55 protein-coding genes, 2 tRNA genes and 3 rRNA genes (2 of these 60 cut by a window edge) are annotated in these 57,671 nt (G+C 46.7%); 48 read left to right on the top strand and 12 right to left on the bottom strand.

What is annotated here, in order from left to right:
- A protein-coding gene (locus MHI38_RS11585; RefSeq protein WP_154891729.1) for a virulence factor crosses the window boundary here: on the bottom strand, positions 1 to 1,083 show its 5' portion. The gene continues 60 nt to the left of window position 1, outside the view; 1,083 of the gene's 1,143 nt are visible here — the first part of the coding sequence; the start codon lies at positions 1,081 to 1,083; its stop codon lies off the left edge, out of view.
- Positions 1,084 to 1,336: 253 nt separating this feature from the next.
- Between MHI38_RS11585 and MHI38_RS11580 the strand changes: the two genes are divergently transcribed.
- Positions 1,337 to 1,753: a hypothetical protein gene (locus MHI38_RS11580; protein ID WP_253491378.1), complete on the top strand. Its 417-nt coding sequence runs from the start codon at positions 1,337 to 1,339 to the stop codon at positions 1,751 to 1,753.
- Between the two features lie 82 nt (positions 1,754 to 1,835).
- Here MHI38_RS11580 and MHI38_RS11575 read toward each other — a convergent pair whose 3' ends face one another.
- Complete coding sequence (locus MHI38_RS11575) at positions 1,836 to 2,534, bottom strand: response regulator transcription factor (protein WP_154891727.1); 699 nt, start codon at positions 2,532 to 2,534, stop codon at positions 1,836 to 1,838.
- 339 nt (positions 2,535 to 2,873) lie between these two features.
- On the opposite strand from MHI38_RS11575, the gene MHI38_RS11570 reads away from it, so the two are divergent.
- The 6 genes from MHI38_RS11570 to MHI38_RS11545 all read left to right on the top strand — a co-directional run bounded on the left by MHI38_RS11570 (position 2,874) and on the right by MHI38_RS11545 (position 11,793).
- Positions 2,874 to 5,723: an ATP-binding protein gene (locus MHI38_RS11570; protein ID WP_308723220.1), complete on the top strand. Its 2,850-nt coding sequence runs from the start codon at positions 2,874 to 2,876 to the stop codon at positions 5,721 to 5,723.
- 381 nt (positions 5,724 to 6,104) lie between these two features.
- Entirely contained in the window at positions 6,105 to 7,451 is a 1,347-nt protein-coding gene (locus MHI38_RS11565) for a cytochrome ubiquinol oxidase subunit I (RefSeq protein ID WP_090924468.1), read from the top strand.
- Positions 7,448 to 8,482: a cytochrome d ubiquinol oxidase subunit II gene (locus MHI38_RS11560; RefSeq protein ID WP_090924469.1), complete on the top strand. Its 1,035-nt coding sequence runs from the start codon at positions 7,448 to 7,450 to the stop codon at positions 8,480 to 8,482. Before MHI38_RS11565 ends, MHI38_RS11560 begins: the two co-directional genes overlap by 4 nt.
- 7 nt (positions 8,483 to 8,489) lie before the next feature.
- On the top strand, positions 8,490 to 8,762 hold the full coding sequence (locus tag MHI38_RS11555; RefSeq protein ID WP_154891725.1) for a hypothetical protein: 273 nt from the start codon (positions 8,490 to 8,492) through the stop codon (positions 8,760 to 8,762).
- A gap of 92 nt (positions 8,763 to 8,854) precedes the next feature.
- On the top strand, positions 8,855 to 9,910 hold the full coding sequence (locus tag MHI38_RS11550; RefSeq protein ID WP_308723221.1) for an MBL fold metallo-hydrolase: 1,056 nt from the start codon (positions 8,855 to 8,857) through the stop codon (positions 9,908 to 9,910).
- A gap of 257 nt (positions 9,911 to 10,167) precedes the next feature.
- A complete protein-coding gene (locus MHI38_RS11545; RefSeq protein WP_090924472.1) occupies positions 10,168 to 11,793 on the top strand; it encodes an ABC-F family ATP-binding cassette domain-containing protein in 1,626 nt (541 codons plus the stop codon).
- Between the two features lie 107 nt (positions 11,794 to 11,900).
- Here MHI38_RS11545 and MHI38_RS11540 read toward each other — a convergent pair whose 3' ends face one another.
- A complete protein-coding gene (locus MHI38_RS11540) occupies positions 11,901 to 12,089 on the bottom strand; it encodes a hypothetical protein (RefSeq protein ID WP_090924473.1) in 189 nt (62 codons plus the stop codon).
- 245 nt (positions 12,090 to 12,334) lie between these two features.
- Here MHI38_RS11540 and MHI38_RS11535 point away from each other — a divergent pair, with 245 nt between their 5' ends.
- Entirely contained in the window at positions 12,335 to 13,264 is a 930-nt protein-coding gene (locus tag MHI38_RS11535) for a cation diffusion facilitator family transporter (RefSeq protein WP_090924474.1), read from the top strand.
- A gap of 105 nt (positions 13,265 to 13,369) precedes the next feature.
- Here the strand turns inward: MHI38_RS11535 and MHI38_RS11530 are convergent, their stop codons facing one another.
- Together MHI38_RS11530 and MHI38_RS11525 are read right to left on the bottom strand one after the other, a co-directional pair.
- Positions 13,370 to 13,864, bottom strand: coding sequence for a hypothetical protein (locus MHI38_RS11530; protein ID WP_154891724.1), 495 nt, complete (start codon positions 13,862 to 13,864; stop codon positions 13,370 to 13,372).
- Positions 13,865 to 14,238: 374 nt separating this feature from the next.
- Positions 14,239 to 14,403 (bottom strand): DUF1328 domain-containing protein, encoded by a 165-nt coding sequence (locus MHI38_RS11525; RefSeq protein ID WP_090924476.1) that lies wholly within the window; start codon positions 14,401 to 14,403, stop codon positions 14,239 to 14,241.
- 222 nt (positions 14,404 to 14,625) lie between these two features.
- Here MHI38_RS11525 and MHI38_RS11520 point away from each other — a divergent pair, with 222 nt between their 5' ends.
- The 11 genes from MHI38_RS11520 (at position 14,626) to MHI38_RS11470 (ending at position 26,893) form a co-directional block, all read left to right on the top strand.
- On the top strand, positions 14,626 to 15,135 hold the full coding sequence (locus MHI38_RS11520; RefSeq protein ID WP_090924477.1) for a DUF948 domain-containing protein: 510 nt from the start codon (positions 14,626 to 14,628) through the stop codon (positions 15,133 to 15,135).
- A gap of 68 nt (positions 15,136 to 15,203) precedes the next feature.
- A complete protein-coding gene (locus tag MHI38_RS11515) occupies positions 15,204 to 15,740 on the top strand; it encodes a hypothetical protein (protein ID WP_154891723.1) in 537 nt (178 codons plus the stop codon).
- Between the two features lie 93 nt (positions 15,741 to 15,833).
- On the top strand, positions 15,834 to 16,178 hold the full coding sequence (locus MHI38_RS11510) for a general stress protein (protein WP_154891722.1): 345 nt from the start codon (positions 15,834 to 15,836) through the stop codon (positions 16,176 to 16,178).
- Positions 16,179 to 16,541: 363 nt separating this feature from the next.
- Positions 16,542 to 17,711, top strand: a complete 1,170-nt coding sequence (locus MHI38_RS11505) for a PP2C family protein-serine/threonine phosphatase (protein ID WP_154891721.1) — start codon at positions 16,542 to 16,544, stop codon at positions 17,709 to 17,711.
- The gene (locus tag MHI38_RS11500; RefSeq protein WP_154891720.1) at positions 17,708 to 21,433 is read left to right on the top strand and encodes a response regulator; all 3,726 of its coding nucleotides are present in this window, start codon (positions 17,708 to 17,710) and stop codon (positions 21,431 to 21,433) included. Before MHI38_RS11505 ends, MHI38_RS11500 begins: the two co-directional genes overlap by 4 nt.
- A 69-nt stretch (positions 21,434 to 21,502) precedes the next feature.
- Positions 21,503 to 22,375 carry a CheR family methyltransferase gene (locus MHI38_RS11495; RefSeq protein ID WP_090924482.1) on the top strand — a complete coding sequence of 291 codons (873 nt, stop codon included), beginning with the start codon at positions 21,503 to 21,505 and terminating at the stop codon, positions 22,373 to 22,375.
- 16 nt (positions 22,376 to 22,391) lie between these two features.
- On the top strand, positions 22,392 to 24,068 hold the full coding sequence (locus tag MHI38_RS11490) for a response regulator (RefSeq protein WP_154891719.1): 1,677 nt from the start codon (positions 22,392 to 22,394) through the stop codon (positions 24,066 to 24,068).
- An 87-nt stretch (positions 24,069 to 24,155) separates the two neighbouring features.
- Positions 24,156 to 24,494 (top strand): STAS domain-containing protein, encoded by a 339-nt coding sequence (locus tag MHI38_RS11485; protein WP_090924484.1) that lies wholly within the window; start codon positions 24,156 to 24,158, stop codon positions 24,492 to 24,494.
- 18 nt (positions 24,495 to 24,512) lie between these two features.
- Positions 24,513 to 24,965: an anti-sigma B factor RsbW gene (gene rsbW, locus MHI38_RS11480; RefSeq protein WP_090924485.1), complete on the top strand. Its 453-nt coding sequence runs from the start codon at positions 24,513 to 24,515 to the stop codon at positions 24,963 to 24,965.
- Positions 24,962 to 25,735 (top strand): sigma-70 family RNA polymerase sigma factor, encoded by a 774-nt coding sequence (locus MHI38_RS11475; RefSeq protein WP_090924486.1) that lies wholly within the window; start codon positions 24,962 to 24,964, stop codon positions 25,733 to 25,735. The genes rsbW and MHI38_RS11475 overlap by 4 nt, the downstream gene beginning before the upstream one ends.
- Before the next feature lie 138 nt (positions 25,736 to 25,873).
- Positions 25,874 to 26,893: a magnesium transporter CorA family protein gene (locus tag MHI38_RS11470; protein ID WP_261769624.1), complete on the top strand. Its 1,020-nt coding sequence runs from the start codon at positions 25,874 to 25,876 to the stop codon at positions 26,891 to 26,893.
- Between the two features lie 23 nt (positions 26,894 to 26,916).
- On the opposite strand, the gene MHI38_RS11465 is transcribed toward MHI38_RS11470, so the two are convergent.
- The 4 genes from MHI38_RS11465 to MHI38_RS11450 all read right to left on the bottom strand — a co-directional run bounded on the left by MHI38_RS11465 (position 26,917) and on the right by MHI38_RS11450 (position 28,928).
- Positions 26,917 to 27,282: a DUF5665 domain-containing protein gene (locus tag MHI38_RS11465; RefSeq protein WP_139168946.1), complete on the bottom strand. Its 366-nt coding sequence runs from the start codon at positions 27,280 to 27,282 to the stop codon at positions 26,917 to 26,919.
- A gap of 83 nt (positions 27,283 to 27,365) precedes the next feature.
- Positions 27,366 to 27,773 (bottom strand): YtxH domain-containing protein, encoded by a 408-nt coding sequence (locus tag MHI38_RS11460; RefSeq protein WP_090924487.1) that lies wholly within the window; start codon positions 27,771 to 27,773, stop codon positions 27,366 to 27,368.
- Positions 27,774 to 27,837: 64 nt separating this feature from the next.
- The gene (locus tag MHI38_RS11455) at positions 27,838 to 28,095 is read right to left on the bottom strand and encodes a GlsB/YeaQ/YmgE family stress response membrane protein (protein WP_090924488.1); all 258 of its coding nucleotides are present in this window, start codon (positions 28,093 to 28,095) and stop codon (positions 27,838 to 27,840) included.
- 131 nt (positions 28,096 to 28,226) lie between these two features.
- Positions 28,227 to 28,928 (bottom strand): phosphatase PAP2 family protein, encoded by a 702-nt coding sequence (locus tag MHI38_RS11450; protein WP_090924489.1) that lies wholly within the window; start codon positions 28,926 to 28,928, stop codon positions 28,227 to 28,229.
- A 179-nt stretch (positions 28,929 to 29,107) separates the two neighbouring features.
- Here MHI38_RS11450 and MHI38_RS11445 point away from each other — a divergent pair, with 179 nt between their 5' ends.
- Positions 29,108 to 30,112: an asparaginase gene (locus tag MHI38_RS11445; protein ID WP_154891718.1), complete on the top strand. Its 1,005-nt coding sequence runs from the start codon at positions 29,108 to 29,110 to the stop codon at positions 30,110 to 30,112.
- 150 nt (positions 30,113 to 30,262) lie between these two features.
- A complete protein-coding gene (locus MHI38_RS11440; protein ID WP_090924491.1) occupies positions 30,263 to 31,000 on the top strand; it encodes a pirin family protein in 738 nt (245 codons plus the stop codon).
- Between the two features lie 104 nt (positions 31,001 to 31,104).
- Here the strand turns inward: MHI38_RS11440 and MHI38_RS11435 are convergent, their stop codons facing one another.
- A complete protein-coding gene (locus tag MHI38_RS11435) occupies positions 31,105 to 31,326 on the bottom strand; it encodes a DUF1128 domain-containing protein (protein ID WP_123065974.1) in 222 nt (73 codons plus the stop codon).
- Between the two features lie 212 nt (positions 31,327 to 31,538).
- Here MHI38_RS11435 and yyaC point away from each other — a divergent pair, with 212 nt between their 5' ends.
- From yyaC to MHI38_RS11410, 5 genes are all read left to right on the top strand, one after another.
- The gene (yyaC, locus tag MHI38_RS11430) at positions 31,539 to 32,078 is read left to right on the top strand and encodes a spore protease YyaC (protein WP_308723224.1); all 540 of its coding nucleotides are present in this window, start codon (positions 31,539 to 31,541) and stop codon (positions 32,076 to 32,078) included.
- A gap of 78 nt (positions 32,079 to 32,156) precedes the next feature.
- Complete coding sequence (locus MHI38_RS11425; RefSeq protein ID WP_154891717.1) at positions 32,157 to 32,948, top strand: alpha/beta fold hydrolase; 792 nt, start codon at positions 32,157 to 32,159, stop codon at positions 32,946 to 32,948.
- A 204-nt stretch (positions 32,949 to 33,152) separates the two neighbouring features.
- Positions 33,153 to 33,878 (top strand): DUF6483 family protein, encoded by a 726-nt coding sequence (locus MHI38_RS11420; protein ID WP_154891716.1) that lies wholly within the window; start codon positions 33,153 to 33,155, stop codon positions 33,876 to 33,878.
- Between the two features lie 122 nt (positions 33,879 to 34,000).
- Entirely contained in the window at positions 34,001 to 35,242 is a 1,242-nt protein-coding gene (locus MHI38_RS11415; RefSeq protein ID WP_090924494.1) for a class I SAM-dependent methyltransferase, read from the top strand.
- Between the two features lie 473 nt (positions 35,243 to 35,715).
- The gene (locus MHI38_RS11410) at positions 35,716 to 37,920 is read left to right on the top strand and encodes an O-antigen ligase family protein (protein ID WP_186809828.1); all 2,205 of its coding nucleotides are present in this window, start codon (positions 35,716 to 35,718) and stop codon (positions 37,918 to 37,920) included.
- A gap of 51 nt (positions 37,921 to 37,971) precedes the next feature.
- Here the strand turns inward: MHI38_RS11410 and MHI38_RS11405 are convergent, their stop codons facing one another.
- The gene (locus MHI38_RS11405) at positions 37,972 to 38,346 is read right to left on the bottom strand and encodes a dehydrogenase (protein ID WP_445667209.1); all 375 of its coding nucleotides are present in this window, start codon (positions 38,344 to 38,346) and stop codon (positions 37,972 to 37,974) included.
- A gap of 132 nt (positions 38,347 to 38,478) precedes the next feature.
- Here MHI38_RS11405 and MHI38_RS11400 point away from each other — a divergent pair, with 132 nt between their 5' ends.
- The 16 genes from MHI38_RS11400 (at position 38,479) to MHI38_RS11325 (ending at position 52,132) form a co-directional block, all read left to right on the top strand.
- Positions 38,479 to 39,096, top strand: coding sequence for a DedA family protein (locus tag MHI38_RS11400; RefSeq protein WP_090924497.1), 618 nt, complete (start codon positions 38,479 to 38,481; stop codon positions 39,094 to 39,096).
- Positions 39,096 to 39,665: a thioredoxin family protein gene (locus MHI38_RS11395; RefSeq protein WP_154891714.1), complete on the top strand. Its 570-nt coding sequence runs from the start codon at positions 39,096 to 39,098 to the stop codon at positions 39,663 to 39,665. The genes MHI38_RS11400 and MHI38_RS11395 overlap by 1 nt, the downstream gene beginning before the upstream one ends.
- Before the next feature lie 5 nt (positions 39,666 to 39,670).
- The gene (locus MHI38_RS11390; protein WP_145334902.1) at positions 39,671 to 40,303 is read left to right on the top strand and encodes an MBL fold metallo-hydrolase; all 633 of its coding nucleotides are present in this window, start codon (positions 39,671 to 39,673) and stop codon (positions 40,301 to 40,303) included.
- A gap of 770 nt (positions 40,304 to 41,073) precedes the next feature.
- On the top strand, positions 41,074 to 41,601 hold the full coding sequence (gene sigY / locus MHI38_RS11385) for an RNA polymerase sigma factor SigY (protein ID WP_090924520.1): 528 nt from the start codon (positions 41,074 to 41,076) through the stop codon (positions 41,599 to 41,601).
- Between the two features lies 1 nt (position 41,602).
- On the top strand, positions 41,603 to 41,941 hold the full coding sequence (locus MHI38_RS11380) for a YxlC family protein (protein ID WP_154891713.1): 339 nt from the start codon (positions 41,603 to 41,605) through the stop codon (positions 41,939 to 41,941).
- Positions 41,934 to 42,158, top strand: a complete 225-nt coding sequence (locus tag MHI38_RS11375) for a hypothetical protein (RefSeq protein WP_090924502.1) — start codon at positions 41,934 to 41,936, stop codon at positions 42,156 to 42,158. Before MHI38_RS11380 ends, MHI38_RS11375 begins: the two co-directional genes overlap by 8 nt.
- Positions 42,159 to 42,319: 161 nt before the next feature.
- Positions 42,320 to 42,703, top strand: a complete 384-nt coding sequence (locus MHI38_RS11370; protein WP_090924503.1) for an ATPase — start codon at positions 42,320 to 42,322, stop codon at positions 42,701 to 42,703.
- A gap of 173 nt (positions 42,704 to 42,876) precedes the next feature.
- Positions 42,877 to 43,164: an Asp-tRNA(Asn)/Glu-tRNA(Gln) amidotransferase subunit GatC gene (gene gatC / locus MHI38_RS11365; protein ID WP_090924504.1), complete on the top strand. Its 288-nt coding sequence runs from the start codon at positions 42,877 to 42,879 to the stop codon at positions 43,162 to 43,164.
- 27 nt (positions 43,165 to 43,191) lie between these two features.
- Entirely contained in the window at positions 43,192 to 44,649 is a 1,458-nt protein-coding gene (gene gatA / locus MHI38_RS11360; RefSeq protein WP_090924505.1) for an Asp-tRNA(Asn)/Glu-tRNA(Gln) amidotransferase subunit GatA, read from the top strand.
- Positions 44,650 to 44,675: 26 nt separating this feature from the next.
- A complete protein-coding gene (gene gatB / locus MHI38_RS11355; RefSeq protein WP_154891712.1) occupies positions 44,676 to 46,115 on the top strand; it encodes an Asp-tRNA(Asn)/Glu-tRNA(Gln) amidotransferase subunit GatB in 1,440 nt (479 codons plus the stop codon).
- 133 nt (positions 46,116 to 46,248) lie between these two features.
- Complete coding sequence (locus MHI38_RS11350) at positions 46,249 to 46,716, top strand: GNAT family N-acetyltransferase (RefSeq protein ID WP_154985138.1); 468 nt, start codon at positions 46,249 to 46,251, stop codon at positions 46,714 to 46,716.
- Positions 46,717 to 46,749: 33 nt separating this feature from the next.
- Positions 46,750 to 47,460, top strand: a complete 711-nt coding sequence (locus MHI38_RS11345; protein WP_090924508.1) for an MgtC/SapB family protein — start codon at positions 46,750 to 46,752, stop codon at positions 47,458 to 47,460.
- 213 nt (positions 47,461 to 47,673) lie between these two features.
- Positions 47,674 to 48,213 (top strand): hypothetical protein, encoded by a 540-nt coding sequence (locus MHI38_RS11340; RefSeq protein ID WP_154985139.1) that lies wholly within the window; start codon positions 47,674 to 47,676, stop codon positions 48,211 to 48,213.
- A 31-nt stretch (positions 48,214 to 48,244) separates the two neighbouring features.
- The gene (locus tag MHI38_RS11335; protein ID WP_341181264.1) at positions 48,245 to 49,666 is read left to right on the top strand and encodes a DUF4097 family beta strand repeat-containing protein; all 1,422 of its coding nucleotides are present in this window, start codon (positions 48,245 to 48,247) and stop codon (positions 49,664 to 49,666) included.
- A gap of 161 nt (positions 49,667 to 49,827) precedes the next feature.
- Complete coding sequence (perR, locus tag MHI38_RS11330; protein WP_090924521.1) at positions 49,828 to 50,253, top strand: peroxide-responsive transcriptional repressor PerR; 426 nt, start codon at positions 49,828 to 49,830, stop codon at positions 50,251 to 50,253.
- 148 nt (positions 50,254 to 50,401) lie between these two features.
- A complete protein-coding gene (locus MHI38_RS11325; protein WP_341181263.1) occupies positions 50,402 to 52,132 on the top strand; it encodes a glycosyl hydrolase family 18 protein in 1,731 nt (576 codons plus the stop codon).
- A 244-nt stretch (positions 52,133 to 52,376) separates the two neighbouring features.
- Here the strand turns inward: MHI38_RS11325 and MHI38_RS11320 are convergent, their stop codons facing one another.
- Positions 52,377 to 52,754: a DUF2614 family zinc ribbon-containing protein gene (locus MHI38_RS11320; protein ID WP_154891708.1), complete on the bottom strand. Its 378-nt coding sequence runs from the start codon at positions 52,752 to 52,754 to the stop codon at positions 52,377 to 52,379.
- Between the two features lie 131 nt (positions 52,755 to 52,885).
- Between MHI38_RS11320 and MHI38_RS11315 the strand changes: the two genes are divergently transcribed.
- The 6 genes from MHI38_RS11315 to MHI38_RS11290 form a co-directional block, all read left to right on the top strand.
- The gene (locus MHI38_RS11315; protein WP_253491438.1) at positions 52,886 to 53,764 is read left to right on the top strand and encodes a nucleotidyltransferase-like protein; all 879 of its coding nucleotides are present in this window, start codon (positions 52,886 to 52,888) and stop codon (positions 53,762 to 53,764) included.
- 512 nt (positions 53,765 to 54,276) lie between these two features.
- A 16S ribosomal RNA gene (locus MHI38_RS11310) occupies positions 54,277 to 55,832 on the top strand.
- Positions 55,833 to 55,931: 99 nt separating this feature from the next.
- Positions 55,932 to 56,048 (top strand): 5S ribosomal RNA (gene rrf / locus MHI38_RS11305).
- 35 nt (positions 56,049 to 56,083) lie between these two features.
- Positions 56,084 to 56,160, top strand: a tRNA-Ile gene (locus MHI38_RS11300).
- Between the two features lie 22 nt (positions 56,161 to 56,182).
- Positions 56,183 to 56,258: transfer RNA gene (locus MHI38_RS11295), tRNA-Ala, on the top strand.
- Between the two features lie 201 nt (positions 56,259 to 56,459).
- Positions 56,460 to 57,671: ribosomal RNA gene (locus MHI38_RS11290) — 23S ribosomal RNA — on the top strand (it continues 1,715 nt past the right edge of the window).
- The 16S, 23S and 5S rRNA genes sit together here with 2 tRNA genes alongside, the layout of an rRNA operon.

Below are 57,671 nucleotides of genomic sequence, written 5' to 3'. Positions count from 1 at the left end.
ACCAGACTCGATACGTTCTAGCGCCATTTTGGCCTGCAAGCTCACTTCAAATTCGGGATCTTCCGCGGCGAGACGTAAAGCCTGCTCCGCTTCTTCGGTTCCGACTTCATACAGAAAACGAGCCGCACGCCAGCGCACAAGTTTGCTCTTGTCCGTCAACGTTTCAATCATGGCCGGTGTGGCAACAGGGTCGCCGATGTCTGATAAAGTATCCCCGGCAGTACGCCGTACAGCGGGAGAACTGTCCCGAAGCGCTTCGTACAGAAGTTCCATCGCTTCAGGTGTACGAATATCCCCCAGATAGACAACGGCCAAGCGACGAATTTGCATTTTGCTGTCACGCAGTGCCTTTGCTACCAGATGCAGTCTTTCCTCTGTTGGTTCCATACCATCCAGTGCGGCATAGCGTACATTCCAGTCTTCATTCTGAAGAGCTTCTTCCAGTTCCGGTCCAACCAGCGCACGCCGATGCTCAACGAATTCTTCTGTATTTGTACCATGCGCAATAGCTTGCTGAATAACCTGCTCCAATCGCTCCGGTGGATAAGCCGCTTCCAGTTCTTGTTCAACTTCACGCGCAATATCCGGTAGCTCACCGTACCGTACCCCGTAATCGCTCAGTTTACGTTCTTTGATCATTGTAGCGCTGGCAACTTCCGTAACGGCTTTGACAAAACGGTCTGACAGTGAAATCCGTTCCTCTTTCGTTCCGGCTTTGACGCGAATTTGCATCGGCACTCCGCGGAAAAACTGAACAAAAACTTGTGCTTCTCCAAAGTGTTCACCTGAAGCATCTTCTGATTCAATCCAGTCCAGATTTACGCTTTCCTGACCCAGACGGCTCTGTACTTCACCAAGAATCACAGACCAGTCTGCATTGCCTTTACGATCCAGAGCAACGAAGTCGGTCGTGTGGAATACACTTTTCACGCCTGGAATGTGTAACATCTGGCGAATAAACGCCGGGGCTGAACGTTCGTTGTCCAGTGTATAGGTTCTGCGAATCCCGTCTTCCAGACGTTCGTCGAGATGTAACATCATCGTATTTGGACTCGGTGTTGGTTCAATGGAAACTATATTCATGGTTGAAACCTCCTATAATAGCAGATTGATACATAAGCTCCCGTAAAATAAATCACACAGTACCTTTATTTTAACGGACACCTCTATTTTACATGAAATCAGGAAAACTGCGAAATTACATGCCGAGGAGAAGCATTAGCGCAGGTATGTGAAGAAGTGCGAAGATTGTTAACACTTCTTTCATGTTCGTGCACAAACATTTTTAAATGAAACCTGACACAATATAGGTAAGAAGCTATTGGAGGTTATATCTATGGAGCCTGTTACTGTGCTAACGGATGGAGAGCGTTGTATTAACTTTGAGAAAATCAAACCTTTGTTTGAGGATTGGATTGCTTCTGCGCCATCAGATTCAGTAAAGGGAACAGGAAGAGGGGATTGGGAGAATTCCCGTTTTTGCATTGTGGATTATAGGAACGCTGATCAGGCCATAGCCGCGGCGAAAGCCATCCGTGCTTTTGTACCGGATGTTCCTCTACTGGTCATTACCGATTTTACATCCTTGGTTCGTAAGCGTCATCTGCAACAGATTACAGGTATTGGTGTTACGAAGTTGATGCTCTGGAATGAACAAGACCCCGATCAATTGGTTAGCGGCATCGAGAAATGGCTGCAAACTTTCGGGTACGAAACACCAATAACCATGCCTTCCGCTTTACACATCAGGTAAAACGAAAGAAGCATGGTGCTTGCAACTGTTTTTATACAGCTTTGTTATGTTTATGTTTTGTGATGGCTGTACCTACGACCAACTAGACCATATATTTATAGCCTGTACCCCATACCGTTTTAATAAAACGGGGATTTTTGGGGTCGGGCTCTATTTTTTTGCGAAGACTAGAGATATGTACGTCGATGGTTCGATCCAGATAGGCGCGTTCTGAGCCTTTGATGCGGTCCATCAGTTCATTACGGGTAAATACTTTGCCCGGATTGCGATACAATTCCTTCATAATCTCAAATTCGATATGGGTTACATCGATTTCAACACTATCTACAAATAGCGTTCTCCTGTATTCATTTACACTAATGTGACCTGTCATTTCAGATGGCTGATTCTCTTTAACGGGTTTATCCTGGTAAGTGATAATCGACCTGCGTAACAATGCTTTAATTCTGGCGTCCAACTCTTTCAGACTAAACGGCTTGCAGAGGAAATCGTCAGCACCGTTATGTAAGGCTCGAAGTCGATCATTTAACATCGTACTCGCAGATATCATCAGGACAGGAACGGTGGAATGTTGCCGAAAAGAATCAACAAGTTCGTTACCGTCAATTTCGGGCAACATCAAATCTGTCACCACAATATCAGGTTGAAACTGGGAAAATAAATGAAGTGCTTCACGGGGATGATGAACCCGCTCGGTTATGTATCCTTCCTCATCAAGAAAAAAAGCGATCATGTCCGCTAAATTCTTTTCATCTTCTATAAGAAGTACTTTGATTGACATAGCTTCACACTCCTTACGAACGAGGATTTGTTAAGAAATTACGATGAAATGATGAAAAATACCGCAAAAAATTTAATGGTTCTATTCCAGAATATAGGAAGTAGCACCAACTTGCAAAAAGACTTTACCTTGATAGTGTAGTTTATCATGAGATTACTTTTTTTGCCGAATCATAATTTTTGCCATACGTATTTTGAATGTTAATTAAAGTATAATGGATCAGAGTGCTTAAAGGGAAAAAAGGTTCGAAGTTATCGCCAGCTATTAGGGGGAACAGATGTTGTTAGAGAGAACAAAGAGGGCAGAAGTACCTCGAATCCACGGTGAGGACAGATGTATATGTATGGGATAACGGAAGCGAGGAACCTGTTGGAACGGATTCTACTGCACCTGAGAAGACCCTGGATTGGAACATGTCTTCTGGTGTTCTTTGGCACACTAAGTTCCATTTTTCCGTTTACATTGTTCTATGGTGTTCAATTTGTACTCATTAGTGCCACAGCATTGGTTGCCCTTCGTTTGTATGGAGGGATATACGGTTTTGTATCACTTACGTTAGTCTATCTATCTAAAAGCCTAATCATTGGGCTGGATTCGCATAACCTTTATGTCATGGCTGGACATTTTATAGAGCTGATCTGGATGCTGGGGTGGCAGAGGTATTATAAAAAAGGCAGTCTGATCAAAGCTAACGCTGTGTTCTGGATTGTGATGTTACTTCCTGCAATTGGTTACGGATATTATGTTTTAGGCCTGACTGTGGAAGTGACCAAATATGAATATATGTACGTGGCTGTCGTGAGCATGGTCAACGCCCTGATAGCAGGCATTGTGGTTGATTTTTGGATCACTTTGGGTGAACATCAGGCGAAACGTGCAGGCACGATCCCCCTAGCGAGAATTGCTTTTAAATATGTGGTTACTTTTGTTGTGTTTGTCTCTCTTGTCCTGTTGTCAGTGGATAGTCGCAGACAATTGAGCCAGATGAACGAATCCATCTTACGGGATATGAAACATGCAGCGAATGCTGTGGTTCAGGATTTAGATGAACAGTATGTAACGCCGGATAACCTTGCAGAAAATGTAGAGCGTTACCACCATTTGCTGGGTATGAATGTGATTTTACTAGATCAGCGTGGAACTGTCGTTGTTTCTGGAATCCCCGAGTATCTTCCGGGAGAATTCATAAACCTGGATAGTTTTCAGGTGCTGACATCCAGGAGCGGCCCAATTCTTTTAAATTCAGAGAAAGCTCATTACAGCGATATATTGGATCATTGGAGGCAAGCTTCTTTTATCTATGAGGCTGAGGAAACGGCTATTACCCCTTATCAGGTGTTTGTTGAAACCAATTCGTCCCAGTATTACACGCAAATTGAGAAGATCTATCTGACTACTTTTCAATCTTTATTCGTTATTATCGTTACATCCATGATTGTGGCAGCTCCTTTGAGTAGCAAAGTGGTTAGTCCCTTACTTCGTTTGACCCGGTTAACAGGTTCTCTTCCTCGTCTACTTTTTCGAAACGGAAATATGGATTGGCCGAGCAGTCATGTGACCGAAGTGCAGATCCTCATTGGAAACTTACGCAAGATGGCGGATGTGTTACTCGAACAATTCGAACAGATTCGACTCGATAAGTTAACACTGGAGGACAGGGTCATTGCTCGTACGAAGGAACTGAAGAACAGCGAAGGCATTAAACGTGCCATTATTGAATCTTCAATTGATGCCATTATCTCGGTTGATTGCCAAGGGGTGATCATTGAGTTTAACCCTGAGGCCGAAAGGATGTTTGGATTGGGGCGGGAAGAGGTTTTGTTGCAGAAGGAAGCCTCATCTCTTTTCCAGGGGATTAGTTTACAGGAAATTAAGTTGATGTTAGAGCAATATGAGTATGTCGAAGGCAAACGGTATATCACGGTTGATGAAATATTAGGTGTTCGCAATGACGGCTCCGTTTTTCCGATTGAGTATCGAATTGTAGAGATTCAATTGGGGAAAAACGAGACGTTATACAATCTGTTCATCAAAGATATTACAGAACGTACTCGTGCAGAAGAAGACCGGGTGCGTCATGCCCTTGTATTGGAGCACCTTAACCTGGAGTTGTTCCAAGAGAAGGCAGCAATTCAGGAACAGCGCGATATCAGTGAACAATTCATTGAATCGGTTCGCGAAGGACTTGTCATGTCTGACCGTTCAGGCACGATTACAATTGTGAATCGCCGAATAGAAGAGATGTTTGGACTAGGTAATTTTCTAGGAGAATCCATCACTGACTTGGCTCAAGCCATCGATTCGATGGTACAGACGGATAACTTCAATCTGACAGAACAGACAAGAGCATTTCTGGATGGAGAACAAGCATTCATCGAGACCAATTTCTATTTTGATAACGTGGAGCAAAGCGTTTTTTCGTTGTACATGAAACAGATGGACGTGCCAGGGAAAAATCATGGATTCCTGCTCGTATTTCGTGACTTAACGGGTGAAGAGCGGCTGAACCGGATGAAAAACGAGTTGATTAGCGTTGTTTCTCATGAACTTCGTACACCTGTGGCTACCATCATGGGATATGTTGAACTGATGTTAATGTATGACCTCCCGACATCCCAACGTAAGGAGTTTATGGAGACTATTGCGTCTGAAGGCAAACGTCTGAGCAGCTTGCTGGATGATGTGCTTGATATCCAGCGTCTCGACAATGAAGGGATGACTTATCATATGACCTACGTTCCTCTCGTGGACCTTGTTGAAGGTGTAGCAGAACAATGGAACATGAAGTCTTCTCAGCGGATCTATGTGCATGTCTTTAATGGTGATCTCTTTGCTTATGCGGATCAGAACCGGATGGTTCAAGTATTGCATAATCTGATAGGCAATGCGGTAAAGTACTCTCCAGGAGCAGAGCGAATCGACGTCACATTATGGGAAGAAGAGGGAGCACTGTGCATCGATGTAAGGGATTATGGCATAGGGATTGCCGAGAGTGAGAAGGATCTACTGTTTAACAAATTCTATCGTGTAGATAATTCGGATCATCGTCAGATTGGTGGCACGGGCCTCGGTCTGTATATCTCCCGCAAAATTGTGGAGGATCATCAAGGAAGTCTGACCTTCATGTCGGCGCCAGGGAAAGGCAGTACGTTCAAAGTCAGGTTGCCCAAACAGGACGTTGTTCTCTAGTTCTTAACATATCGTTATTATAATATCGTGAGCTTTTATCTTTTGGCACGTGACCGTGCGGAAAGGTAAAGGCTTTTTTTATTGTTCTAACTTTGTTTTTCGTCATCTGGGATAAAAAAACGGGAACTTTTACACACTGTATATAGAGCCATAATTTGCATTCTGTGCAAAAGGAGGGCACCACGTATATGTTTCGCAAACAAGAGAAAACGCTCATCATCGTTTGTTTGGTGGCGGCTGTAGTTGTACTGTACGCCGTAGTCAAAAGCATCATTCGTATTATGAGTTATTAAAAATCCGTTCAGGCATGTACATAACCCATAACGATTCAACGAAACAATCAAACAACAATAACGATTACGCTGAAAGAGGAGTGTACCCATGTCATCTCTGGACCCTGTACTGCTCAGCCGGATTCTAACCGGTCTGACCCTGTTTGTGCATATCATCTTTGCTTCGATTGGTGTAGGTGTTCCGCTCATGATTGCTTTGGCTGAATGGCGGGGGCTACGTACCAATGACATTCATTACACCTTGCTGGCTCGTCGATGGGCGAGAGGTTTTGTCATTACGGTGGCCGTAGGTGTAGTCACAGGCACATCCATCGGCTTACAGCTGAGCTTGCTGTGGCCCATGTTTATGCGTGTCGCTGGTCAAGCGATTGCGTTGCCGCTTTTTATGGAGACATTTGCTTTTTTCGTAGAAGCGATTTTTCTCGGGATTTACCTATACACTTGGGATCGTTTCAAAAAGAAATACACGCACATGTTGTTGCTCATTCCGGTCGCTCTTGGCTCATCCGCTTCCGCGATATTTATCACAACCGTGAACTCGTTCATGAACCAGCCACAAGGTTTCACCTTGATTAACGGCATCATGAAAGATATCGATCCCATTGCCGCGATGCTTAACCCGGCGACACCAACGAAAGTATCCCACGTGCTTGCTTCCTCCTATACCTTGAGTGCCGGTGTATTGGCAGGGATTGCGGCATTCAGTCTGCTGCGAGGACGAGATCATGTTTATTACAAAAAAGCACTCAAGCTCACAACAGTATCTGCGCTTGTGTTTGCGATCAGCACCGTCATGATCGGTGACTCCTCTGGTAAATTTCTGGCGAAATATCAGCCGGAGAAGCTGGCCGCTGCCGAGTGGCATTTCAAAACGATGAAGGAAGCACCGCTGGTGTATGGCGGTATTCTCGATGAAAACAACGAGGTCAAATATGCCATCGAAATCCCTTATGCGCTGAGCATTTTGGCTGGTAACCGACCGGATACAGAAGTGAAGGGACTGGAAGAATATCCTGCCGATCTCAGGCCGCCGTTGTCCATTCATTATATGTTTGACCTGAAAGTAACAACAGGAGTCATTATCCTGCTGATCCCCGTGTTGTACGTGTTACGCCGCTGGTTGCCCGGACGCAAACCTTATCCGAAATGGCTACTGCTTGGCATCGTGCTTCTTGGCCCACTGGCGATGATTGCGATTGAACTTGGCTGGATGTTTGCCGAGGTGGGCAGACAGCCCTGGATTTTGCGCGGATATATGAAGGTGTCCGAGGCGGCGACGACCTCGACTTCGGTGGGGTGGATGCTCGTGCTTTTTATCCTGCTGTATCTGGTGCTGTGTTTCTCGTGCATTCGTGTGATCAGCAAGTTGTTCCGTAACAAGGAAGCGGAGAAGGAACTGGATTCGCTTGGCCTGGAAGGAGGCATCGTGCATTGAGCTTTGAAATTGCGGGCATCGCGATATTGTGGACGTTTCTGTTCGGTTATCTGATCGTGGCGTCGATTGACTTCGGCGCGGGTTTCTTCAGTTTTTACAGCATATTGACCGGACATGAAAACAAAATTCATAACATTATTCAGCGCTACCTCTCACCGGTGTGGGAAGTGACGAATGTGTTTCTCATCTTCTTTGTCGTGGGGCTGGTCGGCTTCTATCCCGACAGTGCGTTCTATTACGGTACAGCCCTGCTTGTTCCGGGTTCGCTGGCGATTGTTCTACTGGCGATCCGGGGAGTGTATTACGCCTACAATACTTATGGTAACCACGGGAAAAATAGCAGAATCTATCTGGCATTGTACGGAGCAACGGGATTGCTGATCCCGGCAGTGTTCTCCACAATTTTGGCGATATCCGAAGGCGGGATTATCGAACAGGTGGGCGAAAAGGTGTTCTTTCGCTGGCGTGAATTTTTGACAAATCCCTATACATGGTCTGTTGTATTGCTCGCTTTGGTGAGTGTACTGTACATTTCGGCGATGTTCCTGTCCTATTACGCGAAGCGGGCCGGGGATGAACCGGCCTTTGGCGTACTTCGGGAGTATGCGCTGTTGTGGAGCTTGCCCACGATTTTTGCGAGTTTTCTGGCTTTTCTGCAAATTAACAAACAAAATCCGGCTCACTTTGAACGTATGGTGGACATGTCCTGGATGTTTATCGCATCCTTTATCTGTTTTGTTATCGCGGTGTCGCTTGTGTGGAAGGAGAAATACCTGGGCTGGTGTTTTATCGCGGTGATGCTCCAGTTTGCCTTTGCTTGGTACGGATATGGTCGCTCACATCTGCCCTATATTCTGTACCCGTACATCAATATTTACGATAGCTTCACGAACCGAACGATGGGGATTGCGCTGATCACAGCATTCAGTCTCGGGCTCCTGGTGCTCATCCCATCTCTGGTGCTGATTATGAAGCTGTTCCTGTTTGATGCCAATTATGTACGCGGTAACGCCGGGAAAAAGAAAGGATGACTTCGCCATGTTTGCGACGACGATTTCGAATATTCTCTATATGCTGTCTGCTCTGCTACCCCGGCAACTTTCGGTGCTGAGATCTGCATGGCCCGCAGGTATTTATCCGGGATTGCACTTGCATCCGTTTTTGGAAGAAGGGGTGAAAGGCATACCGGGCATCACGGGGCTTAGCTTTTTTGAGACGTTTACGATCATGTATGCTCCGCCTCTGATTATGGTGACCGCGATTGTCTTTCTGTTTATCTATATGGCGGTATGCAAAAATCCAAAGGACTGATTACATTGACACTGTACTTATGTCAGGTGGTACGTCCACTGCCGATACGGGTAATCTGATGTTAAGAACTGAGGAAGGGAGGAGGCCCCTTCATGCCCAAAATTCGTTATAACAATATCGATAATGTCAGTACAGACAAAACGCTGAAGGAGTTCAAGCAGTGGAGAGAACAGCGGCGCCGCAAAGTAAAGGACTATTCCTACAAGGTGCCGAAGCACGAGCCTGAACTGGATTATTTACATGCCAACCGGGAAGAAACCACGATCACGTGGATCGGACACTCCACCTTTTTCATCCAATATTATGGACTGAATATCGTGACCGACCCGGTGTGGGCGGAAAAGATGGGATTCCAACGCAGGCTGGGTGACCCCGGCATTCCGATTCAGGATATTCCACCGCTCGACGTCATCCTTATCTCTCACTCACACTATGATCACTTGCATTTGGCTTCCCTGCGCAAATTGATTACATCGAAGACACTGCTGATTGTGCCGGACGGCTTGAAACGCAAGATGATCCGTAAGGGATTTCACCGCTGTCAGGAGATGAAATGGTGGGATCATATGGTGCTTAGTGGAGTGAAGATTACGTTTGTGCCTGCTCAGCACTGGACACGCCGAACGTTATTTGATACCAATACGTCCCACTGGGGCGGTTACGTATTGGAGCCAAATCATGTCGTACATGCATCAGAAGAGAGTGCGGCAGCAAGAGAAGTGCCGGAACAGTCCGCTTCAGCAATTTCTGAATCGCAGAAAGCTCACGATGACAAACAAGCAGGAGGTTATCCACCTGTCCTGTATTTTGTCGGGGATACCGGGTATTTCAAGGAGTTCAAAACGATTGGTGAACGCTTCGACATTGGCGTAACGCTGATGCCGATTGGCGCGTATGATCCCGAATGGTTTATGACTTCCCAGCATGTGACACCAGAGGAAGCCTTGCAAGGATTCGTGGAGACAGGCTCACAGCTTATGGTGCCCATGCATTATGGAACCTTCAAGCTGGCGGACGACACACCCAAGGAAGCACTGGACCGGCTGGAGGCGGAGAGAGAACGGCTCGGTATTGCCAAGGAACGGATTCGGGTGCTGGGACATGGCGAGACTCTTCGCATTCGACATGAAGCTGATGAGACCGAGTGATTATTCATTAAAATTCCATGAAAAGTACAATAACTGGGCTAACAAAAGCCAGCCAGATATGGTAATCTATAAATATACGTGCATGAACAGCATATTTACCAAAACTTTAATCCGTAAAAAGCGGCTGATTTTCGAATTTGCCGCTTTTTTGTGTTATAATATGGTGCCAGAATAGGCATCGGATATTGAATCCATGATTTTACGCAGGTTGCTATTCATGCAGTATGCAGATTAACGAATAAAGGATGGTATGCTTAATGATCAGTACAAGCGGCATCACGCTCCGCTACGGAAAACGTGCACTTTTTGAAGATGTGAATATCAAATTCACGCCAGGCAACTGTTACGGCCTGATCGGTGCGAACGGAGCCGGCAAATCAACGTTTTTGAAAATTTTGTCCGGTGAGATTGAAGCCAACTCGGGAGAGGTGCACATCACCCCGGGCGAACGTATGGCCGTTTTGAAGCAAAACCACTTTGAATATGATGAGTATCCGGTTCTCGAAACGGTTATTATGGGTCACGCTCGTCTGTATTCCATCATGAAAGAGAAGGATGCTTTGTATGCGAAGGCAGACTTCACAGAAGAAGACGGTTTGCGTGCAGGTGAACTTGAAGGGGAGTTCGCTGAGCAGAACGGCTGGGATGCTGAGCCGGATGCAGCGGCACTCCTGATCGGTCTGGGCATTGATCGTGACATGCATGACAAAAAAATGATAGAGCTGAGCGGGAACGAAAAAGTTCGCGTATTGCTGGCACAAGCGTTGTTTGGCCGTCCAAACAACCTGTTGCTCGATGAGCCTACCAACCACTTGGATCTCGAATCCATTCAATGGCTTGAGAACTTCTTGATGGATTATGAAGGCACCGTTATTGTTGTATCCCATGACCGTCACTTCCTGAACAAGGTATGTACGCATATCGCAGATATTGACTTTGGTAAAATTCAGATGTACGTAGGTAACTATGACTTCTGGTATGAGTCCAGCCAATTGGCTCTTGCGTTGCAACGGGATGCCAACAAGAAAAAAGAAGAGAAGATTAAAGAGCTGCAAGCCTTTATTCAACGTTTCTCCGCGAATGCTTCGAAGTCCAAACAGGCGACTTCCCGGAAGAAACAACTCGACAAAATCACATTGGATGACCTTCGTCCATCCAACCGTAAATATCCGTTTATTAACTTCAAACCTGAGCGTGAAGCAGGGAAACAATTGCTGACGGTGGATCGTATTCACAAATCCGTCGATGGTGTGGAAATGTTGAAAGATGTGAGCTTTGTGGTGAACAAAGGTGACAAAATTGCATTTGTTGGCCCGAACGGAAATGCCAAATCACTATTGTTTGATATTCTCATGGGTGAAACGGAAGCGGACAGCGGTGAATATACTTGGGGTGTGACGACAACTCAGGCTTATTTCCCGAAAGATAACTCCCAATTCTTTGACGGTGTGGATATGACACTCGTAGATTGGTTGCGTCAGTATTCCAAAGATCAGGATGAAACGTATCTGCGTGGCTTCCTGGGCCGTATGTTGTTCTCTGGTGAGGAGTCCCAGAAGAAGGCTAGCGTACTCTCCGGGGGAGAGAAAGTTCGCTGTATGCTGGCGAAAATGATGCAGACAGGTGCAAACGCATTGATTCTCGATGAGCCAACGAACCACTTGGATCTCGAATCCATTACTGCACTAAATAATGGTATGATTGACTTTGATGGAACGATGTTGTTTACTTCCCATGACCATCAGTTCATCCAAACGATCGCAAACCGGATTATCGAAATCACGCCTACAGGCCTGATTGATCGTCAAATGAGCTATGATGAATATCTGGAAAGCGACGAAATCAAAGAACTGCGCAACAAAATGTACCCGGTGGAAGCTTAATTCCACTTTAAATACGTGCAAGCCAAAAACCGCAAGTCCTCCTAGTGGAGGGCATGCGGTTTTTTGTCGTGCTCATGCTGATATACAGCTCTTATGCTGGCGCGAACCTAAGACCCGCCTGTACGGCGACGCTGGTTGTTCGGCTTTTTGTTGTTCTGGCTCTTCATGGCTTTAGGGCCGCCTTCAAAGTAAGCACCCGACTGGTTGCCGGAGTTTTGCTGTTCTTTCTTTTGTGCCAGCTTTTGACGGATCGCGTCTTGCAAGCTGACCTTTTTCGGTTCATTATTTTCGCTCATTATATATCCCTCCCGGTCTTGCAGTAAGCCGTCCAATTTGGACGGGATGTACTCATTTTATACGTTTTATAAAGGCCTCACAAGGGCAACCTGATAAAATGCCGTTTTCCACCAGTTTTACCTGAACCAACATTGTTTCTTCATCACTAAAGCCCTGCCTCTTGGAAACTTTGTTTCGGCTTGCCTACAGCCATGCTACCCGGCAACACTGTTTCTATAGACCCACACGGCTTGCATTTGGTACCATGGAAAAACTAGTTATTGGAAACGTGAAAAGGAGTGTCGTCCCCTTGAACGCTTATGAAGAGATACGTAAAGGAGAGCGGGGAGCCTGGATTAGCATCGCGGCTTACCTCGTATTATCTGCATTTAAGTTGATTTGTGGGTATTTGTTTGCTTCCAGTGCTCTGGTTGCAGACGGAATCAATAATGCTACGGACATTGTGGCTTCTGTCGCGGTATTAGTTGGCCTGCGCATATCGCAAAAACCGCCGGATTCGGATCATGCCTATGGTCATTTTCGGGCCGAAACGATTGCGGCATTACTTGCCTCATTTATTATGGCAGTTGTAGGACTTCAAGTATTGGTTGAGGCGGTACGATCCTGGTATGCTGGCGATTACACTGCTCCGAACCTGTGGGCAGCCGGCGTAGCTTTGATCTGTGCTGTGGTTATGCTGGGGGTGTACCGTTACAACTCGCGTCTAGCCCAGAAAATTAATAGCCAGGCTTTGCACGCGGCGGCTAAAGATAATCGTTCCGATGCCTGGGTGAGTATCGGTGCTGCCGTTGGCATCGTTGGTTCACAATTTGGACTCCCTTGGCTGGATAAAGTGGCTGCTATCCTGGTAGGTCTGCTAATTTGTAAAACAGCCTGGGAAATTTTCCGTGATTCGACTCATCTGCTTACCGATGGATTTGATCAAAAGCAGTTGACGGATTTAAGATCTGCCGTTGCCCGAGTTCCTGGTGTAGAAACGATCAAGGATGTGAAGGCACGAGTACATGGTAGCCATGTTTTGGTAGATGTAGTCATTGAAGTGGACGGAGGATTAACACTGGTAGAAGGTCATGAAATCTGTAATCAGGTGGAGGCACGACTGAAACGTTCGCATAACATTATGCACGTTCATGTACATGTAGAGCCTCGATCTGAAGAAACACACCTGCCATAAATCACTTAAAGCAGGAGTTTTCACAAAATAGATATATCAAAAAGAGGACAGACGCGAGTGTGGCGTACTGTCCTCTTTACTTATGTTAGAAACGATTATACGATATTATTGAATCGCAACGTGAATCCAGGCTTTACCTTTCCAAGTGTATACTTGGACCCATTCGCCGCCGTCGAATCCGTCAACAATTTCACCTGTTGTATCAACAACTTGCGCGCTCAGAGCACCGATTGGTTTACCGTTTGGTGCATCATAGAACCATGTGCGTTCCAGCAAGTTGAGCAACATGGTTGGCATTACAACTTCGTCACCCGGTTTTACAAGCGGCTCTTCAAACATTAAGTCAGATCCAGGCACAGGATTATTACCATTTACGCTGTAGGTACTGCCTGTAACGGTTTCAACCTTGCCTTCAACAGTCTGAACAGCAGGTTTGTTCACTTCTACAGCCGGTTTTGTTGTTGCCGGTGAAGTTGTAGTTGCTTCAGTACCGGAAGTTGTTGGTGTTACCGTGCCGGTAACCGCTTCCTCGGCACCTGCAGCGGCAGCCATGGAACCCATCAATGTTAAAGCAGCGGCAAAACTTACGATTTTTTTCATTTGTTTTTCCTCCTCGGTTAAATATGTAGTTTTTGATGTCCTGTGTTAAAAGTAACCAAGCAAGCTGGTCTATGAATCACAAATTATAACAATTTTTTCTTGGTTCCTCCAGAGTCAACTGGCGCATATGTGGGTAAATAGAAAGCCTGTAAAAATCAGACTTACGAGGCATAAAATCGGGCTGACTATATCATTAAAGTCCTGTTTTTCAGGACTCTTCGGCGGTGTGTTTTGGAATAAAGCAGGAGGGAGTGTAATACATAAATATAGAAAATAGGTAGGTGTACCTGTCTTGGAACGCACAAAAGCCGACGCGCCCGGAGGCATCATCGGCTTTCGTATGTAATGCAATCATCAGATTCAGACATCCGCTTTTATCGCATTCGGCTTCGTCCCGTAATGAGGGAGATAACGAAGAGTACTACAAAGATGAAGAACAGTACTTTTGCGATCGAAGCAGCCGCTTCAACAATTCCGAAGAACCCGAAAATACCGGCAACCAGTGCAATAATCAGAAATATGACAGACCATTTTAACATGAGAATTCATCCTTTCGTGTTAAAGTTTGTGGCGTGAACTGTGCTGTCTCACTGCCCTGTGTAGTCTAACCTTAACCGAGGTCCAATGACTTGAAACATGGTGTTTTTTTCTTCTTCTATACATCGCTGAAGGACCATTTTTCTTTTGTTTCGCCCGGGAAAACCTCGGGTAACTATAGCAATAACAAAACCGAACGCAATCATGGAAAGAGAGGTTCTTTTATGATCTATCAACTGAGCGTGGCCCTAATCGCAGTGGCATTTGCTGTACTGGTTTTCTTTTTGATTCGCACGTTAAAATCTGCCCAGAGCTCACTGGACAATGTTTCTCAGACACTACAGGAAGTACAAAAAACGATTGATGAACTCAGTTATGAAGTAAAACAGACAGTACGACATGCCAATGACATTACGGCTGATGTACAGCACAAAATGAAGAAGATTGACCCGGTAATGGAATCCGTTGAGAATTTGGGAGAAGTTCTGAGTGAAGTAACGGCAGCTGCCAAGCAGGTGTCCACTACACTGATGACCCGATTTCAGAATAGACCCTCCAAAGCAGAAGCAGGCAAAACGTCTGAATCCAATCAGGTAACAGCTCCACCTGCGACGCCTGCGGAGCGCACCGTGCAATCCTACGAAGCTACATATCAGGATAAAACAAAGGGCGGGAAGAACTGGATGAATTATATTGATCTCGCCGCTAATGTGTGGCAACGGATGCGTAAATAACATGACTGCTCTCTGATAATCGATGAAGCCTTCAGGGCGGTGATGAACTTGATGAAAGGGTGAGAATCATGATGAAACTACTGCTAGTGACTATGTTTAGCGTAATTTCTCCCTTTTCCGTTCAACCGGCAGCAACACCAGCTGCTCACGACATGCAATGGACGGTAATGGAGGAACAGGAGCCAGAGATGACTCTGGCTATGGATCGTTCCGAGACGTTCGAGCAGTTTCGGACTCTGAATGGCGTTTCACTAGAGGATGGAAAGCATGAATTATTTGCCAAGTTAGGTCAGCCAGATGCCATCAAAGAAGATCCTTATATGGGATGTCCAGAATATCATTTTCGTCATGTAAATGTGGGGATATGTGAAGACACAGACATGATTCAGTTCATACGTGTGGATGGTTCGCATAACTACTTGAACTTGAATGGGGAGTCTGTCCCAATGCACATGGATGCTATTCATCAAATCTTGGGCGAGCCTTACGCTGTTGCTGAGGATGGCGAGGTGTTTCTTCGTGGTCATTACGCGATTAAAGTATATATGAAATCAGGCTCTAAGCAGATTGACGCTGTTGACTTTTTCGACGATACGGTTTCCTGAGATTCTGATCCAGCTTCCGTTTCAACGTAAAATAGTATGGTTATATACTATAAGAGCGCGATAAAGAAGATTAATCAGAGGAGAGTGGAAACGATGAATTCAACCAATGCACAGGCGTATGCCAAAGTGGTAGAAAACGGAGTTCAAGCAGTAGAAGCGGTGAAAGAACTGCAGACGACTGGATACTTAGCTGATCATATCTTCGTTCTTGCCCATGAGAAGGATCGTACAGATCGCATTGCAGATACCGCAGATGCTAACGAGATTGGCATCAAGGAGGAAGGTGTATTTGATTCCATGGCGAATCTGTTCCGTTCACGCGGTGACGAACTTCGGGCCAAAATCGTATCGATGGGTTTTACCGAAGCCGAGGCTGATTTCTATGAAAGTGAATTGGATAAAGGCAAGGTACTGATCATTGCCAAAAAGAAAGACTAATATGTACATCCTGAGCGTAGGAGTGTTATATCAAGTAGTGCCCTGCGGTGAACCGGGACAGACTTAATCAAAAACATAGATAAGGAATGGGGGAAACCCCATTCCTTATCTATGTTTTTGCAAGTTCTGCCTCAGTCATGGGCCAAACCCCTGGTATAAACCGGTGCAAAAACCATAAAATCAAGGGAAAGCTACCTCTAATGGTTTGATTTGCTGATAGTCATTTTCTGGATTTATCATTATAGTTAGACTATGAATTGTTATGTCTACTGCCCGCTCTAGATGCAAATTTTGTATAAATAAGGTTGTTCGTTGAATAGATAACTATCGACAAACCCGGACGCCAAAGATAAGGAGATAGAAATGAGAATACTTATTGTTGACGACAATCCGACGAATGTCATTATCATTCGAGAAATTTTGAAAAAAGAAAATTACCGCGATATTGTGACAGCAAGCTCAGCTATGGAGATGTTCGAAGTATTGGGAATTGGTGAAGATAACAGCGAACTACGTCCCAAGCCGTCGGATATTGATCTGATCTTGCTCGATATGATGATGCCTGAAATGGATGGCATCGAAGCATGCAGTATTGTACAAAAATATGAAAACCTGAAAGATATCCCGATTATTATGGTGACTGCGATTGGTGATTCCAAGAAGCTGGCCGAAGCGCTCGATGCAGGTGCATCGGACTATGTAACGAAGCCGATTAACAAAGTGGAATTGATGGCCCGAATCCGGCTGGCCTTACGTCTGAAACAGGAGAAAGACTGGCACAAGGAGCGTGACCAGCGGATTCAGGATGAGCTTAAACTGGCAGCAATGGTGCAAAGTGCCGTGCTGAGTCATGCCATCGAAGATCCGCTGTTTCAGGTACATGCCATCTATAAACCATCTTTTGAGCTCGCAGGTGATCTTTACTCCTGGTTCCCGCTTGGAGAGGGACGATACGGGGTTTTGCTTCTGGACATGATGGGACATGGCATCTCTTCATCCCTGTTCACGATGTTTATCGCATCTGTGCTTAAGGATACAGTGACGACATATGTAGACCCGGAGAAGGTTATTCAGGAGTTAAATCGTCGCTTTAACCAATTGCATCTGGGAAAACAACTGGTGCAGTATTACTTTACAGCGATCTATTTAGTCGTAGACACGCGTATGAAACGGATTGATTATGTGAATGCGGGGCATCCTCCAGCTCTATTTTTCCGTAGTGACGGCAGTGTAACTTCATTTGACAGCGTATGCTACCCAGTGGGATTGTTCGACAAAATGGATATTGAACCGCAGACTATTCATTACGAAGGCGATGGACATATTGCGCTGTATACGGATGGCTTGCTTGAAGCCGTTCAGGGCGATCAGGAGCAGCAGTTGGAATTTTTGAAAGAGCAATTAAGAGGCTCCCATGCATGGAATGAAGAGGCGATGCAGGCTTTGTTCTTCGATGATGAATTGAATCCGGAACGGGATGATGATAAGTGTCTCGTATGGATTACGCTAGATAAAGGGGCGGTAACGGAATGAAAATCAGAAATAAACTGCTGATTGGTTTTACCGCCTTGATGGCCATTATGATTGCTCTTACTTTTGTAAGCTATGAGCGGCTTAACAGCAGTAATAAACAGATCGACCAGATGTATCAGGAACGTTATCTCAAGGTGCGATTTACTTCCGCGGCACGTGGAGAAGTCAATGATATTGCCAAAGTGCTAGCTAACTTGTTGTTAAACCCGAGCAATTCGGTCAGTGCGACAGAAGCAGATCTGAAGGAAATGAAGGACAGAGGTGTCCGTTATCTAGAACAGGTGAGAGACCGGGCAGATACCGCTTCTGAACATCAACTTGTAGACCGTGTGAATAATGCGTGGGATGCTTACACGAATTATGCAACAAGAATAACCAGCTTGATGTCCCAGAAACGGGTGGAGGATGCTAACAATTATCGTAATTCCTCTGGACTTGCGGTGCAGAAGGAAACGGTGGACAGCTTGAATGCATTGTCTCGTTATCAGGATCAGGAGATTGATGCCGAGATCAAAGATGCCAACGCTGCATATACCAGAGCGGTTCAGATTACGATCAGTATTATGGTCGCGGGATTACTGCTTGCCTTGGGAGTCATCCTGTGGGTGCTTCCTAGCATTACGCGTGGGCTGAATACAGTGTCGATGATGATTACGAGTTTTGGCAAAGGGCGATATAGAACCATCCGCCGGATTCAAATCAAGTCCACGGATGAGATCGGTCAGATTGCCAACGTGTTCAAAGAAGTCTCTAACGATCTGGAAGAGAAGCTTGAGATCGAGAAAGCCTATGTACAGGCTCAGCAGGATCAAAACTGGATGAGTTCCAACATTGCGAGAGTGCCCGAACTTCTGCGGGGAATCGGCTCCATTCGTCAAATTTCCCAGATGTTTATCAGTGAATTTACACCTGTGCTTGGTGCTCAGCTTGGTGTGGTGTATTTGATTGACGAAGAGAAGCATCCGGATGAGCTGAGACGTTATGGTTCATATGCTTTTGAAGAAAATGGTGAGCTCGGTAAAGAGGTGTATCGGATCGGGGAAGGCATGATTGGTCAGGCTGCCCTGGATATGAGTCCAATTGTGCTGGATCATACACCTGACGAATATGTGAGCATTGGTTCTGCTTCGGGTTCTGCGCGAGCTGCAGGAATTATGATCTACCCGGTTGTGTTTGAAGACGAATTAATCGGTGTGGTGGAGCTGGCTTCGTTCGAAGGTTTTAATGAGATGCACAAGCAGTTGTTCGGTCAGTTGATTATGAATTTGGGTGTCATCCTCAATAATGTTCGGCGACGTCTTCGTGTGGAAGAGTTGCTGCGGGAGTCGCAGGCGCTTACGGAAGAGTTACAGGTGCAATCCGAGGAACTGCAGACACAACAGGAAGAATTGCGCCGTTCCAATGAGAATCTGGAAGAACAGACGGATGCGCTTAAACGTTCTGAGGAGTTGCTACAGCGTCAGCAGGAGGAATTGGAACATTTTAATACCGAACTGATTGCCAAAACGCGTGCGCTTGAAGAACAGGTACGTGAAGTGGAAGAGAAAAATGATGAAATAGAGAAAACGAAGACACAATTGGAGCAACAGGCGATGCAATTGTCGATGACCAGTAAGTACAAGTCAGAATTTTTGGCTAATATGTCGCATGAACTTCGTACTCCACTGAACAGTCTGCTCATATTGTCTCAGTTATTGTCGGAGAACAAGGATGGCAATCTCAGCAGCAAACAGCAGGAATATGCACAAACCATTTATATGTCAGGTGCAGATTTGCTGAAGATGATTGATGAGATTCTTGATCTGTCTAAAGTAGACGCAGGCAAGATGGACATCAACTACGAAACCGTCCGATTGGATGAATTAACGGGCTTTGTCACCCAGAACTTTGGTCCGATGGCTAACAAGAAGGAACTGGATCTAAATATTGATTTTGATAGTTCACTACCGGAATGGATTTATACAGACAGTCATCGAGTGAAACAGATTTTAAGGAACTTGTTATCGAATGCATTCAAGTTTACAAACCGTGGTTCGGTAAGTCTGATTGCAAAGCGTATGAAGCCAGAGGAATTGCCTGGATATCTGAATACGAATCAGCAATATCTTGGATTCAGCATCAAAGATACCGGCATTGGGATTCCATCAGACAAGACGGATCTGATCTTCGAAGCGTTCCAGCAGGTAGACGGTACGACGAGTCGCAAATATGGCGGTACGGGTCTTGGTTTATCGATTAGCCGAGAATTGGCACGTCTGCTTGGTGGGGCAATACAGGTGAAATCTTCAGAAGGCGTGGGAAGCACCTTTACCCTGTTCCTGCCGGATAATCATGAAGAGGCTGAATGGGCGGAGGAAAAGGCAACAAGAGAAGCGGCAGTATCTTCAGAACAACAACAAACGCTGGTGCCGGATATTCAACCTGTCCGTATTCCGCAACAATCCATTTTGGCATCTGAACCGGAAGAAAGTCGTATGGCTGAATTATCGCCTGCTCGCAGTGCAGAGCTGTCACGAATAGAAGACGATGCTAACACCATCGTAGAAGGTGATAAAACGTTGCTGATCATCGAAGATGATGTGAAATTTGCTCATATTCTGATGGACATGGCGAGAGGCCGCGGCTTCAAGGCATTGGTTGCCCTTCAGGGAGATACTGGGCTGGAGATGGCTCGGGAATACTTGCCTGATGCGATCATTCTGGATATACAGCTACCTGTGATGGATGGTTGGACGATCTTGGGTGAACTGAAGAGTAATTCCGTAACACGTCACATCCCGGTGCATGTTATTTCGGTTGTGGATGATATGAAACAGGGGTTGATGATGGGGGCCATCGCATATCTGAAAAAACCATCCAGCAAAGATTCGTTGGATAAAGCATTCTCCCATATCCAATCCTATACGGAAAATCAATTAAAACGACTGCTCATCGTTGAAGATGATGAAATTCAGCGCAAAGCAATCATTGAATTGATCGGTCATGATGATGTGGCTATCACGGCTGTTTCTACAGGGCAAGAGGCACTGAATGAATTACACAGCCAGCGTTACGATTGTATGGTACTGGATCTGATGCTAACGGATATGACAGGTTTCGAATTGCTTGATCAGATTCGGGATGATGAATATCTGAATGATTTGCCAATCATCATTTACACGGGTAAAGAGCTGGATTCCAAGGAAGAGATGAAACTTCGTAAATATGCGGAATCGATTATTATCAAAGACGTGAAGTCACCGGAGCGATTATTGGACGAAACGACATTGTTCCTGCATCGGGTAGAAGCCAACCTGCCAGAGGACAAACGCCGTATTTTGCAGAAGCTTCATAATAAAGAAACCTTGTTCGAAGGCAAAAAAATATTGCTTGTCGATGATGATATCCGGAATGTGTTTGCATTATCCAGTGTGCTTGAAGGGTACCGTATGGATGTTACATTTGCTGAGAACGGTCGTGAGGCGCTGGAGGCACTCGAGAAAAATCCGGAGTTTGATCTGGTGCTGATGGATATGATGATGCCAGAAATGGACGGATACGAGGCGATGACACGGATCAGACAGAACCCGAAATTTGATAAATTGCCGATTATTGCCCTCACAGCCAAGGCGATGAAAGAGGATCGAGGGAAATGTATTGAGGCTGGGGCATCCGATTATGTGAAAAAACCGATTCAAACCGATCAATTGTTATCGTTAATGCGGGTATGGCTGTATTCGTAAGCGTATGGTTTGGGTAATGAAGGAGAATAACGCATACGCAAGTAACCAAAGACGAAGTGGAGAGAAGTTATGACACCGTGGGAACCTAACGAGACGGGAGCAGATACGATCCGTATACCGCAAGATGAAGAACGGGAACTGATCGAGATTGAATTGCTGCTGGAAGGAATGCATCGTTTGTATGGGTATGACTTCAGAAATTATGCGTTGCCATCCCTAAGAAGAAGAATATGGCATTATGCGCATGCGGAAGGAGTGAAAAGCATATCCGGACTACAGGAAAAGGTACTGCACAATCGTTCATCGTTTGAACGGTTTGTACAGAATTTATCCATTCCGGTAACGGAAATGTTCCGAGACCCATCGCTTTTTCGCATGTTTCGGGAGAAGATCATTCCTATTCTGAGAACCTATCCTTATATTCGGATATGGCATGCAGGCTGCTCTACGGGTGAAGAAGTGTATTCCATGGCAATTATGCTGCATGAGGAAGGTCTGTATGACAAGGCACGAATCTATGCAACGGATATGAATGACCGCTCACTGCAACAGGCCAAGGAAGGCGTATACGGTATTGAGAAAATGAAGTTGTTTACAACAAATTATCTGGAGGCAGGGGGCACGAAAGCCTTCTCCGAATACTATACAGCGAAATATAATTCCGTTATATTTCACCCGTTTCTTCAGAAAAACATTATTTTTGCCGAACATAATCTGGCAACTGACAGGTCGTTTAATGAGTTTAACGTTATCTTTTGCCGCAATGTCATGATTTATTTCAACGATGAGCTGCGGAACCATGTGCACGGGCTGTTTCATGAGAGCTTGAGCCACTTTGGCATACTCGTTCTGGGATCGAAAGAATCCATTCATTTTACAGAATATAGCGATGCCTATGAGCCGTTAGACCGGACCGAAAAAATATACCGGAAAATCAAATAGGGGGTTAGGCTTAGTTATGGGGCTCAATGAACCAATCCACATATTATTGGTAGATGACCGCCCTGAGAACCTGCTTGCGCTCGAAGCGGTTCTGGAATCAGAGCAATACAAACTCGTCAAGGCAAATTCCGGAGAAGAGGCACTCCGGTGTCTGCTCAAAGACGAATTTGCGGTCATTGTACTTGATGTGCAGATGCCTGGGATGGACGGGATTGAGACAGCGAAATTAATCAAGGCACGAGACAAATCCAAAGATGTGCCCATCATCTTCATTTCGGCGAATAGCAGAGAGGCTGAGCATTTGTTTGCCGGATATTCAGCGGGAGCCATTGATTATATGGTCAAACCGTTTATTCCCCAGATTTTGAAGTCCAAAATCGAGGGTTTTGTAGAGATGTTTATCTCCAACAAAAGACTAAAGACACAGACAATGTTGCTTCACCAGAAGACACAGGAACTGGAGAAGATGAATCAGCAACTCGTGCAGGCCAAAGAAGAAGCCGAGATTGCGGCTAATGCCAAAACGGAGTTTCTGGCCATGATGAGCCATGAGATTCGTACGCCCATGAACGGAGTCATTGGCATGGTTGACCTGTTGATGGAAACCGAGTTGAAGGAAGATCAGAAGGAATATGTGGATATCGTTCGCCGCAGTGCCGATGCACTCGTCACGGTAATCAATGATATTCTAGATTTCACCAAAATGGAGTCCGGCAAAATGGAGCTGGAGGAGCATCCATTTGAACTCGTTTCCTGCATACGTGAAGTGCTCGGTCTGTTCGCTGCAGAAGCAGGTAAGAAAAGTCTGGAACTGGATTTTTTCCTTGAAGATGCTGTGCCTGAATTAATCTATGGAGATATGGCACGTCTCCGCCAAGTGCTGCTGAATTTGATTGCCAACGCGGTGAAGTTTACGGAGCAGGGCGGTGTGTATCTCATTGTGTCCGTGAACGAAGAGAAGGACGGCAATATGTCTTTGGAATTTGCTGTCAAAGATACAGGAATAGGCATCGCACCTGAGAAAGTGGATCGCTTGTTCCAGCCGTTTTCTCAGCTTGATACGTCCATGACTCGAAAATATGGTGGAACTGGCCTTGGCCTTGCCATCTGTAAAACACTGGTCGAAATGATGGGTGGGCAGATTTATCTTGATATCTCTGAAAAGCGGGGGGCTACCTTCGTGTTTACCATTCAGGCCAAGCGTTACATTGAAACGGAACTGGTTCAGGGTAGCGGCGAAGAGAAGCTGACAGACGTTAATCATGAAGATAAACATGCAACGGTATTAATCGTGGATGACCATCCGATCAATCAGAAGTTGATGGCCATCATGTTGCACAAGCTTGGACTTCTCTCAGATATTGCGGAAGATGGGCAGAAGGCTCTCGACATGGTGCTCGAAAGCTCGTCGCCATATGACTTTATTTTTATGGATCTGCAGATGCCAGTGATGGATGGTCTGGAATGTACGAGAAAAATACGCGCAAGCGTGTCTCAGAAGCAACAACCTGTCATTATAGCCATGACAGCTAACGTAATGGAAGGTATACAGCAGCGCTGTACCGAGGCAGGAATGGACGATTATATCAGTAAGCCGGTGAAAATGGGAAGTGTCAAACAGAAACTTTCCCATTATCAGAAGAAACGCCAGGTTATTAATCCGGCTGGTTCAGCAATGAATCAGGCCAATTGAAGTTTTTACCAGTTATGTTTCCTGTTTCACTCGTGCGTAAGTTGGGTTATAAGGTAAGGAAACCATTGATCAGGAGAGAGATGTCTAATGAATACAAATAAAAATGAAAAATTCAACGCAAGAACCGAAACACATGACGGTGTATGCACAGTGTATTTGACTGGCGAACTGGATTTGTCGGTTGCTCCTGACTTCCGTTTGGTAATGGAACCGCTCGTGGACAACAAGGAGCAGGATCTGATTATTAACATGAAAGATCTGAAGTACATTGATAGCACAGGGATTGGTATCCTGTTATCTGTTCTCAAGGCCAGACATGGAATGGAAGCTCGCTTTGAAGTACAGGAAGTTCCTGCGCAAATTCAGAAACTTTTTGATATGACGGGTATAGCTAAATTCTTTGTTACACAGAAGAATTCCCAATAGGAAAGGATCGAAAAAGGAATGAATGCAGAAGTCCAAAGAATTACGCTGAATTTACCGGCGACAGCTGAATATGTGGATATTGTAAGACTTAATCTATATGGTGTTGCGTCCAAAATGGGATTCTCTTATGAAGACATTGAGGATATGAAGGTTGCTGTATCCGAAGCCTGTAACAATTCCGTATTGTATGCCTACTCTCATGAAGGCGGTATGGTTGAAGTCGTTTTTGAAGTAGATGGTGAGATGCTCGCGATCACTGTCAAAGACGAGGGTTCCAGCTTCGAGAATGTGAACCCAGCCGCAACACGTTCCGGACTTCATGACAAAGAACTGACAGACGCTCAGATTGGCGGACTTGGGTTCTACCTGATGCAAGCCTTGATGGATGATGTCAGTGTTGAAAGTGAGACGGGCAAAGGTACGAAAGTAGTACTCGTAAAACGTCTTGCAAAAAGTGAGGAGAAAGTATGAATGAGAAAGTGACTCCCCCAGAGTCCATGTCTGAAGCGATTGGTTTGATCTGGGAATACCAACAAACACAGGACAACGAAATCGCTACGGTTCTGATCCGCAAGTATGAGCCGATGGTCAAAATGGCTGCGGGTAAAATTGCCCGGAATCGACCTGATTTATACGAGGATCTGTACCAGACAGGGCAAATGGCATTGATCCGATTGTTGAAGCAATATGATATCAATCTGGGGATTCCATTTGAACCGTATGCGATGAAAAGTATGATCGGTCATATGAAAAATTATCTACGGGATAAGTCATGGTACATTCAAGTACCGAGAAGAATCAAGGAAAAAGGGGCATTGGTGCAACATGCCATTGATGAGCTGACGGTAAAGCTGGAGCGTTCACCCGGGGTTAATGAGATTGCTGAGTACCTGGATCTTACTCCGGAGGAAACGATTGAAGTTCTGGCTGGTCGGGAGTGTTACCACTATGTTTCTCTGGATTCTCCATTATCTCAGGATGACAGTGCTGCGACACTAGGAGAACTGATCAGCGCGGATGTGAATGACTTTGATTCGGTGGAAAAACGAATGGATTTGCAGCAGGCATTAGGCCAGCTTAAGGAACAAGAACAGAAAGTACTTATTTTAGCCTTTCAGGATGGACAGTCACAGCGGGCTATAGCCCAGAAACTGGGTGTCTCGCAGATGAGCGTCTCCCGGATTCAGAAAAGGGCTACGGAGAAACTGAAGCAGATTATGTCTAACGCTTCTCTGCTATGAACCATTATTCTAATTGTTGCCCCAATACGGCTTGACGAGGACACGGTATTGCACTGGAATGCATACGTGTCCTTTTTGAATTGATTGAGAGGAAAGTTTAGTGGCAATAGAATAAAACATGTTCAGGAGGAATGTCAGGTGGACCAAATCAAACTGGAAGCTCGGCGTGATCAGTTATCCTGCTCCGAAGATTGGCAGTGGTGGGATTGGGTAGCTCCGGATTCTAGTAGTATGGAGAGCGCACTTCGTGATCTAGAACAGTCATTTCCAGAGATGCAATACTGGCTAAGCAAAATACCAGAAGCCGAATCGAACTACTTGTCCGTTCGTTATTTTAATGGCACAGATGCGGTTATTTTTGGCTCGTTTTTATATGCTGTAAAAAATGAGAGAGAAGATCAACGAAGAGATAATCAGATGTTTTTTTATGTCGACAAGCAGAATTTGGTCACGCTTAATTTGGACGACAATACGAGAGGCATTATGAAATCGGGCGAACGAATGCACATGTTGCACCAATGTACGCAGGCTAGAGAAGGTATGTTTGTGCTTTTTCGGGCCATTCTACATTATTACCATGTCGGTATGGATCATTTTGAGATGAATCTGCGTGACCTGGAACGGAGAATGGAATCACGGAATGCGCGGACATTAATGGATCAGATTCTGGCAGCACGCTTCGAATTGCTGTACTGGAGTAACCTGTTCATTCCTTATACCGAATTAATGGCCGCTTCCCGGGAAGCCTATCTTCAAGAAATTACAGAGAATCGCTTCTATCAGCAACTTCAATACCGCGTTGAACGAATGGAGTGTCTGTTCCAGCATTATGAAAAGGAGATTGATACCTTAATCTCGATCGACAACGCGATATCAGGCGTACGCGGCAACGAAATTATGAAGACACTGACGATTGTGACATCCGTATTCACACCTGCAACAGCCGCAGGTGCTATATGGGGGATGAATTTTGAGAATTTGCCCCTGATCGACAAAACATGGGGAGTCGTGCTTGTTATTGTACTCATCATCTGCAGCATGATCAGTATGTATATATGGATGATGATGAAAGGATGGACCGGGGATTTGTTAAAAGTAAAATCTGCACAGTCCTCCGCTCGGGGAAACCGGGACAGAGGAAAAAAGGAACCGCGATAGTCACAGACTGGGCGGTTCCTTTTTTATTTTTTGTAATCCTCAATGTAACCGAGCAAGTCGGCGATGTATTGACCCACGATAGGCATATTGACAAATTGGCTAAGAATGAAGGCAAGCAAACCGAGCACAACAAACGTTCCGACGGTCAATCCAAGTCCACGAGCCATACCTGCTGTAAAGTTGGTAATGATTCGTTTCTTGGGACTACTGTAATTTTCAATGATGTCTTTGATCTGAGCCCTCTCCAGACTGTCGGCAATCTGATCAAGCCGTGTGTTCAGGCGCTTGACCTCGTGACGCAATTCGAATGGATGTTCACTGGTATCATACTGCTGTGCAGGTGTTCCTCCCGGTACTGAGGTGTTGCCATTAATCGTGACTTTACTCATATCTGTCATTCCTCCGTTCGCTTTGGATAAAAAATAGCCAGCTGGAATGCAGCTGGCTATTCATTGCTCGATCTCATCAAGCCTTACAGGCTTGTCGAGTTCAATTGTTTACGCGCATCTTCCTTCGCTTCTACGGAAGCGGCAGCCACTTCTTCAGATGCACGTGTTGCTTCCTCAGCAACATCTGCTGAAGCTTTTCTTACGGAATCCATAACGTCATTGCGACCTTGGTTTACTGTTCTTGCCAGATCGGACGTTTTGGAAGATACCGTTTTGGCAATTTCAGAAGCTTTGTCACCAACAACTGTGGCCACTTCCTTTGTACGGTCAGTCACCATACCTACCTTTTCAGAAAGATCACCACGCAATTCGCGTCCTGGTTTAGGGGCGAATAACAGGGCAGCTGCAGCGCCCAACAAACCTCCGATGAAAATGCCTTTGGCGAAAGTCGAACCACTTTGTACAGGATATTGCTCTTCTGCTTTATTCATGTCTAATCACTCCTTCATTAATTTAGGAAAGAAATACGAAACAACGAACACCATCTAACCCGAATCAGGCAGCCTGTCTTAGCAGTCTGGACACAAGCCCCAGCAAGAATACAAAGAGCGCTGTACCAATGATGGCGGGAATGACGGCAAAGTTACCGATAACCGGTCCCCAGTTACCAAGCAAAAGTGCTCCCAGCCAGGCTCCGGCGAATCCGGCAATCATCGCACCAATCACGCCGCCCGGCATGTTATGACCGGCAAGTGCATCTCCAATCAAACCGATAATGATCGCCATGACAATGCTGATAATAATGCCCCACATAACAACCGCCTCCTTTCAACTTGATGCAGGATGTTGTCTGTTCGCGTTTGCTTACTTCGTATATAAACGCCGTGCAACATGGTGAAACAACTAACTGTCCGATGAATAAGCTGGAAATTAGATACAGGGGATCAAATGGCAGGGTGTTTTATTCCCTGAATCATACAGCCAATCCAGACGAAGCCTGCGGCAAATCCGGCAAAAACATCGGTAGGATAATGAACCCCCAGCATAACCCGACTCACGCCGATCAACAGAACAAATAGAATACCGCAAATAACAGGAAGCCATCTTCTAATTACATCCCGTTCCTTCCATTCGATGGCCCAGATGACAAAAAGCATACCGTAAAAACCCATCGAAATCATGGCATGACCACTGGGATAACTATATCCATGCACAACGAGAAGGTGATCCAGTTCGGGTCTGCTTCGTCTAAAGATTTCTTTTAAAAACGTGTTCAAAATCCACATCATTCCGAAACTTGCGCAGATGATATAACCATACATCATCGTTCTGGGATGACGCTGTAAGAAACATAATAGTGCGAACCCTGCTGCAGCAAGTGCTGATATTTTAAATGAACCCAGTGCCGTGATGAAGGAAGTGTAGGGTAGCAGAGACAGACGGGATTGCGAGTGGAGATAAAACATTTGCTGAACTTGACTGTCCAGTCGAATTAAACGTTCCAGACCCAGCCAGGCTCCAACACCAGCCAATAATAAAACAGTAGCTGAGCTTAGCAGTGAAGCAATCAGGACGTATTTCAGCAGAGATTGCAAAGACATCACATGAGATGATTCAGATGATAGATGTTGAGAATTACGTAGCATGAAACGTATCCCCTTCTATAAAGAGTAGTCCTTCAGTAAGGCTGATAAAGCTTTACCCGAAACGACTGTCGAAAAAACTGTAAAACCGTCGTTTTTGTACTATACTAATGAGGATATCCCATGCGGCGCCGTGAAGCAAAGCAGAGAAGAAATTAGCAATTTAAAGGAGAGAAACTCGCGTGGAGAGTGCTTTGTTAGTTAAAGAATACCGTACGGGCGTGATGGAATGCGCTCACTACGGACACATATGTATTACAGATGAGCATGGCCGGGTTGTATATTCGGCTGGTGATCCTCATTTCAGAGCGTTCACACGTTCATCGGCCAAACCTTTTCAAGCGATTCCAGGTATTCGGGCCGGAATTGATCGACATTATAGTCTTAAGCCACAAGAGATTGCAATCATGGCTTCATCACATCGCTCTGAGCCGGAGCATATTCAAGTGCTGGAGCATCTGGCTCATAAAATCGGACTTGGTGAGGAATGTCTGATCTGTGCACCAAGCTATCCGCTTAATGAAGAAAGCCGCAATAACTGGTTGAGGGCGCAAGGAGAGAAACGCAGAATATTGCATAACTGTTCGGGGAAACATCTGGGCATTCTGGGTTATAGCCAGATGAGAAAACTTGATTTGAGCAGCTATGCCGAGCCGGATCATCCAGTGCAACGAGAAATCCTAGAAACACTGGCAGGTCTCGCAGGCATTGAAGAAAAAGAGATTCAACTAGGGACGGATGGCTGTGGATTTCCGGTATTTTCGCTACCTTTGTCTGCACTGGCCAATGCATATCTCAAGCTCGCATGTCCTGACCTGATTGCAGATGAGCCTACACGCATGGCTGTAAAGACGATCACTTCGGCTATGAATCAGCACCCTCTGATGGTCGGTGGCCAGAATCGGGTGGATTCGGTGTTGCTGGAAGACGATAATATTGTCGCCAAAGGCGGATTCAAGGGTGTATTTGGTTTTGCACTGAAAAAAGAAAGATTGGGCATCACCTTCAAAGTGCTGGATGGCTCTGAGGAAGAATGGGCTTCCATTGCACAATCGATATTGAAGCAACTAAACTATTCCAACCCTAAAACCATTGCACGCTTGGCTGAAGTATTTTCTGCAGACATTCGTAATGATGCAGGCACTATAGTGGGTCGGATGGATAGTGAATTTGTGCTCCACTCATGAAAAGATAGCGTGTAACCTTTAGAAGGAACGTGATTAGAATGACCGGACCCCGGGTAAAAATCACATACCAACTGGTATTGACCTATATCATTTTGAACACGCATGGATTATTGCCATACGGCAGTTCCAATCCTCTGGAGGTGGATGAATATGATTAAAGTAGTGACATCGGAAGAAAGACACACGTCGGATCGCGGTTGGATACACAGCGAATTCAGCTTTTCCTTTGCGGATTATGAGGACCCGAGCAATGCTCATTTTGGCTGTCTGTTAGCCCACAACGACAACATACTGATGCCGCAAGAAGGCTTTAAGAAACATCCACATCACGACCTTGAAATTGTCAGTTATGTGATATCAGGCACGCTTAAACATACAGACAGTATGGGCACAGAACAGTTGCTCGAAGCGGGGACAGTTCAGGTGATGAGTGCAGGCACAGGCGTAGAGCACTCCGAAACCAATCCAGCCACGGATGAACCGGTACGTTTCTTGCAAATGTGGTTTTTGCCCTCTCAGCGCATGCTGAAGCCATCTTATGCTTATCGGAAAATAGAAGAGTCCGCCCAGCTCAACCGGCTATGTCCAGTTGTGTCAGGTGCATCTGGCCAAACGGATGAATCGATAGAAGAAAACTCACTTCGCATCGCTCAGGATGTAACCTGTTATCTATCCAAGCTGGAGTCAGGAAAGAAATTAATGTTTCCGCAACATGAGGAGCGTCGTACACATTTGTTTCTCATTAACGGACATCTCGAAATGCAGTGTTCCGACGGAAACTTTAATCTCAAGCCCGGAGATGCGGCCCGTATCCGTAAGAGCTGTGATTTACAAATGACAAGTACGGGCAGCGAGCCTGCTGAATTCGTACTTGTGGATCTTCCTTAATACAACAAAAAGGACTTGTCCTGCATCAGTGTTCTGATGTAAGACAGGTCCTTTTTGTTGCTCATCTTGTGCCAGGTGTGAAGATCGCATGTGGAGAGAGAAGTTTATTTGCGGAGTTTACCGAGTTCAGAAGCAACCGCTTCTACTTCGGAGATGCTCAAATGTTCTTTGCTCATCACCATTTCGTACAAATCCTGCAAATCTTCATATTTCTCAAGCGGGAACGCTGAAGCTTGCATCGCGGCACCACTGGCCATCCGCAGCTTGGTTTTGATCGCTTCAATCATATATTCCATATTTTCTGCTGTTGCTTGTGTTAAATCCATCGTTAACTTCATCCTTTCCATCTCCGGAGATGGGTTGCTCATTTGTCCAAACGGAACTTCTGTTATTGTAGCATGAGTAGAAGGGGACAAGCCAATGATTTTGCGGGAGAATGGAGCATCGGTTACAATATGAGAATAGATCACAACGACTGGAAGTAAAGGTAGCACTAGGGTTGTCCAATATTCTCATGTGTAACAAGGAGGAATTCAGTTTGGCTTTATATAAACGGGAACTTGTCCGGCAACAGAGCCGAGGTGTACGCAAAGGCGTGCCTGGAGACAAGATGGCCCTTTTTTTCAAGGAGATCTCCGAGCTCCATAAACTGAACGAGATTACGTTTCTATGTATCGGCACAGATCGCTCGACCGGGGATGCTCTTGGACCGATGACGGGGGCTTTGCTGGAGGAGCGTGGCATACCTCATGTAATCGGTACACTGGCAACGCCTTGTGATGCAGATACTCTTGAAAAGAGACTGGCCCACATTCCTTCACACCATAAGGTTATAGCAATAGATGCATGTTTGGGCCCAAAAGATGCTACCGGGACATACTATGTATCGGCAACATCCTTGCGCCCTGCCCAATCCGTTGGGGGTCATTTGCCACCTGTTGGAGAATACAGTGTAGCTGCAGTAGTAAATGCCAACGGACCAAGACCCTATTCGATTTTGCAGATGACTTCGCTGTACTTGGTCATGGGCATGTCACAAACGATTGCAGATGCGGTGACGGAAGCCTGGAATGTATGATAAACGTTTCATTTATGAGATGAATGCTTAATAATATACAACCTGAAATATTACATTCGCGCAGAGAGAGGGATTAATATGGAAAAAGTGATGTGTGATGGAACAACGATTTGTTATGCTGAGCAGGGTAAGGGAGAAGTGCTTGTACTGCTTCACGGTTACTGCGGTAGTTCATCCTATTGGGATGAAGTAGTACCGGAGCTGGCCCGCAGCTATCGTTGTATCGTACCTGATCTGCGTGGGCACGGCAAAACGGATGCACCTGTAGGCAGTTACACCATTGAACAGATGGGCAACGATGTGTTGCAATTGCTCGATGAGCTAGACGTGGAAAAAGCAGTGATTCTAGGACATTCCATGGGCGGATATATTGCACTCTCCATTGCACAGCACCATCCGGAGCGACTCAACGCGTTCGGTTTGATCCATTCAACAGCGTATCCGGACGGCGACGAAGCGAAGGAGAAACGTTTGCGTGCAGTATCTACGATTCAGACCGAAGGCATTGTGAATTTTGTGGACGGGCTGGTACCTGGTCTGTTCGCTCCAAAGCATATTGAATCGATGTCGGCACATGTGAATCGTGTGAAGGAAATTGGTTATCAAACTGCCCCTCAAGGTGCTGTTGGCGCGGCACTCGCTATGCGTGAACGTCCAGATCGCCGTGATGTATTGTCTGCCACACCGCTTCCAGTATTACTTGTAGCAGGGGAGAAGGATGGGCTGATTCCACCGGAACGTACTTTTACGAGTGACAAGCCTCATATTGTGCAGGCCACCATTGCAGGTGCAGGACATATGAGTATGTATGAAGCGCCGGAACAATTGATTCAGGTAATTCAACAGTTTATGACGGGATTGTCTGACTAACCATAAGATCATTCAATCGAGTTTGTATATGTAGCCCCTGTGTGTCCATATGGACAAGCAGGGGCTTTGATGTGTTTGCTGACCGGCTTCGGAAGCAGGAGAGCAGGACTTTCGCTTTTTTTCACGGCATGAATTAAAATAAATCATATGACTACGCGATATTACGTATGCGATAAATGAGTGAAGATATAAGGGGGCGCACCGATGTTCAGGAAGGATTATCTGCTCCGCATGATGGAGGAAATGACAGAGGCGATTGGCAAGGCTTTTACGCTTAGACAGCAACGTAAACATACGGAGGCTTTATCTGAACTGGATGAGTTAATGCGCAGACAATTTGGCATGAATCTCAATCTGCTGAATTCTCTGCCTGCAGAGGATGTGATTGAGATGTTCCGTTTTCGCGGCGTCATTGAGGTGGACAATCTGCAGCAAGCGGCGAGACTGATTGAGGAAGAAGCATATATCTATCACGAGAAGGCCAGAGTCGAAGGCATTGATGATGAGGAGAAAATGGACGCGGAGGATGCGGCGCTTGTTCGTTTAATGCGAGCTTTACATTTTTACCTGTACGCCCAAAATCAGGGTGCTAATCGCGAGTTATTACAGGTGCCTGACCGTATAGAAGGTATTATAGAGCAAATTAAGGGATATGAGCTTCCTGCGCGAACGGAGAAGCAACTTGCGTTATATCGGGAGCAACAGGGCCGATATGATGCAGCGGAGAATGGCTGGTACAGACTGATGCATCTTGATGCGGATTATCCGGTACAGTATGAAGAGGACGCGCGAGCATTTTATCAGAGGTTGACGGAACTTACGGATGAGCAGCTTGAACAGGGCGGTTTGCCGCGGGCTGAGGTCGAGGAGGGGCTGGCACAGATTACAGCAGTGGAAACCAAACGTCAGCAGGTCGTAACAGAAGAATAACCGAATGAATCGCTGAACTTATAGAATATCTGATGACTGAACTAATGGAGCGTAGCTCTTCACTTGGAGAGGGAACGGAATTATGGTATGGTAACGGTTGACCAAACCAAACCGAAAGTGAGATGTACCCCGTGGATTCGTTGCGAAAGCTTATACAAGATATTTTTGAACAGAACTCGCTGATTACGGCGACCTGGAGTCAGCTGCGCAGACGGGACAATGTCTCGTTTACCAAAGTGCAGGTGAAGCCGGTTACGCTGAAGAATCAGCTTCATTATCAGTTTGCTTTTCATTATGCGAATAAAGTGCTGCATGAGAATTTGACCCCGGCTGAAGCGCTGGAGCGTATGACTTTGTTGTGTGAAGAGACGTTCCGTCAGGGATTGCTGTGTACGGCAGATGCGGATTATCAAATTTTGATCAGCAAAAAATATAAAGTATCGATTCTGACCAAATCCCCATCCAAAACAGCGGTGGATCTGTCCCATAATCGCAAAAAGCAATATGTACTTGAAGAGGGCGTTCCGGTTTCTTTCCTCGTTGAACTTGGGATTATGAACGAGGAAGGACGTGTGCTTGCACGTAAGTACGATAAGTTCAGGCAGATCAACCGTTTCCTTGAGATGGTGCAGGATGTTATTGCTCATCTGCCGGAAGGACGTCCGCTGACGATTGTAGATTTTGGCTGCGGCAAGTCGTATCTGACTTTTGCCCTGTATCATTATTTGTCCGTACAACAGCGACGTTCGCTTAACATCATCGGTCTGGATCTAAAGGCGGATGTTATTGAACACTGTAATGATCTGGCCAGACGTTTGCATTACGGTGATCTGAAATTCCTCGTTGGTGACATTGCGGATTATGATGAACTGAACGAAGTGGATATGGTTGTTACTCTCCATGCTTGTGATACGGCGACGGATGCGGCCTTGGAGAAAGCAGTGCGCTGGGGAGCTTCTGTCATTCTGTCGGTTCCTTGTTGTCAGCATGAACTGTATGACCAGGTAGAGTCTCCGGTGATGAACCCGCTGCTGTCTCACGGCATTTTGAAGGAGCGTTTCTCCGCACTGGCAACAGATGCGATTCGCGCCAAACTGCTGGATATTATGGGATATAAAACACAGTTGCTCGAATTCATTGATCTGGAGAATACACCGAAAAATATTCTGATTCGCGCCGTTCGCGGTCAGGCGGGTCAAGTGAAGGACATGTGGGACGAGTACACTGCATTCCGTGATTTCATTCATGCCGATCCATATCTGGAACGTGCTTGTGCGGATCTGCTACCTGTTGAAGGAAGCATAACTGGTGGGAAAGTGGACAGGGAAAACTTAGAGCGGTCTGCGAAATGTAATCTTCACTAATGTTTGGCATGCAGGTAATGGATGAGAAAGGGTTCAAAAGAGAACACAAGAAGAACCAAAGTAGGGATGTTTCGTGCACGACTGGTCTGTATACCTGAAGAAGGGGACATACTGGTACCAGGGTCGCTTTACTTGATGTGCAAGATATAGGATGCCATTGATGTCGGCATGATGCGTGAACAAGTTCATAATGGTTAAGGATGTAAACCAAGGCTGAAGGACCCGAAGAGGGATTCTTCTGCCTTTTTTTATTTTCAAATAAATGAAGGAAGGAGGAGATGGGGGTGAAGGACAGAGAGCGAACCTCTGACGGATCAGAATTCGTGGGAGTGAGTATGAATGTGAGCACAAGTAATCCTCCGAAAAACGGGTGCTATTTCAGAGATCGGCACAATACATATAACGATATAGCCAGTCCACGCCGTTTCTTGATCTCTGGGCACGGGGCATCAGCGTCCAGTTGTGAGATTGAAATGGGGAGTAAGGGTAGTGAGAAGCGTAATCGTAAATCCAGATGGTGGATTGCAGTCTTAGGTTTAAGCATGGCAGCTATATTGCTGGCAGGATGTTTGCGAAGAGGATTGTTCCATCCGGCTGACCTGTACCCCGTTATTCTGATGACTGGTGTTGTCGTGCTGTTCTCTCTTGTGGTGTATAAACGAGGCGTACTGATAAGGGGAATTGATGGCATCGCCTCCGTTCGGTCGGAATCCTCTCGGCTGGGAGTCGTAGATTTAGTGCATGTAGGGTTTCCTTTGGCAATGATGGTGTGTTATGCCCTGCATGCTTGGGCAGGCTCGGTAAGTACGCAGGGCAGTATCCATGAGATGCTGCGCTGGAGCTTGCTCGCGATGTTTGCCCTGCTCGCTGTGTTGCTGGCAGCGAGTAAGGGTGGTGTGCGCTGGCTGGCCTTTGGCTGGCAGCTGGTAGGCGGCGTGCTTGTGCTAAGCGGCATTTTAGCCGTGTGCGGTGTGCTGCCGCTGCCCTACGGGGTCATGCGGACAGATGACCCCGAGATCAGCTCCGCCGGTGCCCGGCTCGGCGGATTGCTGCAGTACCCCAATGCGTACGGTGCCGTTGTTGGCATGTACGCATTGGAGCGGCTGACGGCAGCCGCGGGGGTGCTGGCCGGGCGAGCCGTCCCGGCACGCCGGCTCTTCGCGGCGGTGCTGCCGCTCATGCCCGCGCAAGCCGCGCTCCTGCTGAGCGAGTCGCGCGGCGCCTGGCTAGCGGCCGGCTGTGCCGCGGCCGCCGCCTTCTTACAGCGGCGCGGTGCCCGCCTGCCGCTGCTGCTGGCCTTGGCCGCGCCCCTGGCTTGCGCGGCCTGGCTCTACCGCCAGCTGGCTGCTGCCCAGCTGGCGCCTGCACCCGTGCCCGGCCTGCTGGCACTGGCCGGGGCATGGGCAGCTGCGCTGCTCGGCACGCTGCTGCTGTGCCGTCTCTGGCACAGCGGCGGCCCAGCCGGGCGCGCCACTGCTCTTGCGGCCACCGTGCTGGCGTGCATCGCCGCCGCACTGATGGCCGCAGCCTCCACCGCCGAACGTTTCGCGGCGGGTGTCGGCACAGGGGCATCCCGCCTGCAGCTGTGGCGGGATGCCCTGCGGTTATGGACCGAGGCCGCATGGCTCGGCCACGGAGGGGATACATGGCGCAACATGTTTCGCGCCATCCAGTCCTCGCCGTATGTCGGCGGCGAGGTACACAGCGGGCTGCTCGACTTGGCCCTGGATACGGGCCTGCTCGGCATCGCGCTGATTGCAGGGTGGATACTCTTCACCCTGCGCAGTATCCGCCGCTTCGCACCGCGGCTACTGCCGCCCGTGCTTGTCTTCGTCCTGCATGGAATCTTGGACTTCGACTGGAGTTATGCACTCAGCTGGATGCTCTTCATCTGGCTCGCGGCATGGGCGGTTGCGCTGAGAATAGAAGCGGAGCCAGTTTCATCGCATCAACACTGTCTTACGAATCACAGTGCTCAGACCCACATTTATGCCTACGTTTGTAGCTACATCCGTACCTGGACTCGTACTTCGTTTTCTTACGTCATATCAGGCCATGTCAAACGATATGCAGTCGTAATTATGCTTACATGCTGGCTGGGAAGTACCTTCTGGATCACAGCACGTTACGCATGGGCGGATATGCAATATCGTCACGCACTGACTGAGCCAATGGGAACAACAGCGAGTATCCAGTATCTTCGATCAGTACATCGTTTGAATCCGGATCGGCCTGATGTGGCGATTTCTCTTGCACGTACGTTGCCTCAAGCGGAAGCCAAACCCATCTTATTGAACAGTTTGTCGCATTCACCTAGTAATCCTGATCTCTATGTGGAGCTCGGCCGATTAGAAGCCAAATCCGGAGAAGGGAAGCAAGCGGGGGAATATTTTATTTCAGCCATTGCCCTGAATCGTTATGATGCTATAACCCAGAGAACGACACTCTACTGGATGGAACAAGCGACGATGCGTGAGTTTTTAGAAGGAAAAGTCCTACAAGCCCAAAAGACTGCGGCGATAGGAATAGCAATATATGAACGTTACAAAGAGTTGGCATCACAGGTAAATACAGAACAGATGCGTAACGATCGTCGTTTTCAAATGCATTCTTCATCTTCGTTGACTGCAGAGAATTTGCACAGAATTGCTGCGGGGTGCTTTTGCTTATCTAAGTAGGTCTTGAACAGGCGGAAGAGGGATGTCTCTACCTGCCTGTTCGGGTTCTTTTTACAGACGGTAACCGCCAAAAGCATGTTTAAATGCTTCTTTCAGCGGTTCAACCTCAACGTCCCAGAGCGCAGCAATCTCTGCGCTGACTTCGTTATTCCACCATTCGCACAGTTTTTTACGATCATTGCGGTTTTCTCCAATCCAGAGTAGATTTGCAATAACTTTGGCGTAGTACTTTTCCTCGGCCTGTTTCATACGTTCTGGAGAGATATACAATTTCAACCGCTTGGATGTCCGGTATAATTCCTTGCTGCAGGCACGGCGAATGCCTCGGGCGGAGGGCAAATTTTGGCCGGATTGCTTATGCTTGACCGGGGGAGACCCGGGCGTAGATTTAAATGACACGTTCCCACACTCCTCTCCCCATACCATATGCGGAGCAGTGCCTGCGGGACACTGTCCCGTTCTCGCAAGTAGCCACGTTCAGGGGGCTGTGATAAAATAAGGACGAACATCCATGGTGCGGCAGGGCACCGCCATTCAGGAAAAAGAAAGAGGGTTGAGATGGACGTTATTCATAGCATTGTCAGCCAATTATTCGACTGGATTCAAAGTCTCGGATACTTTGGCATCATGCTCGGGTTAATGCTGGAAGTTATCCCAAGTGAAATTGTGCTGGCATATGGTGGTTTTCTCGTTTCTCAGCATAACATTAACTTCTTCGGTGCGATGATTTTTGGTACAGTGGGCGGAGTGCTGGCGCAGCTGTTTATTTACTGGATCGGTCGTTATGGCGGCAGACCTGTACTTGAACGCTACGGTAAATACATATTGATCCAGAAAAAACACATCGATCATTCTGAAGAGTGGTTCCGCAAGTATGGAACAGGGGTTATTTTCACTGCGCGATTTGTTCCGGTCGTAAGGCATGCGATTTCCATTCCGGCTGGCATCACAAAAATGCACACAGGCAAATTCATTCTGCTGACTACACTCGCTGTTATACCTTGGACTGCATTGTTTATATATTTAGGGATGATTCTTGGAGATCAGTGGAAGCATGTAGATGAGAAAGCGGCACCGTTTATTACGCCGATCTTGCTTGTCGCGCTTGCTCTTATGATTATTTATGTTGTTATCAAATGGATGAATGTACGTAAAAAGAGAGGAAGTGTGAAGTAATGTCCAAACCTAACTTGTCTCACAAATTCGGTAAAGGCTTGCCACCAAAGGAATTTATCGCAAGTATGACCAAAAACCAAAGTGAGTTTCAGACGAACTATGACAGCTTTGTCTGGGCAAGCGAAGAAGATCGTGAGTTTTTCGAAAGTCTGAATTATCGTGACGACCTTCGTGTGCTGATTCTGGCAGCAGATTGGTGCGGTGACGTTGTGCGTAACATTCCGGTCGTATTTCAGGCGCTGGAGATTTCAGGCATCCCGACTGAAGTTCTGATTATGGAAAATCATCCGGATGTGATGGATGAATTCCTGACGATGGGTGGTCGTTCTGTGCCGATTGTGATTGTAGCAGATACAGGCGGACATGTGCTTGGTCAATGGGGGCCGCGCCCGCAACACGTACAAGAGGTCATGGTCGAGTTCAAACGACTGAATCCTGATCGTGAAGCTGCAGACTACCAAGACAACATGGCCGAAGCGCGCAAAGAGATCTTGAAACGTTATGGGGAAGGAACGGAGTCCCATGCAGTGATCATTCGTGAGCTGCGTGAACTGATTTCGGGTTTTTAATTCATATGCTTAACATTCGTACATTTACGCTCGGGCCGTTGCAAACCAATGCCTACCTGTTACAGGGCGAGGACCCGGGTAAAGCTGTTATTGTTGACCCAGGCATGAATCCTGGCCCGCTACTCAAGGCTATTCAGGATCTGGAGATTGAAGCGATTCTTCTGACCCATGCTCATTTCGATCATATCGGCGGTGTGGAGGAGATTCGTAAGCTGAAGGGCTGTCCCGTCTACTTGCATGATCTGGAAAGTGACTGGCTGACTACGGCCAAGTTGAACGGGTCGTTGAATTGGCCGCAAGTCACACCACCGATCACGGCGAATCCGGCAGAGTTTGCCTTGGATGAAGGTCAGAAGTTGCAATTGATTGGTCACACGTTTCAGGTATACCATACGCCAGGACATTCTCCAGGGAGTGTCAGTCTCCTTTGCGAAAATGATCTGTTTGCTGGAGATGTGTTGTTCCGCATGGGCGTAGGCAGAACGGACCTCACAGGTGGACGTGAACGAGATCTGGTGGACTCCATTCAGAATAAGTTGTATCGTTTCCCGGATGAGGTTAAGGTATATCCGGGACATGGTCCCAAAACAACGATAGGATATGAGAAACAGAATAATCCTTACGTTCCTGCCAGATAATTCGACAGAATATATGAATTAAGTCTGGACAAGTGTCAGCTTTTTCATTAGAATAGCAATTAGTTATTACAAGCGTTAAGGCATCACTTAACTAAAGCGTTGAATAGAAATACCCTAACTTGCGAAGCACGCAGACTGTGGTCTATACCCGGTTTGCGTTCTTTTTTTGTTTTCAGCCTTTTTTAGCTGAATTTAGAAGAATATAAGGAATAAATATTCATAAGCGAGAGTGAGGGAGAACGATGTGGAGAAAATAAACATGTTTCAGCCGCAACAGCCAGAATACACATGTCTTGATGATCGACGACTTCAATTACATTCCGTCATGAATTCCGTTATTAAGGAAGCGGTTCATCAGAAAGCATACATACCTAATAGCAGTTTGAGTCCAATTCATAGAAATAAACATTCCCATTGGAGTGTAGGTCATCCTTGTACTGACTCAGATCATTCCATTTTAAGAAAAGCAAAGCAAGGCAGCTCTGAGCAGGGGCATTCTAAATTAGATTGTACTAAACCAGATCTCAACCTTCAGCAAAATATATGGACCAGTCGTGTGTTGCAGAACGGAGCCCGAGATCAGCGGTGGTTCGACAAACTGCAAGATTACCGAAATGGAGTCTGATTGCCCGGGGAAATGTCGTATTCATATTACTCCAAAATCGAAACGATAAAGTCCTTCCCAAAAAAACATTTCATTTAGCGTTGAACGTTTGAACGGAGTCTATCGTATTACCTCTAGATTGAACAGGAAGCGGGTGATCATCATGATGAGAACGGCTGAATTGGAGGAAGTGCGCAGAGCGGCAGAGGGCGATGACAGTGCACTTGCAGCACTACTACAGCGACATTACTCGTTTGTTTATAAATATCTTGTGAAAGTTACGATGGATCCTAATCTGGCTGAAGAGATTGTGCAGGACACCATGATTCGCTGTATGGAAAATATTCGGCGTTATGATGGTACATCAGCGTTTTCTTCATGGATGATCACCATCGGAACCCGTATCTACATTGACAGAATCAGGAGAAAAAAGAGGGAGCAGAGCTGGCTTGACCTGATTCGCCATCAGGCTATCCGTCGTTTTCGCTGGCAACTCGAAAGTCGAAACGAGGAATGGACAGATGTGATGGACGCGATGACGAGGCTAACCCCTGAGCATCGTGTTACTGTGCTGCTGAAACATTATTATGGTTATAGTTACGATGAGATCGGCGATATGTTAGGCATACCTGCCGGAACAGCAAAGTCTCGGACAGCTTATGGTCTCCGTCAATTAAGAAAGGAGCTGGAATAACATGAGCAGATCGAATGAATCACAGGAACAGGAAATCGTACAGCGATTACAACAGTCTATGAAAGCACTGGATGATGTCTGTGAACCTGCTGATATTCCATCCTTGGCAACACTCGAATCCCGTGTAAGGGAACAAAGACGTATCAAGCGCAGAGCCAATCTGGTTGAGATCATCTGTTTCTGGCTTGTCGCGTTGATGGTAATTACACTGGCGACGTTGTTGTTTGTTTCTTCTCCTGCCGTGTATTTGGGTATACAAGTTCTGGGCACAGTCATTGCAGTTATAGCAGCTGCATTATGGTTGGTCCGGCAACGGAAGGAGACGATGCATCATGAATAGATTGCATTATTCGTTAGCAGAGATTCCTCCGGTTTTGCTTGTATTCCTTGCGCTTCTGTTGTTGTTTCAAGGAACTTGGATTTTTCTGGACGCACGTAAACGAGGTCGTTTTCCTTGGTTATGGGGATTGTGGGGCATTACTAGTGTTCCAGGTCCACTGTTAATTTACTGGTTAGTTGTCATTCGTACAGACATGAAACGACACAGCAAGAAGTGAACATAACAGATGATATGGGAACGATCGGGGTTGTCATGAGGAAAACCCCAAAAGATTTTGCACAAATATGTTGTTTAAATCTAGTATTCCTAGACATCGTTATTCTTTTCTAGTAGACTATACAAATAAATATGAATGATAGACTACCAGGAGGTTAGGCGATGCTACGATTAGGAGAGAAAGTTGTCATCGTCGCGGATGCGTTTGAGCAGAATCTTCCTGTGGGGGAATATGGATACATCATCGCTTATGACCGGAATCCGGACAATGCGTTCGATTACGTGCTTCGAGTGCCGCTGGTTAATCGGAACTTTTTTGTTCCATCCGGTGACATCGATCTGGAAGAGGTTCTGCTGAAGCAGGAAGCTGAGCGGGTCGAGCGAGAAGCGTTGATAGATTACGCCCTTGCGACACATAATGAGAAGCTGTTTCATCAACTGATGAACGGGGAGCCTCAAGCTGTGGAAGAGGAAGAAGAAACCGCGATTGATGTAATGTCTCAGGCGGATTTTATAAAGCAGGTTAATCTGCGTGCATGGATTTAAGGACTAGTATTTCAGGAGTCGGCTAATGCCGGCTCCTTTTTTGCATTTGCATTGAATTGTCGAACTAACTCACCTATAATGAGAAAAGTTATCTTGGGACTTTAGCCCGTTAAACGAACGCTTCGTTTGCAGGTTTGTCTCAGGCAAAGAACGATTGAAGGAGGCATCCGGTAATGAGTATTTCGAACAATGACGTTCAGCATGTGGCCAAGCTGGCTCGGCTCAATCTAACTGCTGAAGAAGAACAGACGCTGACAGGTCAACTGAACGCGATCTTAAAATATGCAGAGAAGCTGAACGAGCTGGACACGGACAATATTGAGCCAACAACCCACGTTTTGCATGTCAGCAACGTGATGCGTGAGGATGAAACCAAGGAAAGCCTGTCCATAGAACAGGTGATGCACAACGCACCAGATGAAGAAGACGGGCAGTTTAAAGTGCCTGCTGTGATGGAATAACGGATAATTGGAAGGAGGACAAGCACTGTGAGTTTATTTGAACAATCGTTGCCTGAGTTACATAACAAGCTGCACGCCAAAGAACTATCGGTCAGTGATCTGGTGGATCAGGCGTATCAGACTATCGGCGCGCATGACGACAAAGTGAAGGCTTATTTGACACTGGACGAGGAGAACGCACGCGCACGCGCTCGTCAGCTCGATGACCGACTTGTCAGTGGTGAAGAGAAAGGTTTGCTGTTTGGCTTACCGGTTGGTATCAAAGATAATATCGTGACGAACGGACTGCGTACGACTTGCGGAAGTCAGTTCCTTCGTAATTTCGACCCGGTGTATGATGCAACCGTTGTCGAGAAGCTCAAAGCAGCGGATACCGTAACCTTGGGTAAACTGAATATGGACGAATTTGCCATGGGTGGTTCCAACGAGAACTCCAGCTTCTCACCTGTGCATAATCCATGGGCACTTGATCGTGTTCCGGGTGGTTCCTCAGGTGGTTCTGCTGCAGCGGTTGCTGCCGGAGAAGCGTACTTCACACTTGGATCAGACACGGGAGGTTCGATTCGTCAGCCTGCTTCCTATTGCGGGATTGTCGGTTTAAAGCCTACTTATGGACTGGTTTCCCGTTTTGGCTTGGTGGCCTTTGCGTCATCCCTCGACCAAATCGGTCCTTTGACCAAAAATGTAGAAGATTCTGCTTATGTATTGCAAGCCATTGCCGGTTATGATGCCAAAGATTCGACATCTGCCAAGGTGGATATCCCGGATTATTTGAGCGGACTGACAGGTGATGTCAAGGGATTGCGTATTGCCGTACCGAAGGAGTACATCGGTGAAGGCGTTGACCCGCAAGTAAAAGAGAAAGTTCTTGCCGCACTGAATGTGCTGGAAGGCCTTGGAGCGACATGGGAAGAAGTGTCTCTGCCGCATACCGAATATGCAGTAGCTACCTATTACCTGCTTGCTTCTTCTGAAGCTTCTTCCAACTTGGCTCGTTTTGACGGTGTACGTTACGGTGTACGTGCGGACAATCCGGAGAATTTGCTGGATCTGTACCACCAGTCCAGAAGTCAGGGCTTTGGTCCGGAAGTAAAACGGCGTATTATGCTCGGAACCTATGCACTTAGCTCCGGTTACTATGATGCGTATTATTTGAAAGCTCAGAAAGTACGTACATTGATCAAACAGGACTTCGATGATGTTTTTGCCAAGTATGACGTGATTATCGGACCTACTGCACCTACAACGGCATTTAAGATGGGGTCTCAGGTAGACAATCCGCTTACGATGTATCTGAACGATATTCTGACCATTCCAGTCAGCTTGGCGGGTGTTCCTGCGGTCAGCATTCCTTGCGGATTCGCAGATGGTTTACCTGTTGGTTTGCAGATTATCGGTAAAGCTTTTGATGAAACAACCGTACTGCGCGTAGCGCATGCGTATGAACAAAATACAGCATTCCACAAGCAGCGTCCGCAGCTGTAGACTGCCCGGAACGGAGGTAATTAGAAATGTCCGCATCTAAATATGAAACGGTCGTTGGACTCGAAGTCCACGTGGAGTTGCATACCAACTCCAAAATTTTCTGTGGCTGCTCTACTGCTTTTGGAGCTCCGCCTAATACACACACCTGTCCGGTCTGTCTCGGACACCCGGGCGTATTGCCTGTGCTGAACCGTCAGGCCGTTGACTATGCGATGAAAGCCGCAATGGCTCTCAACTGCACAATCGCCGATGTCAGCAAGTTTGACCGTAAAAACTACTTCTACCCGGATTCACCTAAAGCGTATCAGATTTCACAATTTGATCAGCCGATTGGTGAGAATGGCTGGATTGATATCGAAGTCAACGGAGAAACGAAACGGATCGGTATCACGCGTCTGCATCTGGAAGAGGATGCAGGAAAGCTCACACACGTAGATGGTGGTTATGCCTCACTTGTGGACTTTAACCGTGTCGGAACTCCTCTGGTCGAGATTGTATCCGAACCCGAGATTTCTTCTCCCGAAGAAGCGCGTGCGTATTTGGAAAAACTTCGTGCGATCATGCAGTACTGTGATGTTTCTGATGTGAAGATGGAAGAGGGGTCACTTCGTTGTGATGCCAACATCAGCTTGCGTCCACATGGTCAGGAGAAACTGGGCACTCGGGCGGAGCTAAAAAATATGAACTCCTTCCGTGGTGTACAGCGCGGTCTGGAATATGAACAGTATCGTCAAGCCGAGATTCTCGATGACGGCGGAGAAGTTGTTCAAGAGACACGCCGCTGGGATGAAGCTCAGGGCAAAACCTTGTCGATGCGTGGCAAAGAGCAAGCGCATGACTATCGTTACTTCCCAGACCCGGATCTGGTAAAACTGCATATTGATGCCGAATGGAAGGAACGCATCAGAGCTTCCATTCCTGAACTGCCGGATCAGCGTAAAGCCCGGTACACTGCGGATTACAGTCTGCCTAGTTATGATGCCGAGGTTATCACCTCTTCCAAAGCGATTGCAGACCTGTTTGAAGACAGTCTGAAATATACCCAGGATGCCAAATCCGTTTCCAACTGGATTATGGGTGACCTGCTTGGTTATCTTAACACCAATAACCTTGAGGTAACGCAAGTTCCGCTAACGGGGCAAGGACTCGGTGAGATGATCGGATTGCTGGAGAAAGGCACCATCAACAGCAAAATTGCTAAAACGGTATTTAAGGAAATGCTGGAGAGTGGCAAGCTTCCACAACAGATCGTTGAAGAAAAAGGACTCGTGCAAATCAGTGACGAAGGCGCGATCCTCGCCATTGTTGAGCAGGTCGTTGCAAACAATCCGCAATCTGTCGAGGATTACAAGGCTGGCAAACAAAAGGCCATCGGTTTCCTCGTAGGTCAGGTTATGAAAGAAAGTAAAGGCAAGGCGAATCCGGCCCTTGCTAATCAACTGCTCGCAGATGTATTGAACCGCTAATCCTTCCAGTGAGGTCGGACAGAAAGAGGCTCGTCCCTGTGACAGCCTCTTTTTTGGTATTAAGAATTCTGACGCACCGTGTTATTTAGGTTTTAACGGCTAATGAAGTCTGATACGGAGGAGTTGCTTAACCATGAGAATTCAAACATTGTCACTACGTGATGAAGATATGTTGGCCCAATTGTGGAGGTTGCAACATATGGCTTACCGATTGGAAGCAAAGATTATCGGATTTCAAGACATTCCACCTTTGCTTGATACGGTGGAAACATTACAGAACTGCGGGGAAACATTTTACGGATGTGTTGATAAGCAGGATGGAGAGTTGCTTGGCGCAGTGGCTGTGATGGAGGAAGAACGGGACACACTAACCATCACACGTATGATGGTACATCCCAGCCACTTTCGCAAAGGGATTGCCGCTTCATTAATGAAGCATGTCTTCGAACAACATCCCGATCTGCCACGTTATATCGTATGCACAGGAACGCTGAATACAGCAGCGGTGAATCTATATATGAAGTTTGGATTTAAACCTGTCGATGCTGCAGAGATCGCACCTGGAGTGGAATTAACGACATTTCATAAGAATAAGCTTTAAGCATGTGAACAACTTAGAGGAGGAACTAGAACGTTGAGCAATCCTTGGTTTATTGATGAATGGCATATTTTGCTTCGTTTATTGCTGGCAATGCTGCTTGGTGGACTCGTCGGTCTGGAACGTGAACGTTCCAATCATGCTGCTGGACTACGAACTCATATTTTGGTTTGTCTTGGATCGGCGCTGATTATGATGCTGTCTATTTATGGTTTTAAAGATTTTGCACATGAATTAAACGTGCGGATTGATCCTGCGCGTCTGGCTACAGCAGTAATCACCGGTGTCGGTTTCTTAGGAGCAGGTACGATTCTTTTCACAGGTAAGTCCATAACGGGACTCACAACCGCAGCGTCGATATGGGTGGTTGCCGCGATAGGTCTTGCCTCAGGGGCTGGCTTCTTTTTTGCCTCCATCGTTTCCACCGTGCTGGTACTCTTAAATCTTTGGGTTTTTAACAAATTAGAGCTGAGGTATTTGCGCGGCAATAAGCTGCATGTCATTACCCTTCATACCTTGTCCGAACCAGGGACATTAGAGAAGGTCTCGTCTTTTATGGAACAGGAAAAGATCAGAGTTCGTAAGATTACCGTGAATGAACCAGATTTGGCTTTTGCAGAAGTTGTATCCGTTGAGCGGAAAATAGAAATTGTACTGCATGTGCAAGTGCCGCATGACTTTAAGACAATACAGATTGTCTCCAAGTTAAGACAGTGGGAACACATGACCAAAGTGTCGATTGAATAAAGGAATTCTTAACCCTCTGAGCGCTGGCATCGCAGAGGGTTTTTCTTAATATCCATTTTTATTCCAGTTACTCTTCAGGCGCTTTAGGGTACTATCTAACCAAATGCATGATGAGAGGTAACGGTCATTTTTTGGAGAAAGGAGCATGTTATGAAGAAGGGGAAGGGTCATATAGATCGCGCAAGAAGAGGAAAGACTAGGAAACCCAAGAAGGTGCGGAATAAAACACATAAGTTTATTGCGGGGCTTTTAAGTGCGATTGTTCCGGGCTTGGGACATATTTATTTACGTCTGTACATGCGCGGATTGACTTTTATTTTGCTTGTTTTGCTTGATTTGTCCGCTCTGTTATACTTCTCGTCCATCGGCATACAGATCAATGTACCTCTACTGATCTTGCTGGCTCTTTGTATTCCGGTGATTTATTTCTACAACGTATATGACGTATTGCAATCAGCTGATTGGGTTATGCTGCGCAGGCGACGGGCTGTAACGCAAGGCAATATGGACAAGCGGCTAGTTGGCGAACGATCTGAGCGGGATCGAATGATGGTGTGGGAACGTGGCATTTCGTTTGGCCTTCTGTTAATTGTGGGAGGTTCACTGATGGTGCTATTCTTCCGTAAACCACGCTGGTTTCAAGATCTGATTGCTATGTATGGCGGATATTCTTTTGCTATTCTGTTGATCGTAGGCGGCTTATTGCTATTCGGCCGGGAATTTTGGGTTATGTTGCGTAAGAAGAAATTATAGGGTACGGATGTGGACGGAAGGAGGGAAAAGAATGAACCGCAAAATCAGGGTAGGACGTTTTACGGCTGCTGCTCTAATAGCTACTGTTGGTGTACTGCTCATAATGGATAAACAGTGGGGCACAGACTACCTCTACGAATTCGTGGATTGGTGGCCATTTTTGCTTGTGGCTCTGGGTGTGGAATGGATTGTATTGTTCCTGTGCACACGCATGAGAAGTAAACGAGATTTAGATCGTTTGTCCACGCCCGATGAGCGCCCAAAAGCACGTTTTAGACCGGATGCCAAAGGCATTCTGGCCTCTTTGATTCTAACCGCTTCTGTATTTATTGTGACAGAACAAGATCACTACATGCATCTGTGGAACCGCGTCAGTCTTAATCTGGGAGCTGCCTCAATGGACTACAGTCAGGCTGCAGGTTATAAGGAAGATAAGGTCACGATCGGAGTTCCTGTCCGTATGGATACTTCGGATATCGTGGTCGAAGGTGTGAACGGAGATATAACAATCCAGCGGGGAGATACGGATGAGATTAAAGTGAATACCGTTGTCTGGGTCGACCAAGCATCTGAAGTCCAGGCCAAGGCAGTAGCCGCGGCTTCTTTTGTAGAAGCGGAAGGGGATAAGGTCATTCATATTAAAGCGACAGGTAAGGCGTATGGTGAAAATGAAAAAACGCAACCACGCATGAATATGACGATCACCATTCCAGACGACCGCCGTTTCAATCTGGATATCCGCACATCGAATGGTGCCATTTTGTTAAACCGTCCTGAAGCCATCAAGACCATTCTTGCCGAGACAGGCAATGGACGAATTCGGATTACGAATGCGGTTGGCGATATCTCGGGGAAAACGCTCAACGGGGACGTAATCGTAGCGAACGCTATAGGCAACGTGGACATGGATAGCAACCGTGGCGATATGAAAGCACGCGGTGTTTCGGGAGATGTAGATTTAACCACGCAAGTGGGAAATGTCAGCATTACAGACTCTTTTGGCGAGTTTTCAGCTGAAACCCGGAATGGCAATATTACACTGGATGGTGCTAATCTGGGCGTGAAAGCTCAGTCCCTGAATGGTAGTATTAACATTGTTTCCGCTAAAGTCGGTGGAGATTGGGATGTATATAGTGCAGTGGGAGCCATTAACGTTGTGATCCCTGAACGTGGTGATTATAGTCTGTCGGGCTCCAGCAGTTACGGTGATTTGAAGACGGATATGCCGTTCAACGTCAAAAACAAAACGATCGAAGGACAACTGGGTGAGGGAGAATACAGAATCAAAATTGAAGGTAATAGTGATCTGACGGTAGAACGTAATCCGGCAGTTTCTACACCGGAATCCATATTGCAAGAGTCTGTGGAAACAAATGGGGAAGGACAGCAGACGACAGGTGAAGGTCAGAATTCCCAAGAGGATACGACCGAAGTTCCTGCATCGCCGCGTTGACAATAAACTTGCAATCGCCGTACAATAAATGTACACTGGCAAGGTTACATGACGTGAAATAGCGTTTGTCGTTGTGTACAGCCGGGAAATTATACTCTGTATGACGATGAAGATTCAGTTATTTTTTCAAACAGAGAATGAAAGGTAAGGCGGTGGGCTTTATGGCAACACGTGTCCAACATGCGTTGGAGCAGCTCAAAACGACCGGTGTCCGTATTACACCCCAGCGTCATGCCATATTAAATTATCTGATGGAATCGATGGGGCATCCGACAGCCGATGAGATTTATAAGGCACTTGAACCCCAATTCCCTAGTATGAGCGTGGCGACCGTATATAACAATTTGAAAATGTTTCTGGAAGCCGGTATGGTTCGAGAACTGACTTACGGAGATAATTCAAGCCGTTTTGATGCCAATGTAACGGATCATTATCATGTGATATGCGACCAGTGTGGCAAGATTGAAGACTTCAGTTATCCATCGTTAAAGAGTGTGGAGCTTCAGGCTGAGTCAAGCACCGGATTTGAGGTACATGGTCACCGATTGGAAGTATATGGTGTGTGCAAAAGTTGCAGGCATCAATAGAGATGATTTACAATATTAACGTGTGGAATTCAGTATGGATTCTTCACGTTTTTTATTTATACAGAGTTCTGAGAAAAACATCCATGTGAATATATCCATGATTTTTGGGATGTTTACCATCATTTATGGAATTAACGGAGGTAGTCGTTTGGGTAGAAAAAGCAAATATACACGTCGTAAACGACGTTCATTTTGGCCAGGGTTACTTGGTGCATGTTTGGTGGCAGGTGGTGCCTATTGGCTTATTACCAGCGTATGGTTGAATAAGGTCTATGAGGACCCGGATTGGCTCGGGAGAAATCAGCCTATTTTTGTAGATGGACAGCTTATGGATGAGGAAGCTTCCGGCACAGGTGGTCAGCTTAAACTGCCCGTGAAGGTGTTGCAAGAAACGGTAGATCCGGGAATACGATACGAACCTGACTCGGGGGATATCATTATCGCTTCTCCGCAGAGAGTGTTGCATATGAAAGAGGGCAGTACCCAGGCTGAACTGAATCATCAAAATTATCTGCTGAAAGTAAAGCCGGAGGTAAAGTCTAATGAGGCGTATATTCCCCTTCAACCGTTGAAGGAGGTGTACGGGCTGACCGTTCAGGAAGATCCGACAACAGGAGCCGTTATTTTGATGCGCGGTGGAGATACGATCCAATATGCAACGATTGATACGTTGTCATCCAAAGAAGATCAGACCGTTCCTCTGTATAAGAGCGGAGAAGAGTCGTCCCCCATTCTCACGGATATGAAGCAGAATGTAAGAGTGCGGGTGTGGCAGACGGGAACAGATCAGAGCTTTGTGCAGATGGATAACGGTTATGCCGGTTATGTAGATAATGATCATCTTGTTCTAGGTGAGAAAAAGACGCTGGACACGCCGAAGTTTACACCCACTGCGGCGGAGAAAAAGTGGAAAAACAAACCGGTGAATCTGGTATGGGAGGCTGTCTACAATCGTCAACCTGACGTGGGCTCCATTGGCAAGATGCCTGGGGTAAACGTAGTGAGCCCGACATGGTTCCATATTACGGATGGCAATGGCTCAGTGAAAAGCAAAGGAGATCAAGCCTATGTGAACTGGGCCAAGCGTTCAGGGATGGAAGTATGGGGATTGATGGATAACAGTTTCGATCCGGACATCACGAAGGAGGCACTGTCTACCTACGCCAAACGTACACACATCATTGAACAAATGCTGGACTATGCTAAAACGTTCCGGCTGGATGGTATTAATATCGACTTTGAAAATGTATATACCAAAGATGGAGCGAATGTTACCCAATTTGTACGTGAAATGAAGGCGATGGCTCGTATTCACGGCCTGATGTTATCGGTGGATGTTACGCCAAAATCAAATAGTGAAATGTGGTCTGCGTTTTTGGATCGTCGTGGATTAGGAGCTTTTGCCGATTATATTGTCGTGATGGCGTATGACGAGCACTGGGCAGCCAGTCCGAAAGCAGGTTCCGTCGCCTCACTGCCATGGACCGAATCCTCGATGCGCCGCATACTGGAAGAAGATGAAGTGCCTTCGGACAAGCTGATTATGGCCGTTCCTCTATATACTCGGATTTGGACAGAAAAAGCGAATGAGCAGGGAGAGATCAAAGTTTCCTCCAAAGCGGTAGGTATGAATTCCGTGCAGGAGTTAATTAAAGAGAAGAAACTCAAGCCTGTTCTGGATCAAGCAAGCGGACAAAACTATGTAGAGTATAAGGAAGATGGCGCTGTCAAAAAAATCTGGATCGAAGATGCAGTATCCTTGCAAGCAAGGGTAGATCTTATTTCTTCGTTGAAACTGGGCGGAGTAGCTGCATGGAATAGAAGCTTTGCTAATGCAACAGCATGGGAAACACTCAAAGAGGCTGGTTATTCCAAATGAATTATAAATCGAACTCATCATTTTCATGTGCCATATCAAAAAAGACCCGGTAAAGATACCGGGTCTTTTTGTTGGGACGACTACCGTTTCAGAACGTGTGAACAACAGGTACAGCTGCAACTATGCGCTACAAACCGCGCTGGTACCGTGTATCCACCTTGTAGGTTGAGTACAGTGTTTAAGAGTGCCCGGTTTGAAGGTTTATGGACAAAATGTATTAATGGGATTTCCCGGCGCTTGTGAGTTACTTGGAAGGCGCGGCTGGTGGAGTGGTTGGTTCCACAGGCGGACTCATTGTAGTGGCTTTGTTCGGGTCCATCGTCAGAATCGTATGACAGAACATGCAACGATCTGTTTTACCCAGCATCTTCGTTAACTTGCCGCATTCTGGACAATCGACCTGCACAGCACTGGTTGAGAGCATGCCTGCCCAGAAATAAATGATCAAACTGCCCAGCATGGCAACAAGCCCGATCACAAGGCCGACCGCTGCGATGACCTTTCCGGCATGTCCCCAGAACACAATTCCGGCTGTGCCGAGTATCATTAGGCCCATTCCTAGCATGGTTAACAGCAATCCCCAAGTGCGAAAAGCATTAATTTTTGCTGATTTAAAAATCATAAAAAATGCTCCTATCGTATGAGTAGTATCGGACCTGAAAAAGAAGGAAACATTGTATATCATGTCGAATTACATTATAACTGACTTGGCGCTAAACTGCCATGAATTGTATAAATTGTATGGAGGGAATCGTGGAATTAAAGAACCTTGCTTTTTTGTCCGAGCAGTCGGAAGAGACAGGGGCAGTTGGGGCTATCGCTTATTCCCACCCGGGAGAGCGATTCCACGGCTCCCTGATCCAGGATTTTGACTTGATGGTACTGATCGTGCATAACACAGATCAATCGATGTCAACGGTCGAACATTACAGATACGGAGATCTTCGTTATCAGTTGATCTATGTAAGCCAGTCTGATTTACAGATTACTGCGGTTACGGGAGAACATGATAATCTCATGCAATGCCTGATTGAAGGGGAGATTATCTGGGAAACGGGCAACCAGATTAGCGATTTGAGAGAAGAGTTATCTTCGTTCGGGAACGAGTTGCGTGAGCAAAAACTGTTTCACGAGTTTACCAGTTTTCTGAGGATGTACGTTGAGGCGAAGCGTCATATCCAGCAGGGGCATGTTGTGGATGCCTATTACAATGCATTGGAGGCACTGGGCAGCTGGGCACGGATCGTGCTTATTGAACAGGGCATCTACCCTGATCATGCCGTCTGGACTCATGTGCAGCAATTAGATCGTGCATTATGGAAGCTGTATCAGGAACTGACGGTAAGTTCTGAGACTTTGGAACAGCGCGTGGAGCTTGTATTGCTCGCTTGTGAGTTTTCTGTCATGTCGAAAATGGGAGAATGCTCTGAACTACTGCTCCGTGTGATTAGAAGCCGAAAAGAGCCATGGAGTATTAATGAACTGGTTCATCATCCTCAATTAAGATTTGTTCGCAAGGACCTGCCGTTGGTACTTCGAAAACTTGTGTTTCGTTCTATAGTTAAAGAATCAGCTGGATGGCCCTCACTAGAAGGGGAAGGCCGGGAAATTCGCTATTGGATCGAGAGTTGATTAATTCTATCAATGAGATAATGTGAATGGTTTATAAAGGAGGGGGAACCTTCCTTTTTTGTTTGTTTAATAATTTATATGTTTAGGTGTTGACTCTGATCTGGAGATTATGGTACATTATATTTCGTTCCCCAAATGAGTAAATCATCATAAAATGACAAATTCAGATGAGGAAAAGTGAAGAACATTGAAGTTTCTAAAAAAGAAATTCAAAAAAAAGTTCTTGACGAAAACAAACGAAATGTGTTACATTATTCAAGTCGCCGCCGAAAGTTGGTGAAGACGATAAAATAAGTAAAACAATCGTGTTTGATCTTTGAAAACTGAACAACGAGTGAGTAAACATTCTGCTTGCAGAATGACGTGAAGGTTTTTGGTACATGCCATCTGGCTGTATGAAAACTGGAACATAAATGAGATGTTTAATCTCGTCAGATTCAAAATGAGCTTATCGCTCTTTTCAATACCCCGATGAGTTTCACCGCGTTTAACGACGCTGACGAAATTCATCTTTATTGGAGAGTTTGATCCTGGCTCAGGACGAACGCTGGCGGCATGCCTAATACATGCAAGTCGAGCGGACTTGAAGAGAAGCTTGCTTCTCGGATGGTTAGCGGCGGACGGGTGAGTAACACGTAGGCAACCTGCCCTCAAGCTTGGGACAACTACCGGAAACGGTAGCTAATACCGAATACTTGTTTTCTTCGCCTGAAGAGAACTGGAAAGACGGAGCAATCTGTCACTTGGGGATGGGCCTGCGGCGCATTAGCTAGTTGGTGAGGTAACGGCTCACCAAGGCGACGATGCGTAGCCGACCTGAGAGGGTGATCGGCCACACTGGGACTGAGACACGGCCCAGACTCCTACGGGAGGCAGCAGTAGGGAATCTTCCGCAATGGGCGAAAGCCTGACGGAGCAATGCCGCGTGAGTGATGAAGGTTTTCGGATCGTAAAGCTCTGTTGCCAGGGAAGAACGCTTGGGAGAGTAACTGCTCTCAAGGTGACGGTACCTGAGAAGAAAGCCCCGGCTAACTACGTGCCAGCAGCCGCGGTAATACGTAGGGGGCAAGCGTTGTCCGGAATTATTGGGCGTAAAGCGCGCGCAGGCGGTCATGTAAGTCTGGTGTTTAATCCCGGGGCTCAACCCCGGATCGCACTGGAAACTGTGTGACTTGAGTGCAGAAGAGGAGAGTGGAATTCCACGTGTAGCGGTGAAATGCGTAGAGATGTGGAGGAACACCAGTGGCGAAGGCGACTCTCTGGGCTGTAACTGACGCTGAGGCGCGAAAGCGTGGGGAGCAAACAGGATTAGATACCCTGGTAGTCCACGCCGTAAACGATGAGTGCTAGGTGTTAGGGGTTTCGATACCCTTGGTGCCGAAGTTAACACATTAAGCACTCCGCCTGGGGAGTACGGTCGCAAGACTGAAACTCAAAGGAATTGACGGGGACCCGCACAAGCAGTGGAGTATGTGGTTTAATTCGAAGCAACGCGAAGAACCTTACCAGGTCTTGACATCCAACTAACGAGGCAGAGATGCGTTAGGTGCCCTTCGGGGAAAGTTGAGACAGGTGGTGCATGGTTGTCGTCAGCTCGTGTCGTGAGATGTTGGGTTAAGTCCCGCAACGAGCGCAACCCTTATATTTAGTTGCCAGCACTTCGGGTGGGCACTCTAGATAGACTGCCGGTGACAAACCGGAGGAAGGTGGGGATGACGTCAAATCATCATGCCCCTTATGACCTGGGCTACACACGTACTACAATGGCCGGTACAACGGGCTGCGAAATCGCGAGATGGAGCCAATCCCAACAAAGCCGGTCTCAGTTCGGATTGCAGGCTGCAACTCGCCTGCATGAAGTCGGAATTGCTAGTAATCGCGGATCAGCATGCCGCGGTGAATACGTTCCCGGGTCTTGTACACACCGCCCGTCACACCACGAGAGTTTATAACACCCGAAGTCGGTGGGGTAACCGCAAGGAGCCAGCCGCCGAAGGTGGGATAGATGATTGGGGTGAAGTCGTAACAAGGTAGCCGTATCGGAAGGTGCGGCTGGATCACCTCCTTTCTATGGAGAATCGTTTCCCGCGTGGAAACATTCAAATATGCAGCTCAGCTGCAAACCACTCACTCGTTGCTCAGTTTTGAGAGCTCAAACTCTCAAACGTTTGGTGGCGATAGCGAAGGGGTTCCACACGTTCCCATCCCGAACACGACCGTTAAGCCCTTCAGCGTCGATGGTACTTGGACCGCAGGGTCCTGGGAGAGTAGAACGCCGCCAAGCGTAACCCATTATGGGTTCAAAACTTATATAAATGTGGGCCCTTAGCTCAGTTGGTTAGAGCGCACCTCTGATAAGGGTGAGGCCGGTGGTTCGAGTCCACCAGGGCCCACCATTTTAACATCTAAATAATGTATGGGGCCATAGCTCAGCTGGGAGAGCGCCTGCCTTGCAAGCAGGAGGTCAGCGGTTCGATCCCGCTTGGCTCCACCAACAAGATTTACAAGCTTGTTCTTTGAAAACTAGATATCGAAACGAAACAAACGCGAATTAGAACATTCCTTTTTAGCTGAACTTGTGTATAACAAGTTTCAATAAAAACGGTAGATTGCTGGAGCGAGTGATCGAAATGGAACGACTTTTGGCTTTGCGCAAGCAAAACAAGGGGAGTGACAGCTCGAACACGAGCGCAATGGTTAAGCTACTAAGAGCACACGGAGGATGCCTAGGCGCTAGGAGCCGATGAAGGACGTGGCGAACAACGAAACTGCCTCGGGGAGCTGTAAGCAAGCTTTGATCCGGGGATGTCCGAATGGGGAAACCCAGCTGGGGTAATTTCCAGTTACTCTTGTCTGAATACATAGGGCAAGTAGAGGCATACCAGGGGAACTGAAACATCTAAGTACCCTGAGGAAGAGAAAACAATAGTGATTCCGTCAGTAGCGGCGAGCGAACGCGGAGAAGCCCAAACCAAGGAGCTTGCTCTTTGGGGTTGTGGGACGTCTCACATGGAGTTACAAAGGAACCGGTTAAGCGAAGAGGTCTGGAAAGGCCCGCCAAAGAAGGTAAAAGCCCTGTAATTGAAAGTCTGTTCCCTCCGAGACGGATCCCGAGTAGTGCGGGGCACGTGAAACCCCGTATGAATCCGGCAGGACCATCTGCCAAGGCTAAATACTTCCTAGCGACCGATAGTGAAGCAGTACCGTGAGGGAAAGGTGAAAAGCACCCCGGAAGGGGAGTGAAATAGAACCTGAAACCGTGTGCTTACAAAAAGTCAGAGCCCGTTTTAGGGGTGATGGCGTGCCTTTTGTAGAATGAACCGGCGAGTTACGTTCCCGTGCAAGGTTAAGGTGAAGAGCCGGAGCCGCAGCGAAAGCGAGTCTGAATAGGGCGAATGAGTACGTGGACGTAGACCCGAAACCGGGTGATCTACCCCTGTCCAGGGTGAAGGTGCGGTAACACGCACTGGAGGCCCGAACCCACGCATGTTGAAAAATGCGGGGATGAGGTGGGGGTAGCGGAGAAATTCCAATCGAACTCGGAGATAGCTGGTTCTCCCCGAAATAGCTTTAGGGCTAGCCTCGGAAAACAGAGTCGTGGAGGTAGAGCACTGATTGGGTGCGGGGCCCGCAAGGGTTACCAAGCTCAGTCAAACTCCGAATGCCATAGACTTACTTCCGGGAGTCAGACAGTGAGTGCTAAGATCCATTGTCAAAAGGGAAACAGCCCAGACCATCAGCTAAGGTCCCCAAGTGTGTGTTAAGTGGGAAAGGATGTGGAGTTGCACAGACAACCAGGATGTTGGCTTAGAAGCAGCCACCATTGAAAGAGTGCGTAATAGCTCACTGGTCGAGTGACTCTGCGCCGAAAATGTAACGGGGCTAAACACACCACCGAAGCTATGGC

The organism is Paenibacillus sp. FSL K6-1558 (assembly GCF_038002565.1).
Taxonomy (GTDB): Bacteria; Bacillota; Bacilli; order Paenibacillales; family Paenibacillaceae; genus Paenibacillus; species Paenibacillus polysaccharolyticus.
Note: the sequence above shows the minus strand (reverse complement) of the source record. Positions and strands in the feature narration are given on the sequence as shown.

Coding starts and splice junctions, on each gene's coding strand:
- MHI38_RS11580 (WP_253491378.1), top strand. CDS start 1,337: ATGGAGCCTGTTACTGTGCTAACGGATGGAGAGCGTTGTATTAACTTT.
- MHI38_RS11575 (WP_154891727.1), bottom strand. CDS start 2,534: ATGTCAATCAAAGTACTTCTTATAGAAGATGAAAAGAATTTAGCGGAC.
- MHI38_RS11570 (WP_308723220.1), top strand. CDS start 2,874: ATGTATGGGATAACGGAAGCGAGGAACCTGTTGGAACGGATTCTACTG.
- MHI38_RS11565 (WP_090924468.1), top strand. CDS start 6,105: ATGTCATCTCTGGACCCTGTACTGCTCAGCCGGATTCTAACCGGTCTG.
- MHI38_RS11555 (WP_154891725.1), top strand. CDS start 8,490: ATGTTTGCGACGACGATTTCGAATATTCTCTATATGCTGTCTGCTCTG.
- MHI38_RS11550 (WP_308723221.1), top strand. CDS start 8,855: ATGCCCAAAATTCGTTATAACAATATCGATAATGTCAGTACAGACAAA.
- MHI38_RS11545 (WP_090924472.1), top strand. CDS start 10,168: ATGATCAGTACAAGCGGCATCACGCTCCGCTACGGAAAACGTGCACTT.
- MHI38_RS11540 (WP_090924473.1), bottom strand. CDS start 12,089: ATGAGCGAAAATAATGAACCGAAAAAGGTCAGCTTGCAAGACGCGATC.
- MHI38_RS11535 (WP_090924474.1), top strand. CDS start 12,335: ATGGAAAAACTAGTTATTGGAAACGTGAAAAGGAGTGTCGTCCCCTTG.
- MHI38_RS11530 (WP_154891724.1), bottom strand. CDS start 13,864: ATGAAAAAAATCGTAAGTTTTGCCGCTGCTTTAACATTGATGGGTTCC.
- MHI38_RS11525 (WP_090924476.1), bottom strand. CDS start 14,403: ATGTTAAAATGGTCTGTCATATTTCTGATTATTGCACTGGTTGCCGGT.
- MHI38_RS11520 (WP_090924477.1), top strand. CDS start 14,626: ATGATCTATCAACTGAGCGTGGCCCTAATCGCAGTGGCATTTGCTGTA.
- MHI38_RS11515 (WP_154891723.1), top strand. CDS start 15,204: ATGATGAAACTACTGCTAGTGACTATGTTTAGCGTAATTTCTCCCTTT.
- MHI38_RS11510 (WP_154891722.1), top strand. CDS start 15,834: ATGAATTCAACCAATGCACAGGCGTATGCCAAAGTGGTAGAAAACGGA.
- MHI38_RS11505 (WP_154891721.1), top strand. CDS start 16,542: ATGAGAATACTTATTGTTGACGACAATCCGACGAATGTCATTATCATT.
- MHI38_RS11500 (WP_154891720.1), top strand. CDS start 17,708: ATGAAAATCAGAAATAAACTGCTGATTGGTTTTACCGCCTTGATGGCC.
- MHI38_RS11495 (WP_090924482.1), top strand. CDS start 21,503: ATGACACCGTGGGAACCTAACGAGACGGGAGCAGATACGATCCGTATA.
- MHI38_RS11490 (WP_154891719.1), top strand. CDS start 22,392: ATGGGGCTCAATGAACCAATCCACATATTATTGGTAGATGACCGCCCT.
- MHI38_RS11485 (WP_090924484.1), top strand. CDS start 24,156: ATGAATACAAATAAAAATGAAAAATTCAACGCAAGAACCGAAACACAT.
- rsbW (WP_090924485.1), top strand. CDS start 24,513: ATGAATGCAGAAGTCCAAAGAATTACGCTGAATTTACCGGCGACAGCT.
- MHI38_RS11475 (WP_090924486.1), top strand. CDS start 24,962: ATGAATGAGAAAGTGACTCCCCCAGAGTCCATGTCTGAAGCGATTGGT.
- MHI38_RS11465 (WP_139168946.1), bottom strand. CDS start 27,282: ATGAGTAAAGTCACGATTAATGGCAACACCTCAGTACCGGGAGGAACA.
- MHI38_RS11460 (WP_090924487.1), bottom strand. CDS start 27,773: ATGAATAAAGCAGAAGAGCAATATCCTGTACAAAGTGGTTCGACTTTC.
- MHI38_RS11455 (WP_090924488.1), bottom strand. CDS start 28,095: ATGTGGGGCATTATTATCAGCATTGTCATGGCGATCATTATCGGTTTG.
- MHI38_RS11450 (WP_090924489.1), bottom strand. CDS start 28,928: ATGCTACGTAATTCTCAACATCTATCATCTGAATCATCTCATGTGATG.
- MHI38_RS11440 (WP_090924491.1), top strand. CDS start 30,263: ATGATTAAAGTAGTGACATCGGAAGAAAGACACACGTCGGATCGCGGT.
- MHI38_RS11435 (WP_123065974.1), bottom strand. CDS start 31,326: ATGGATTTAACACAAGCAACAGCAGAAAATATGGAATATATGATTGAA.
- MHI38_RS11425 (WP_154891717.1), top strand. CDS start 32,157: ATGGAAAAAGTGATGTGTGATGGAACAACGATTTGTTATGCTGAGCAG.
- MHI38_RS11420 (WP_154891716.1), top strand. CDS start 33,153: ATGTTCAGGAAGGATTATCTGCTCCGCATGATGGAGGAAATGACAGAG.
- MHI38_RS11415 (WP_090924494.1), top strand. CDS start 34,001: ATGTACCCCGTGGATTCGTTGCGAAAGCTTATACAAGATATTTTTGAA.
- MHI38_RS11410 (WP_186809828.1), top strand. CDS start 35,716: ATGGGGAGTAAGGGTAGTGAGAAGCGTAATCGTAAATCCAGATGGTGG.
- MHI38_RS11405 (WP_445667209.1), bottom strand. CDS start 38,346: ATGGTATGGGGAGAGGAGTGTGGGAACGTGTCATTTAAATCTACGCCC.
- MHI38_RS11400 (WP_090924497.1), top strand. CDS start 38,479: ATGGACGTTATTCATAGCATTGTCAGCCAATTATTCGACTGGATTCAA.
- MHI38_RS11395 (WP_154891714.1), top strand. CDS start 39,096: ATGTCCAAACCTAACTTGTCTCACAAATTCGGTAAAGGCTTGCCACCA.
- MHI38_RS11390 (WP_145334902.1), top strand. CDS start 39,671: ATGCTTAACATTCGTACATTTACGCTCGGGCCGTTGCAAACCAATGCC.
- sigY (WP_090924520.1), top strand. CDS start 41,074: ATGAGAACGGCTGAATTGGAGGAAGTGCGCAGAGCGGCAGAGGGCGAT.
- MHI38_RS11380 (WP_154891713.1), top strand. CDS start 41,603: ATGAGCAGATCGAATGAATCACAGGAACAGGAAATCGTACAGCGATTA.
- MHI38_RS11375 (WP_090924502.1), top strand. CDS start 41,934: ATGAATAGATTGCATTATTCGTTAGCAGAGATTCCTCCGGTTTTGCTT.
- MHI38_RS11370 (WP_090924503.1), top strand. CDS start 42,320: ATGCTACGATTAGGAGAGAAAGTTGTCATCGTCGCGGATGCGTTTGAG.
- gatC (WP_090924504.1), top strand. CDS start 42,877: ATGAGTATTTCGAACAATGACGTTCAGCATGTGGCCAAGCTGGCTCGG.
- gatB (WP_154891712.1), top strand. CDS start 44,676: ATGTCCGCATCTAAATATGAAACGGTCGTTGGACTCGAAGTCCACGTG.
- MHI38_RS11350 (WP_154985138.1), top strand. CDS start 46,249: ATGAGAATTCAAACATTGTCACTACGTGATGAAGATATGTTGGCCCAA.
- MHI38_RS11335 (WP_341181264.1), top strand. CDS start 48,245: ATGAACCGCAAAATCAGGGTAGGACGTTTTACGGCTGCTGCTCTAATA.
- perR (WP_090924521.1), top strand. CDS start 49,828: ATGGCAACACGTGTCCAACATGCGTTGGAGCAGCTCAAAACGACCGGT.
- MHI38_RS11320 (WP_154891708.1), bottom strand. CDS start 52,754: ATGATTTTTAAATCAGCAAAAATTAATGCTTTTCGCACTTGGGGATTG.